Below are 45,308 nucleotides of genomic sequence, written 5' to 3' on the forward strand. Positions count from 1 at the left end.
GCGCCCGCCGCCGAGACGACCCGCGCCAGCGGATCGGTCGCCGCGGCGAGCCCCGCCGAGCCGAGCACCGCGAGCGCAGCGGCCGCGACCACGGCGTAGACCACGAGCGCGATGGAGAGCGCGAGCATGATGGCGCGCGGAATGGTGCGCCGCGGCTCGCGCACCTCCTCGCCGAGGGTGGCGATCCGCGCGTAACCGGCGAAGGCGAAGAACAGCAGCCCGGCCGCTTCCAGCACGTCGCGCGGACCGATCCGGTCCGGCAGCGCCATCGGTTCGGTGTGCGTGCCGGACAGGCCGATCACCGCCACCATCGCCAACACCGCGAGCACGATCGCGACGATGATCCGGGTGGCCAGCGCGGACTTCTGCACGCCGGTGTAATTGATCGCGGTGATCGCCAGCACCGAGGCGACCGCGACCGCGCGGGCCTGCTCCGGCCACGCGTAGTGGCCGACCGTCAACGCCATCGCGGCGCACGAGGCCGTCTTGCCCGCCACGAAGGCCCACCCGGCCAGATATCCCCAGAACGGGCCGAGCCGTTCCCGGCCGTACACGTAGGTTCCGCCCGAGACCGGATACAGCGCGGCCAAACGCGCCGAGGACGTCGCATTGCAATATGCGAGCAGGGCGGCGATGGCGAGCGCGAGCAACAGCCACGAGCCCGCGGCGTCGGCCGCCGGTGCGAGCGCGGCGAAGATCCCGGCGCCGATCATCGAGCCGAGACCGATCAGCACCGAGTCGGTGAGTCCCAGCCTGCGGTGCAGCATGGGATCGTGCGACGTCATGCCAGCATCCTGGACGGTTTCGGTGAACGGCGCGAGAAATTCCGACGGACTTCGCAGGCGCCGATGACGCGAAAGCGCCGCCAGGTCGGGGGGTAACCTGGCGGCGCCGCTGAGTCTCGGACGCCACGCCAGCATCACGACTCGGGTGTCGACGTCCCACAAGCGCCTCTCGGCGAGTGGTCGCTCGAAGCGACGAGGGGTGCGGCCCGGGGCTGTCCGGACGCCGACAGTGACCTTCAACGGGCTCCCGGACGGAACTATTCCGGCGTCCAATTGTGTCGTGCATCACGTGTGGCGCGTAGTGCCGAGTCGCCGCGCGACGCAATGTTTCTGGACGGTAACCGTTTAAGATACGTCGTATTCGTGTGCTCGAACGGGGGGAAATGCCGTGACCGAAGATCCGGTGCTGGTCGAAATGCTTGCCGCGCTGGACCGGAGCCCTGATGTGCTCGCTCTGCGGTTGCGGGTGATCGAACTGCTCGCCGAGCGCGGCCGCCACGCCGAGGCGCTCGCCCAGTGCGGCGCCGCGCTGGGCCAGGAGCCGGGCAATGCCAGGGCGGTGGAATTGCTGCAGCAGTGCACCGCGGCGCTCGCGGGCGGCGTCGCACCGGCCACGCAACCCGCTGCCACGTCGCCCGCCGAAGCGTCGGCCGTCCCGGCTCCCGACGCCGCCGAACCCGCTTCGCCGGAGCCCGAACCGGGTGCCGTGGACTACGACTGGGACGCCGCCGAAGACCAGGTGTCCGACATCATCGCCCCGGCCTTCATCGACTCGGGCCCAACGGAATACGCCGCGGCGCCCGATGCGGGCCTGTTCTCCCGCACCCGGGTGACGCTCGCCGATATCGGCGGCATGGAAGAGGTCAAGCGCCAGCTCGATCTCACCCTGCTCGGCCCGCTGCGAAACCCCGAGCTGGCCAAGGCATTCGGCACGTCCGCGCGCGGCGGCCTGCTGCTGTACGGCCCGCCCGGCTGCGGCAAGACCTTCATCGCCTCGGCGGTGGCGGGCGAGCTCGGCGCGAACTTCTATCCGATCGAAATCGCCGACATCCTCGACATCTACACCGGTGCAAGCGAACGCAATCTGCACAGCGTGTTCGAGGTGGCCCGCCGCAACGCGCCGTGCGTGCTGTTCCTGGACGAGGTGGACGCGCTCGGCCACAAACGCAGCCAGATGTCCGGTTCGTCGACCATGCGCACCGTCGTGAATCAGCTTCTGAACGAAATGGATTCGGCCACCGTCGACAACGAGGGCGTCTACATCCTCGGCGCGACCAATCACCCGTGGGACATCGACGTCGCGCTGCGCAGGCCGGGTCGTTTCGACCGGATGATCCTGGTCGCGCTGCCGGATCCCGCCGCGCGCAAGGCGATCCTGCATTACCACTTGAGGGAGCGCCCGGTGGCGGGCATCGATCTCGGCGCGATCGCCGCGCGCACCGAGGGGTTCTCGGGCGCGGACCTGGCCCACGTGTGCACCTCGGCCACCCAGCTGGCCATGGCGGAATCGATCCGCACCGGCAACGTCCGCCCCATCGGCATGGCGGATCTGGAGGCCGCGATGGCGCAGATCAAGCCCAGCGCGGGCGCGTGGTTCGAATCGGCGCGCAATGTGGTCGAGTTCGCCAACGGCGACGGCAGCTACGACGAGCTCGCCCTGTACATGAAGCGGATGAAGATGCGCTGAAACCCCCTGTCGCATGACTATTTTCGCGCACGACGAGGTCGCGCGGGCCAAGGTCCTCATCGATCTCGGCCGGATCGAGGCGGCGCGGGCGAAGCTGGGCGCGGTGCTCGCCGCCGAACCCGACAACGCCGACGCGCTGATGTTGATGGGCTACGCCTGGTTCCGCACCGGCGAGTACGAGAGGTCCATTGGCTACAGCGCCTCCGCGCTGGCCGTCTTCCCCGACTATCAGTCCGCGCTGCGGGTGCTCGCGCTGGCCGAACAGGAACTGGCGCACCTGGCCGAGCCCGATTCCGCGCAGCGACAACGGCATTACGACCGTGCGCTGGCCGCGGCCACCCGCAGCGCGGAACTGGACCCGGAGTACGTCGAGAACCTGCGCCTGCTCGCGGGGATCCAGTCGGCGACGGACTCGGCCACCGCGCTGGCGACCATCGACCGGGCCATCGAGATCGACCCCGACCGCGCCGACCTGCACCGCGTCCGCGGCTCGATCCTGCGCCGCGGCGGGATTTCCGCATCGGGCGCGGAAGCTGCACTGCGCGAGGCGCTTCGGCTCCAACCCGAGCACGTGGACGCCACCCAGGAACTCGCACTGCTGGATCTGGACCGCGGTGATCGCGAAGCGGGCGAGCGCGGCTTGCGCATGGTCGCGCAGTGGGATCCGAGCCGCGCCGACTTCGTGCGCGAGACCCTGGCCGCGGTGGAACAGCAGGCCGAGGCAGCGGCCCGGCCGGATCCGGTGTCCAGGTCCGTGGCATTGCCGCCGGACGTGCCGGAGTCGCCGGGGTCCAACTGGTGGATCTGGGCGTTGCTCTTCGGCGCCATGGTGGTGCTCCGTCTGATCTTGTCCGCGGCGAGCACGCCGTCCGAACCGGATCCGCCGCGCCAGATTCCGACGCGCATCGTCCCATCCCTGCCGAGGACGCCCTACCTGCCGCCGTCCCTACGGCCCTGGCCGACGAACTTGCCCCGGCCGGGTGTCACGCCTCCTCGCTCGCCGCAGCGCACGCCGCCGATGACGATTCCGCCAAGGGCGACCTGAGCGGGTGCAATAACGACGGGAGACCAGCGCGTTCTCCCGTGCGGTCGACGCCTTCCCGCTCGGTCCGGCAGACCGGCGCGGAGCGGCCCGTCAGGAAACCGTCGCTCGCACGGGCGCGAACAACGCGCCGAGCGCCGAGGCGATCTGCCCGACGGCACGCTCGACCGGGCCGAGCGGCTGGAAGAGGTGACTGAGGGTGAGCCGGATGACGGTCTCGATGCGCGTCGCGAGCTCGTCGTCCGGCAGTTCGGCGAGCTCGTACCGCGCGCGCACCGCGCCGGTGACCGCGCCGAGCGCCCGGCCGAGAACGGGTTCGGGCTCGGTCATCAAGGTCGGCAGCAGGGTGGCGTTGGCGGTCGAGCGCCCGGACAGCACGGCCTCGAGTAGTTCGTTGTCGGAGCCGGTGCGCAGCGTGTAGCCGACCGCGGCGGTCAGGCCCGCGATCACGTCCCCGGGATGTGCGGCCAGGCTGTCGTCGATGCCGACCAGGAACGTCTCCAGCTCGTGCCGGATGACCAGGTCGGCGAGGTCCTGTTTGGTGCCGATCTCCTTGTAGAGCACCGGGCGGCTGACGCCGACGTCCTTGGCCACGCGCGACATGCTCACCGCGCCCCACCCCTCGGTGCAGACGAGTTCGCGCGCGGTCTCGATGACGCGTTCGCGGAGCAGTGACCGCATCCGGGTGTGAAAACTCGCCGCTTCAGGCACGTCATCCATCGTACAGACAGGCATGATTTGTCCGAGCTATTGACAATGACAACAGAAGTGTATTTCCATTGGACATGGAGGCGTTATTTGTAAAGTGCTCCGCACCACACCGGAGCGGCCACTGCACGACCGGCTTCCGGTCCTCCGGCCTCCGCTCGGCCCGCACGCGAGTTCCCCAAGGAGAGCGAGAATGACGACACCCCGAACAGACGCGCCTGCTCAGGCGCTGCACTGGGACGACAGCAAGCGGTATCTGTGGTTGTTCGGCTTGGTGGCGCCCACCGCCGTGCTGCTCGCCGCCTGGCTGGTCCGGGTGTTCAACGAACTCGGGTTGCAGCAGGTGGCGCCGGTCTGGTGGTGGATCGGCCCGCTGCTGGTCTACGTACTGCTGCCGATCCTGGATCGCTTCTTCGGCCCGGACGGGCAGAACCCGCCCGAAGAGGTCATGGAGCAGCTGGAGAACGACAAGTACTACCGGTACTGCACCTACGCCTACATCCCGCTGCAGCTGATGAGCCTGGTGTTCGCCTGCTACCTGTGGACGGCGACGGACCTGTCGTGGCTCGGCATCGACGGCGGCCTCGGCCTGATCTCGAAGATCGGCCTCGCGCTGAGCATCGGCACGATGGGCGGCGTCGGCATCAACACCGCGCACGAACTGGGCCACAAGAAGGACGAGCTGGAGCGCTGGCTGTCCAAGATCACCCTCGCCCAGACGTTCTACGGCCACTTCTACATCGAGCACAACCGCGGCCACCACGTCCGCGTCGCGACCCCCGAGGACCCGGCCAGCGCGCGTTTCGCCGAGACGTTCTGGGCCTTCCTGCCGCGCAGCGTGTGGGGCAGCCTGCGCTCGTCCTGGGAGCTGGAGAAGACCCGGCTGCAGCGAATGGGCAAGAGCCCGTGGTCGATTCACAACGACGTGCTCAACGCCTGGCTCATGTCCGTGGTGCTGTGGGGCGCGCTGGTCGCGGTGTTCGGGCCGGTCGTGTTGCCGTACCTGATCATTCAGGCGGTCTACGGCTTCTCGCTGCTCGAGACGGTGAACTACCTGGAGCACTACGGCCTGCTGCGGCAGCGGACCGCGTCGGGCCGCTACGAGCGGTGCACCCCGGAGCACAGCTGGAACTCCGACCACATCGTCACCAACATCTTCCTGTACCACCTGCAGCGGCACAGCGACCATCACGCCAACCCCACCCGGCGGTATCAGACCCTGCGCAGCATGGACGGCGCGCCGAACCTGCCGAGCGGCTACGCCAGCATGATCGGCCTGGCCTATCTGCCGCCGCTGTGGCGCAAGGTGATGGATCACCGGGTGCTCGCGCACTACGGCGGCGACATCACCCGGGTGAACATCCAGCCGAGCAAGCGCGACCGTGTGCTGGCGACGTACGGGGTGCGGTGATGGCCGTCTACCGCTGTCCCGGCTGCGATTACGCCTACGACGAGGTCGCGGGCGCGCCCCGCGAGGGATTCCCGCCGGGCACGCCGTGGTCCGCGGTGCCCGACGACTGGTGCTGCCCGGACTGCGGCGTCCGGGAAAAGCTCGACTTCGAAAACCCTTCCATCACTACAGGACACGAACGATGAACACCGATTACAAACTTTTCCGATGCGTCCAGTGCGGCTTCGAGTACGACGAAGCCATCGGCTGGCCCGAGGACGGCATCGAGCCGGGCACCCGCTGGGACGACATCCCTGACGACTGGTCCTGCCCCGATTGCGGTGCGGCCAAAGCGGATTTCGAGATGGTCGAGGTCAGTCGCGCATGACCGAGCAGATCGTGATCGTCGGCGCGGGAGTCGCGGGCGCCACCGCGGCAAAGACCCTGCGCGCCGAAGGCTATTCGGGACGCATCGTCCTGGTCGGGGCCGAGGACGCCCTGCCGTACCGGCGTCCCATGGTCTCGAAGGAAATGCTGGCGGGCACCGCGGTCGAGCGAAGGACGCTGCTCGATTCCGCGGAGTCCTGGCGGGACAAAGACATCGAGCTGCGCACCGGCATCCGGGTCGAGGGCATCGACACCGAGCGCGGACACATCCGGTTGGCCGCGGGCGAGACGCTCGGCTACGACCGCCTGCTGCTGGCGACCGGCGCGCGCGCCCGGAGCCTGCCCGCCCCGCAGCGAAATGTGCACACCCTGCGCGGCGCCGCCGATATCGGACCGCTGCGCGCGGCGATCGACGCGGGTAAATCGCTGTTGATCGTCGGCGGCGGGCTGATCGGCTGCGAGGTCGCGGCCACCGCGCGGTCGCTCGGCGCGGAAGTAACCGTCGTGCACGCCGGATCGGCCCCGCTGGACCGTGTTGCCCCGCCCTCGGTCGGCTCGTTCTACCGAAAGCTGCACGCCGACAATGGCGTCGAGATCCTCGACGAGGTGACGCTGACCCGCCTGGAGGGTCGCGAGGACGGCGTCACGGCGACCGCGCACGACGGCAGGAGGTGGTCGGCAGGCGTGGCGCTGATCGCCATCGGCTCGGTTCCCGACACCGATCTCGCGGCGGCGGCGGGGCTGGCCGTCGACGACGGCATCCTCGTCGACGAGCACTACCGCACCTCCGCGCCGGGGGTCTACGCGGCGGGCGACGCGGCCAACCGGTTCGATCCGGACCTCGGCGCGCGCGAACGCACCGAGCACTGGAACAGCGCGCTGGCCCATGGCGCGGCCGCCGCGAGATCGATGCTCGGCAAACCGGCTGCCCGCCGGGACGTCTCGTGGGGCTGGTCCACCCAGTACGGCCTCAACCTGCAGTTCGCGGGCAGGCTGCGGCACGACGACGACTTCGTGCTGCGCGGCACGCTCGCCGAGCCGAACTTCACCGTGCTCGCCCTGCGCCATCGCAGGCTGGTCGGCGCGGTCGCGATCGCGAGGCCGTCGGACATCCGCGCCGCCCGCGAGCTGATCGGCCACGGCGCGGTCCTCGACCTCGTCGCGTGGTCCGACGAATCGCTGGATCTGGCCGAACTCGTCGCCCGCCACGGCGTCGGCGCCGTGCAGCGCTGAGCCTTCGCTGTCGCCACGAGCGGCACCGATCAGGTAATTCTACGCAAAACTGGAAAAGATCGTTTTCTTGACTGATTCCAGAAAAGCTTGCATCATGGGTTCATGCACACCAACGACGCCGACCCTCGCTCCTGGCTGCGAGCGGCGGGCCTGCGGGTTACCGCCCCGCGGGTCGCGGTGCTGAATGCGGTCGCCGACCGGCCGCATACGGACGCCGATCGGGTGGCTGCCACGGTCCGGGAGGCCCTGGGTTCGGTGTCCACACAGGCCGTCTACGACGTGCTGAACGCCTGTGTGCGTGCCGGAATCCTGCGGCGCATCGAACCCGCGGGCTCGCCCGCGCTGTACGAGACCCGGATCGGCGACAACCACCACCACCTGGTGTGCCGGAACTGCGACACGGTCGTCGACGTGGACTGTGTCGTTGGCAGCGCCCCGTGCCTGGAGCCATTGAACGACCACGGCTTCGTGGTCGACGAGGCCGAGGTCGTGTTCTGGGGCCTGTGCCCGACCTGCCGCTCGCGCGAGCGGAGCCAGGACGGGGTGGATTGAGCCCCGCTCACCTCGACGGCCCGGGATCAGCCCATCCCGGGGACATTGCTCAGTTGCGAAGGAGGCTTCGAATGACCAAGCCGACAACCACGAACACGGGAACGCCGGTCGAGAGCGACAACGAATCGCTCACCGCGGGTGCGCAGGGCCCGATCCTGCTGCACGACCACTACCTGATCGAGAAGCTCGCCCAGTTCAACAGGGAACGGGTGCCGGAGCGGATCGTGCACGCCAAGGGCGCGGGCGCCTACGGCGAGCTGGTCGTCACCAACGATGTCAGCGAGTACACCAAGGCCAAGCTGTTCCAGCCCGGCGCGCGCACCGAATCGCTGGTCCGGTTCTCCACCGTCGCGGGCGAGCAGGGCAGCCCCGACACCTGGCGCGACCCGCGCGGTTTCGCGGTGAAGTTCTACACCGAGGACGGCAACTACGACCTCGTCGGCAACAACACCCCGATCTTCTTCATCAAGGATCCGATCAAGTTTCCCGACTTCATTCGCTCGCAGAAGCGGTTGCCGGGCAACGGTCTTCGCGACCACAACATGCAGTGGGACTTCTGGACCCTGCGCCCGGAGACCGCGCACCAAGTGACCTGGCTGATGGGCGATCGCGGCATCCCGAAGACCTACCGGCACATGAACGGCTACGGCTCGCACACCTACCAGTGGATCAACGCTGCCGGTGAGCGCTTCTGGGTGAAGTACCACTTCAAGACCGATCAGGGCATCGACTACCTGACCCAGGCCGAGGCCGACCGGATCGCGGGCGCCGACGCCGATTACCACCGCAAGGACCTGTGGGAGGCGATCGAGCGCGGCGAGTTCCCGAGCTGGACGGTGTCCGTTCAGGTGATGCCGGTGGCCGAGGCGGAGGATTACCGCTTCAACCCGTTCGACCTGACCAAGGTGTGGTCGCACAAGGACTATCCGCTGATCGAGGTCGGCAAGTGGACCCTGAACCGGAACCCGGCGAACTACTTCGTCGATATCGAGCAGGCCGCGTTCGAGCCGTCCAACGTCGTGCCCGGCATCGGCTTCTCGCCGGACAAGATGCTGCTCGGCCGCGTGTTCGCCTACGCCGACGCGCACCGCTACCGCATCGGGACCAACTACGCGCAGCTGCCGCCGAACCAGGCGAGGGCCGCGGAGGTGAACTCCTACTCCAAGGAGGGCGCCATGCGATACCACTACAACGACGCGAGTGTTCCTGTGTACGCGCCGAATTCGTTCGGCGGTCCGCACGCCGACCCGGAGCGCGCGCCCGACGGCGGCATCTGGGACTTCGACCCGACGATCGTGCGGGCCGGCTACGTCCAGCACGCAGAGGACGGCGATTTCACCCAGGCGGGCACGCTCGTTCGCGAGGTGCTGAACGACGATCAGCGGGATCGCCTGGTGGACAACATCGTCGGGCACGTCCTCGGCGGCGTCCGTGAGCCGGTGCTGTCGCGGGTCTTCGAGTACTGGAAGAACGTCGACTCCGAGCTCGGCAAGCGCGTCGAGGAGGGCGTGCGTGCCGGATCGAACGGCAACGGTTCGGCCACGCCGCCCGCACAGGGCTGACGTTCGCAAACGATCAAAGGTGCGCACCGAAACAGGTGCGCACCTTTTGCATTCTCCCGCAGCGGTTCTCGCTGCATTCACCCTCGAACGTGTTCGCGAAACGCGGGATCCAGGCCGTCGAGAATGATCTCGACCTGCTGAGCGAAGGTGTCGGCGGGCATCTGCACGTCGGCGACGTCCAGTCTGGACGTGTAGCGCTTGTGCAGCCGGGGGTAGTTCCGGGACGCGGCTTCGCCCGCCGCCAGCATCTTGCCGAGCCAGTCCGCGACATCGAGCCCGCTGCGCCGGATCACCGCCATCGAGGCCGCTTCTGCCGCGGTGACTCCCACGACGTAGCCGAACAGCACGTTCATCGCGTTGTCCGCGCGCTCATCGTCGAACCCGGCGGATTCGAGCACCGAGAGGACGCCCTCGCAGGAGCGCATCATGTTCGGCCCCAGGTACAGGGTGCCGATTTCGCCGAACACCGCGGCGAGCCACGGGTTGCGCAGGATCAGCCCGCGCAGTTCGGTCGCGAACTCCCGCATGGCGGCGCGCCAGCCCCCGGGGTGCGCGGGATCGGGGACGGTCAGCTCGCCCATCACCTTGTCGGCGGCCAGCTCGACGATCTCGTCCTTGTTGGCGACGTGGGTGTAGAGCGAGGTGGCCCCCGCGTTCAGTTTCGCGCCGAGCTTGCGCATGCTCAGCGCCTCGGTACCCTCGCTGGCCAGCAGTTCGATGGCCGCGTCGACTATCTGCGCGCGGCTCAGCGCGGGCTGGTCGCGCTTGCGCCGCTGCGGCCTCGTCCATACCGACTGGATCTCCCCGTCGTCGATATCCATCAGCGCTCCTCCTCGGTTCTCTCGCCAGGATAACGCGTGCTCGCACGCCGTTCGTGTGATCACACGATGTTCGGTGTTGCAAACAGTGTACGTGTGACCGTACAGTGTTCGGAAGTAGCGCACGCTGTGCGGAACGGGTACTGGAAAGGGCTCCCGATGAATACGACCGACGTCGCAGACGCGACAGGCCGCAACCCGCGGCGCTGGCTGATCCTGATCGTGCTGTGCCTGAGCACCCTGGTGCTGGTCATCGACAACATGGTCTTGAACGTGGCCATCCCGCAGATCGCCACCGATCTCGGGGCGAGCGCCCAGGACATCCAGTGGATCATCGACTCCTACATCCTGGTGTTCGCAGGCCTGCTGCTCACCTCGGGCAGCCTGTCCGACAAGTTCGGCCGCAGGCTGGTGATGGTCGCGGGGTTGGCGCTGTTCGGCGCGGCATCGGTCCTCGCGGCCTTCGCGACGACGCCCGAACTCCTCATCGCGGGCCGGGTGGTCATGGGCATCGGCGGCGCGCTGATCATGCCGAGCACCCTGTCGATCCTGATCACCGTCTTCGACGAGGACGAGCGGCCCAAGGCGATCGCGGCGTGGAGCGCGGTCGCGGTGGTCGGTATGGTCGGCGGCCCGGTCACCGGAGGGCTGCTGCTCGACCACTTCTGGTGGGGTTCGGTGTTCGTCCTGAACGTGCCGGTGGTGGTGCTGGCGATCGTCGCCGCGCTGGTGCTGATGCCGGAATCGAAGGGTCCGTGGCGCAAGCCGGATCTGCCGGGCATGGTGCTGTCCATCGTCGGCATGACCGCGCTGGTCTGGACGATCATCATGGTCCCGACGCACGGGTTCACCGACGCGGGCACCGTGACCGCGGGCGCGGTCGCGGTGATCTCCCTGGCGGGCTTCGTGATTCGCGAGCTGACCACCGACACCCCGATGGTCCCGCTCGAGCTGTTCCGCAACCGGGTCTTCACCGGCTCGAGCTTCTCGCTGGTGCTGCTGACCTTCGCCAACGGCGGCCTGCTGCTGGCGCTCACCCAGTACCTGCAGTTCGTGCTGGAGTACACCCCGACCCAGACCGCGTTCGCGTTCACTCCGATGGCGGTGGCCGTGCTGGTCTGCAACGGAGTCGGGGCCACGCTGGCGAGCAAGGTCGGCAACCGCAGCATCACCGCCTTCGGCCTGACGGTGACCGCCGCCGGCTTCGGGATGCTCACCCTGCTGGAGCCGAGTTCGGAGTTCTGGCTGCCCGCGCTCGCCATGGCCGTCATGGGCGGTGGCTTCGGTCTGGCGATGCCCGCGACGATCGGCGCGCTGATGGGCGCGGTGCCCGGCGAGCACGCGGGCGTCGGCTCCGCGCTCAACGACACCATCCAGCAGGCCGGCGCGGCCCTCGGCGTCGCGGTGCTCGGCGCCATCCTGTCGAGCACCTACTCCGACGCGATGCCCGCGGACGCTCCGGAATCCGGCCGTGAGTCCATCTCGGACGCGCTGACCATCAGCGCCGCCACCGGTGACACCGGCCTGGCCGAGGCGGCCAGGGCGGCCTTCACCTCCGGAATGTCGACCACCTTCGTCGTGGCCGCCTGCTCGGTGCTCGCCGCCGCCGCGCTCTCGCTGGTCCTGCTGCGGGAACGCAAGGCGGATCCGGACGCGCCGGTCACGGAAGCGGACGAGGCTGTCGAGGAGCTCGCCACCGACGCCGCACGCTGAGCGAGCGGACGCCGAGCTATCGAAGAACCGCGCCCCCGGCCGAGAAGGCCGGGGGCGCGGTCGTTTTCGTCGTCAGGTGGGCGGGCCGGTGAGTCCGAAACGCCGTTTCGGTTCGCCGAAGTACGGCGGATCGACCCCGAGGCAGACCTGGCCGGTTTCACGGCCAGGTTGTCGTTTCTCTACAGCAATCCGAACCAGTACAGCATTGTGGCAAGGATCCAGACCACCACGGTTTCCATCGTCGCTCCAATCATCGATCACACCGATTCCATCATCGCTCGCGCAGCGCGGAAGTGTTAGCGAATCCCGATCTACCAGGGGCTTCAGTCATACAAGGTGTTCTTAAGGGCGCGCCAAGACGCGGGCCGCATTGTTTGTGTCAACACCGGAACAACCGGGACAACGGACCTGACGAAGGACGCACAGACGATGATCGGCAAGCTGACCACCGCACTCGCTCTCTCGACCACCACCGCTGCTCTCGTGTTCGGTGCGGGAACGGCTGCCGCCGACACCACCGGAGTCCCCGGCGTCGCGCTCACCGGCCAGGCCACCTGCACCCACAAGGACGACCGGATCGAGATCGAGATCGCCGCCCCGATCGTCTACGCCCAGCCCGGGTACCGCCCCGGCGAGCACCAGCAGATCCGGTACCGCACCGTCGTCTACGACGCGGCCCAGCACACCCTGGCCAGCGCGGGGGAGTGGGAGAAGGGCAAGGCCACCGACACCAAGGCGGCCGAGATGGACGACACCACAGTGAAGGTGCTGCGCAACGACCCGAACGCCTATCAGGTCGTGCAGCAGGTCGAGTGGCTGGCGCCGGACGGGGAGAACCCGGTCGCCGCCACCGATCTCGCCGCCACCGGCTATCTGATCAAGGACGGCCGCACCGTACTCGGCACCTTCGAGTACTGCCAGTAACCAGGGGGAAGGGGGGAACAAGCCACCACCGGGGGTGGGGAACCGGGCGCGGCCTGTCCACGAGGGGTGACAGGCCGGGCCCCGGGGATAACCCGGCCGGGTCGGTCCACGAGGGGTGACCGACCCGGCCGGATCCCTCCGGCGGCGCCATCGACGGCTCTTCCTGGAGCTGGTGGGCGAAGGAGGATCGCCCCCTGCCGAAGGTAACCGTCCGGTCGCAGGCCAGGATTTCCCGCCCAAAGGTATGGGCGGGCCGGTTCACGAGGGGTAACCGGCCCGCCCCATCGTTGTCACCTCGGCGGATCGCGTTCACGGTAAGTTCGTTTGCGGCGCCGAACATCCGGCTGTCACGCTGGATAGATGGAACGCTCGGTCACGCCGACAGGGCCTGCCTACCGCCTGCTGGCCCTCGATCACGAGACGCAGTTGCGCCTCGCCGAAAAGCAGCTGCTCGACGAGTTCGCCACTATGTTCGAGCCCGAAATCGTTGTGGGTTACCTCTTTTCGTCGTACGAGGCGTTCATCGCGCGGGCCACGGTGACGCTGTACCTGCCGACCCTCGCGGAGAAGTTCGCCCGCCAGCGGCTGGAAGCCAGGGCGAAGCTGGAAGGCAAAGTGGCGCAAGCCCGTCCGACCGTCTTGTTCTTGTGCACGCACAACGCGGGCCGTTCCCAGATCGCCCTCGGCTTCTTCACCCATCTCGCTCGCGGCCGTGCGGTGGCTTGGTCGGGCGGCTCGGAGCCGAGTTCGCGGCTCAATCCGGCCGCGGTCGACGCGATGGCCGAGGTCGGCATAGACATCTCGGACGAGTACCCGAAACCGTGGACCGAGGAGATCGTTCGCGCGGCCGACGTCATCGTCACGATGGGCTGTGGGGACACCTGCCCGCTGGTGCCGGGCCCGCGCTACCTGGAGTGGATCATCGAGGACCCGGCCGGATTGGAACTCGAGGACGTGCGGCCCATCCGGGACGACGTGGGGCAGCGGGTCGAGGGTCTGCTCGCGGAACTCGGTGTGCCGGTCCGCTAGTCGCTTCGCTCAGACGACCGGCTGCGCCGTATAAGCGTTCCTCCGCCTTCGCTCCGGCCGTGCGCGGCTACCGACGGACTGCGTCCGGCTGCGTCGGATAGGCGTACCTCCGCCTTCGCTCCGGCCGTGCGCGCCTACCGACGGACTGCGTCCGGCTGCGTCGGATAGGTGGGCAGCTCGTAGGACTCGGTCGCGGTGAGCATCTTCATCATCAGCGGTTTCATCACCTTGGCGGTCATCAGGCGGGCCACCGCGCGCCCCGCGCGGATGCCGAGCCGGGTCTTCGGTGTCATCGCGCGCAGACCGCCGGGCGGCAGTTCCCCGGCCTTGGCGACGAAGGGGCGCAGCACCTCCTCGTAGCGGGCCAGCGCGCGCTCCGGTTCCGTTGCGTGCGCGGCGATTTCACCGGCCAGGACATAGGCGCCCACCAGTGCCATGGCGGTGCCCTGCCCGGTCAGCGGTGAACCGCAGTATCCGGCGTCGCCGAGCAGGGCGACCCGGCCGCGGATCCAGCTCGGCATGTCGATGCGGGCCAGTTCGTCGAAGTAGAAGTCCTCGGCCTCGGTCATCGCGGCGCTGATGAGGGCCGAGTGCCAGCCGCCGCCCGCGAGCCGCTCCCTGATCAACGCCTGCTGCGCCTCGACATTGCGGCGCAGCGCGGGATCCGCGGCGCCGCGGATCATGATGATCGCCTTGGTGGTCGCCGGGTCGGGGTCCGGGCGCAGCCCGATGCCGGTCGCGCCGACCAGTGAGTGCATCGAGAACCAGTGCGGCTCGGTGCCTTTCGGGGTCGGCATGGTGAAGAAGGACATGTAGCCGCCCAGGTAGGTGGCGAAGTCTTCCTCCGGTCCGAACACCAGTTGCCGTGTCGCGGAGTGCAGTCCGTCGGCGCCGATCAGGATGTCGAAGCGCTCGACGGCGCCGGAAGCGAAGGTGACCTCGACACCCGCGGCGTCCTGCCGGACGTCGGTGATCCATTCGCCGTAGCGGTAGTCGGTCCCGCCCTCCTCCGCCAGCGCGTCGAGCAGCACCTGGTTCAGATCACCCCTGGTGATCTCGATTTCGGCGACGCCGCCCTTGCCGTCGAACAACTCGGCGGGCACCCGCAGCTCCTCGCGACCCGCGTCGTCGACGTAGAGCATGCCGCGCTCGTCGAGCTGCTTGGCCGCGATACCGGGCATCAGGCCCATGCGCTCGGCAACATCGCGGCTGGGTCCGCGCAGGTCGACCGCCTGTCCGCCGGGGCGCGGCGCGGTGGCCCGCTCGACGACGGTGGCGTGGATGCCCGCGCGGAGCAGTTGCAGCGCAACGGCGTTGCCGCCGATGCCGCCGCCGCTGATCAGGACGCGCGGGGAGGTCGGGCTGGGGGAGATGCTCACGGTCTGCTCCTTGTTGGTTCGAATGTCTTAGACAAATGTCTAACAGAAAGGTTGCACGTTTGTCTAGTACAAATGTCTAAACTTCCGCTGACCAGGGCGTGCAGACGCCGATGGCCCGGCAGCGGGTAGCTGCCGGGCCATCGGTGCGCGAAATCAGTTCGCGGCGTTCAGATACGCCTTCCAGCCGCCGAATTCGGTGATGTCGGTGGCCGTCAGCGCCGCGTCGTAGGTGCAGGCGAAACCGACCACCGACCTGCCGTCGGCGAGTTCGATGCTGGTCAGCGCCATGGGCGGGGGCAGTTCCGCGAGGAAGCCGCCGAGCCCGGCACGCGAGACGGTGAACAACTCGCCGAGAATCGGCTCGCCGAGCCCGGCACCGTGCCGGACCAGTCCCGGCTTGGCGGGCACGGTGTCGAGTGCGGTCAGCCGATAGGCGTCGCTGGTGCGGATTTCCCCGGCGAACCGGGCGCCGATCCGCTCGAGCTGCCAGTGCAGCGGTTGGCCGCGCAGGTGCGCACCGAACACGGCCAGCTCCACACCGTCGTGGACCAGCAGCGGCGCCTGCTCGAGCCCGGCCACGCGGGCGGCGATATCGATCGCGACCTGATCGCCGAAGGCGGGCGTCACCACCATCACGCCGAACGGAGCGCCCGCCGCGGTCGGCGCGCCGGGAACGGCGACGGCGGCCATGTCCAGCAGATTGCAGAAGTTGGTGTAGGTACCCATGCGCCGGTTGATGCCGATCGGATCCGCCTGCACCGCCGCGATACTCGGGTGTTCGGTGGTGGTCGGCAGCAGCAGCGCGTCGCAATCCAGCAGCAGCGCGGCGTCGGCGCGCGCCCGGGTCAGCGCGTCGAGGTCGGCGGCGAAGGCGGGGCCGGTGGTCGACCCTGCCGCGCCGATGATGGCCGCCACCGTGGGATCCGCGCCCGCCGGATCGGTCGCCAGGAATTCCCCCACCGCGGCATAGCGTTCCGCGACGATCGCGCCGTCGTAGAGCAGGCGGGCGGCGTCCAGCAGGGGCGAGATGTCCAGCTCGATCGTCTCGATGCCGGAATCGGTCACGGCGGCAACGGTTCTGGCGAAGGCATCGCGGTAGTCGCCGGACAGGGCGGCGAGGTCGGCGGCGTGCGGCACCGCCACCCGCGGCGTCCGCGGCGCGGCGAGCCGGACGTTTGCGGGCCAGGTGCGGCTGCGCGGGTCGCCCGCATCGGGGCCCGCCATCACGGCCGCCGCGGCCACCGCGCGATCGAGATCCGGTGCGAACACCGTGACGGCGTCGTAGTCCGCGCAGGCCGGGACGAGGCCGTGCGCGGGGATGATCCCGAGCGTGGCTTTGATGCCGACGATGCCGTGCAGCGCCGCGGGCACCCGCCCCGAGCCCGCGGTGTCGGTGCCGACGCCGATGTCGGCGAGCCCGAGCGCGACCGCGACCGCCGAACCCGAGGACGAGCCACCCGAGATCAGCTCGGGATGGTCGGCATGCCGGACCGCGCCGTACGGGCTCCGGGTGCCGACCAGGCCGGTGGCGAACTGATCCAGGTTCGTCTTGCCGAGCACGATGGCCCCTGCCGTCTGCAGTCGCGCGACCGCCGCTGCGGTAGCCGTTGCCGGATAGGCGAATTCGGGGCACGCCGCGGTGGTGGGCAAGCCCGCGACGTCGATGTTGTCCTTGACCGCGACCAGCTGTCCGGCCAGCGGCAGCGTCTCGCCCGCGGCCAGCCGTCGCTCCACCTCGGCAGCGTCGGCGGCGGTCTCGTGCTCGGGACGCAGCGTGATCCACACCTCGGGGCGGTCCACCTCGGCGATGCGCCGATACGCGGCCGCGACCCGCGCGGTGGGTGAGTCCTGATGGGCGGTGGGGCCGAGAACGCCTGCGGTCATTCAGTCCACTCCGATCACTGCTAGCGGGGTACCCGGCGCCACCTTGGCGCCCGGCGCGGTCAGCACCCTGAGCACCGTGCCCGCACCCGGGCTGTGCACGGGCAGCTCCAGCTTCATGGCCTCCAGGATGGCTATCGGCGCACCGGCCTCGAGCCGCTGCCCCTCCTCGACCTCGACGCGCCACACATTGCCGATCATCGGTGCGGTCACGACCGTCGCGTCGGCGGGCAGCCCGGCCAACGGATCCGCGACGGGTTCCCGCGGCGCCGGTTCGGTCGCGGCGCGCTCGAATTCGCCCGCCGCGTGCCACGCCCGCTTCTCCGCCTCGAACGCCGCTGTCTGCTTTTCTTCGAATTCCGCGATGGCGTCGACATTTTCGGCGAGCAGGCGCAGGTGATCGGCCAGCGCGAAACTACCCTCGCCGACCTCGGCGTCGAAGCGGCCCGCGGCCGCCGCCGCGCGGTGCTCGAGCAGTTCCTCGGGGCTCACCGGCTCCCAGACGATGCGGTCGAAGAAGCGGAACAACCATGGGGTGCCCGGCTCGAAGGGCGCGGCCTGCCGGTAACTGGACCAGATCGGCACGGTCCGGCCGATCAGCTGGTAGCCGCCGGGTGAGGCCATCCCGTAGACGCACAGGTACTTGCCGCCGATGCCGACTGCGTCCGAGGGGGTCCAGGTGCGCGCCGGGTTGTATTTGGTGGTCACCAGGCGGTGCCGCGGATCGAGCGGAACGGCCAGCGGCGCACCGAGATACACGTCGCCGAGGCCGAGCACCAGGTATTCGGCGTCGAACACGGTGTCGCGCACCTGCTCGACGCTGTCGAGTCCGTTGATGCGCCTGATGAATTCGGTATTCGAGGGCAGCCACGGCGCGGTGTCGCGCACGCCGCTGCGATAGCGGTCGATCGCCTCGGCGATGGAGGGATCGTCGAACGAGAGCGGCAGCCGGATGGTCCGGCTCGGCACCACCAGATCGTGGGTCGCCGGCAGCTCCGCTTCCAGCTCGACGAGCGTGCCGAGCAGCCGGTGCTGGGCGAGCACGTCCGGGTCGAAGTGGATGTGCAGCGAGCGCACGCCGGGAGTCACGTCCACGATGCCGGGCAGGCGTGCCGCGGCCAGCGCCTCGGCGAGTGCGTGCACCCGCATGCGCAGCCCCAGATCCAGCACCATCTCGCCGTATTCGACGAGGATGTTGTCGTCACCGCCGCGCAGATACGCCACCCGCGGCCGGTCGTCGTCGCCGGGCGAGGTGCCGAGGACACCGCGATCGCCGAGCGCCTCGCCGGTGCGGGGGGCAGTCGCCTTCGCGCGCCGATCGTCGGAGCGACGCAGGGCCGTCGCCTCGGTGTCGTCGACGGGCACGAATCGGACGGTGTCGCCGGGCCGGAGCTGACCGAGCTTCCACCGGTGCGCCGAGACCACGGTGAGCGGGCAGGCGAAGCCGCCGAGGCTCGGTCCGTCCGGGCCGAGCAGGATCGGGGTGTCGCCGGAGACGTTGAGCGCGCCGACGCTGTAAGGGTTGTCGTGCAGGTTCGACGGGTGCAGTCCGGCCTCGCCGCCGTCGGCCCGCGACCAGGCCGGCTTGGGGCCCTCCAGCCGGATGCCGGTGCGGTTGGCGTGGCTGCCGACTCGCCACGGGTGCGCCGCGAACTGGTCCATGTCCGCGTCGGTGAAGTAGGCGGGCGCGGTCTGCGGGCCGATGCCGACGGCCAGCTGCCACTCGTGGGTGAACTCGGGCCGCGTCGGCGCCGCGGCCGGTTCGCCGAGCTCCGCACGGTCGGCGACGATGTGCAGAACATCGCCCGCCGCAACGGCTTTGCCCGTGGTTCCGCCGAATCCGCCGAGGGTGAAGGTGGACGCGCTGCCGTGGTAGAGCGGGGCGTCGAGGCCGCCGCGCACGGCGAGATAGGTGCGCAGACCGGTGCCGGTCGGTGCGCCGATGTCGAGCACCGCGCCCGCGGGGACCGTGATCGGTTCCCACATCGGCGCCGGGTCGTGGTCGACGGTGATCGGTGCGTCCGCGCCGGTCACGCAGACCACCGTGGCGGCGGCGAAGTGCAGGCGCGGACCCTGGAGCGTGCACTCCAGCGCGGGCACGCCCGGCGGATTACCGACCGCGACATTGGCGAGGGTGAACGAGAGATCGTCCATCGGTCCGGACGGCGGAATCCCCACCTCCCACAGGCCGATTCGACCAGGAAGATCCTGGATGGTGGTCATGGTGCCGCCGCGCAGCACGTCGATGCGCGCCGCCTCGGGATGGATGCTGGCCAGCGTTGCGGTGCCGTGCGCGGCGCTGCGCACCCTCGGATCCGTTGCCGCGGCGCGTAATTGGGCGATGTTGGTCTGCACGCCGTGAATCCGGGTCGCGGCGAGGGCGTCGGCCAGGCCGTCGAGGGCGGCGTCGCGAGTGGGAGCCGCGGCGATCACCTTGGCCAGCAGCGGGTCGTAGTACGGGCTCACCTCGGTGCCGGTGCTCACCCAGGTGTCGACGCGCACGTCGGCGGGGAATTCGGCGGCCGTGACGAGTCCGGCGCTCGGCTGGTAGTCCTGGCCGGGATCCTCGGCGTAGACCCGGGCTTCGACGGCCCAGCCGGACGGGGCCGGACCGGTCTCCGCCAGCCCGTCCAGCATGGTCGCGTCCCCGCCCGCGAGGCGCAGCATCCACTCGACCAGGTCGACGCCGGTGATCGCCTCGGTCACCGGGTGTTCCACCTGGAGCCGGGTGTTCATCTCGAGGAACGAGGCCGCGCCGAGCTCGGAGTCGTAGACGAATTCCACCGTGCCCGCCGAGCGGTAGTCGACGGACCTGGCCAACTCCCGTGACACGGTGAGCAATTGGTTGGTCAGCTCCTCGCCGAGCCCCGGCGCGGGCGCTTCCTCGATCACCTTCTGGTTGCGCCGCTGCAACGAGCAGTCCCTGGTGCCGAGGCTGACCACCCGGCCGTGCCCGTCACCGAACAACTGCACCTCGACGTGCCTGGCGCGGGCCACGAAACGCTCCAGGAAGACTCCCGTCGAGGAGAAGTTCGTGGCGGCGAGGCGCTGCACCCGCCGGTAGGCCGCGCGGAGTTCGTCCGCGGTGAAACAGCTCTGCATGCCGATGCCGCCACCGCCGCCGACGGCCTTGAGCATCACCGGAAAACCGATCCGCTCCGCCTCGGCCACCGCGTGGTCGGCCGAATCCAGCAGGCCGCGCCCGGGAATCAGCGGCACCCCGACGCGTTTCGCGGCCTCGCGTGCGGTGTGCTTGTCGCCGAAGATCCGCAGCTGCTCCGGCGTAGGACCGACGAACGCGATGCCTGCTTCGGCCACCGCGGTCGCGAAATCCGCGTTCTCCGAGAGGAATCCGTAGCCGGGATGAATCGCGCCCGCGCCGGTCGCCAGCGCCGCCTCGATCACCAGGTCGGCGCGCAGATACGACTCGGCGGCCTGCGCGGGGCCGAGCCGGACCGCGGCATCGGCGAATTCGACATGCGGCGCCGCGGCGTCCGCGTCGGAGTAGACGGCGACGGTCTTCAGGCCGAGCGCCTTCGCGGTCCGCAGCACCCGGCTCGCGATCTCGCCGCGGTTGGCGACGAGCACAGTATCGAAATCCACCGTGGGCTCCCTCTATTCAGTTGCCATCGACATCGCGGTGATGGCGCGGGTGACGCGCTCCAGAACGACGTCGAGTGATTCCCCGATGTGGGTGTGCAGCAGGCGATACGCCAGCGGCAGGTCTTCGGCGAGCACCGCGTCGAGGATCGCGAGGTGCTCGGTGATCGTGGTCTCGATCCGGTTGTTGACCATGAAGTCGTACATGCGCACGTGCCGGATCCGGGAGTTCGCCGATTTCAGCGCGCGCACCAGTTCGGCATTGCCCGCGGCGGTGAGCAGGGTGACGTGGAATTCCTCGTCGCGCACCACGAAACCCGGCTCCTGCTCCGGCGGATCGGCCTGCAATTCGAGCCAGCTCGCCCGCTCGGCCTCCAGCAGCGCGCGGTCGTGGCGCACCTCGGGATTGCCGATGGCGCGCTGAATCCCGCCGAGCTCCAAGGTGATTCGCAACTCGTACAGATCGCGAATCAGCGGAATGCTCGGCCGCACCGGGCTGAAGCCGTACTCCTCGCGGCGCAGCAATCCGTCCGAGCACAGCACGGTGAGCGCCTCTCGGATCGGCGTGCGCGAAATACCGAAGCGCGCAGACAATTTCGGCTCGGTCAGCCGCTCCCCGAACTTGATGTCCCCATTCATCAGCTCATCGCGCAACGTCGTATACACCACGTCCCGCAACGGCCTTCCCGCTGCATCAGCCAGCGTGGCCACCCGTGTCGACATGCATGTATACGCTATGGACCTCGCGTTTCCACCATGTGTCCGCAAGTTATCAAGCGGTAAGCGTCTCCTCACCGCCCCCGCTCACAACCCTACCGCCGCTCACCCCCGCACCAGCTCGACCCGCATCCCGGGATACGGATCCACGATCCGCCGCGGTACATCGACACGCAGCGCGTCTTGGAGTTCGAGCAGCCGGGTTCCTGCCACGTAGTGCCGCCCGCGCGTTTCGCCGCGGGGTGTCAGCAAGCCCAGGTCGGTGAGTGCCCTGAGGTCGCGCGTCGCGGTGCGCTGATCGACCTGAGCCCTGGTGAGGTAGCCGTGCCGTCGGATGCGAAAGCCGATCAGCGCGTCGTAGAGAATGTCGGTCACCCGCTCTGGCAGCTTGTGGGCGTTGGCCAACTCGTCGAGCCGCAGCCAGGCATGCTCGGTGCGATGCATGCGCCCTTCCACGGTCTGGGCCTGGATGTCGTGGGCTCGCAGATTGAATTTCAGCCACAGCTGCGCGTCGTACTCCGGTGACCACACGCCCGAGCTCGAGCGGGCCAGCACCCGGTAATAGTCGTCGGTATTGACGCCGAGCCATTCTTCGATGCTGCAGAAGGTGGGTTCGGCGAGTCCACCGCGTGACACCACCAGCGTCTGCAGTGCTCGGGCCATACGGCCGTTGCCGTCGCGAAACGGGTGAATCATCACGAGATTCAGGTGCGCCATGGCTCCCAGCACGATCGGATCGCCGCCCGTGGCCAACGCCTCGGCCAACTCCGACATCAACTGCGGCACCATCGCCGAGCCGGGCCCCTCGTACACGGAGTCGCCGGTGCTGTCGTCGCGCACATAGATCGGTCCGGTGCGATATTGGCCCGGGCTCTTGCTCAGATCGTGGCCGAGCATCATGAAGTGCAGTGCCCTGATGGTGGATTCATCGATCGCGCCCGCGCCTTGCGCCATGGTCAGTACGTAACCGAGCGCCTGGCGATAGCCGCGGATCTCGGCGAAGGTGCGTTCGTCCGCGGTCAGCGCTTCCTCGTAGTCCACGGCTGCCGCGGCATCGTCGGTCTCTACGACATACCCTTCGATGCTGTTGGAGCCGCGGATCGCACGTGCCATGAGGTTGCGCCGGAGCAGTCCGGGCCAGCGCTTGGGGACACGCATCGCCGACGCCATGGCGTCGCGGCGCCGGTAGATGCCGGCCAGCACCGCGGTGTCGATCGCATCGAGCTCCGGAGTTGTGTACAGCATGTGTGCCCCCTCGAATGTCCTGTTGTCTCTAATCTTGGGACAGATCTGTTTGGTGTGTCTCTAGATTAGCGACATCACGCCACTCGTTCTCTGTCCATCGTGGGCGAATATTCACCGCGCCTGGGGATGGGTGGGGAGGAGACTGCAACAGCGGGCTACACGGGGGTGTCGTCGATTGTCATATCGGACGGCGAAGCTGGGGGCAGCCCCGGTACCGGGGATGCTGCCGTCCCTCATCGGCATGCCGCCCGGTCGCGCCTTCGGTCGGTGCCCCGGCGCCGGGGTGTAGACCTATTGCCGCTGGGAGGAAGCGATGGATGCCTCCGTGTTCGTCGGATTGCTGGCGTTGGTGTGCGGGCTGCTCGCCGTGATCGCCGCGACCGTCTGGTGGCCGGTGCCGGGCGAGTCACCAGACGGCGAGCCGCCGCTGGCCGATGCCGAACGGCGCGGCGTAGCGGACGGTTCCGCTGCCGGCCCCCTGCCCCGAAAGCGATCCAATCCGCGCGTCACCGCGCCGTGAGCCCGCCGAGTAGGTCGCGCATCAGATCCGCGGCTTGCGGACGGCCGCCCTCCACCTCGGTGAGCGTCAGCGAGAGTTCGGTGAGTGCCCCGTACAGCGCACTCGCGAGCAACTCGGCCGGGTAAGGCTTGATCAACTCGTCCGCCAGGAGCGTCCGGGCGGCGTCGATGACCAGCCGGCCGAGATGCTGCCGATCCAGCTCGCGCCAGCGCTGCCAGCCCAGTGCGATGGGGCCGTTGATCAGCACGATCTTGCGATAGTCGGGGTCGGTGCAGACGTCGAGGAACTCTTCGATACCCCGTTCGGCCTGGTCGAGCGGATCCGATCCCGCCGCCGTCGCCGCGCGTATCCGTTGCGCCGCTTGGCTTTCCAGTTCGTCGAAGACTGCCTCGAACAGGCCGCGCTTGCCGTCGAAGTGGTGGTAGAGCGCGCCGCGGGTGAGGCCCGCGGCCCGGACCAACTCCTCCGCCGACAGCTTGGCGTAGTCGCGCTCGACGAACAGTCGCCGCCCGGTGTCGAGCAGCGTCTGGCGGGTGTTCTCGGCGTATTTGTCCCGCATCGTCTTGACAGTCTCCATACAACAGGGATATCACATACATAATGAATCTCGGATACACGTTGCATGAAAGCAGGTCGAGATGAGTAAATCGGCGGACGTCGTAGTCGTCGGCGCGGGTGTGGCGGGGTTGGTGGCCGCTCGCGAGCTGGTCCGCGCGGGAAAGGAGGTGCTGGTCCTCGAGGCGCGGGACCGAGTGGGGGGACGGTTGCTCAACGAAGACCTGCTCGACGGCGTCCCGATCGAAATGGGCGGCCAGTGGGTCGGTCCGGGGCAGGACCGGGTGCTCGGCTTGATCGCCGAACTCGGGCTTTCCACGTTTCCCACCCACGTCGTAGGCCAGAACATCGGCGAGTTCGGCGGGACGCGTTCGGTCTACACCGGCCGGATTCCCAAGATGAATCCGCTCGCGCTGGCGGATATAGGGCAGGCCCAGCTGCGGTTGGACCGGGTGGCGCGCGCGGTCGCCGAACGCGCACCGTGGCTCGCGCCGCAAGCGGACCGGCTGGACGGGCAGACCTTCGCGACCTGGATGAACAGGCATGCCTACACGCCCACCGGCCGTGCGTTCCTGCGGCTGATCACCGAGGCCGTGTTCGCCGCGGAACCGGAGGACATCTCCGCGCTGTGGGCGGCCTTCTATGTCGGCGCGGCGGGTGGGCTGGACGCGCTGATCAACACCGAAGGCGGCGCGCAGCAGGACCGCGTCGTCGGCGGCACCCAGCGGATCGCGCAGCGGCTCGCCGAGCAGCTGGGCGAGCGCGTCGTGCTCGATGCTCCGGTGACGGACCTGACCTGGGGCGACGGCGGGCTGGAGGTCTCGGCCGGGCGCACGGTCGTGTCGGCGAAGCGCGCGGTGATCGCGGTGCCGCCGCCGCTGGCGGCCAGGATTCGCTATCGGCCGGGGCTGCCCGGCGGGCGCGATCAGCTCGTCCAGCGCATGCCGATGGGGCGCGTCATCAAGATCAATGTCGCCTACTCCGAACCGTTTTGGCGCGCGCAGGGCTTCAACGGGCAGGCGAACAGCGATCGGCGACCCTTCGGCACCGTCTTCGACAACACCCCGCCGGACGGCACGCCCGGCGTGCTGGTCGGCTTCTTCGAAGGCAAGCACGCCGACTCCGCTTCCCGGCTGGACCCCGAAGCGCGCCGAGCCCAGGTGCTGACAGATCTCGTCGGCTACTTCGGCCCGGCGGCGGCCCAGCCGATCGCCTACCTCGAACGCGACTGGGCCGAGGAGGAGTACAGCCGCGGCTGCTACGGGGCCTTCGCGACACCGTCCACCCTCACTCGCTTCGGCCCGGCGCTGCGCGAACCCATCGGACCGCTGCACTGGGCGGGCACCGAGACCGCCACCCGCTGGGCGGGATACATCGATGGCGCGGTGGAATCCGGAGAGCGGGCAGCAGGCGAAGTGCTCGTCGCGTTGGAGCGGAACCGCGCGGCGGTGGACTGACTCGGCCACCCATTCGGTGGAATAAAGAAGGGCCCCTGACCGGAAGACCGGTCAGGGGCCCATCGTGTCTCACCCAGGATTTGAACCCGCGACCTCTTCGTCCCGAACGAAGCGCGCTACCAAGCTGCCCCCCTACTGATCCGCTCGGTCTTTCGGATAGAGCTGATCCAAATTGATGAGCACCACATCGCCCTGGTTGGCGGCCGCCTGCAAGGCTGGCATGAATCCTGCCGCGCTGTAACAGGTCAGCTTGGTGCGTGAGGTGTCGAACTTCGAGGAGAGCAGGTCGCGAATGCGGTGCAGGCGGTCGAGATGCCCCATGCCCATCACCTCGTTCCATTTCGCCTCGCCGATGGACAGCAGTGCCTCGGTGCCGTCCGATAGCTCCCCGAACACCGCTATGTCGACCTCATGTGTGACCTTTTGCGTTGGATCGTTGACCATCCCGCTGCCAACCCGAGTGATATGGCCCCCGAACAGATCGTCGGGGGCGTAGTCGGCAACCCAGATACGGCAGACTTCCTCGAAATGCGGACCGAGCACATTGCTTTCGAAGCGGTGTCGCCGTCGTTTCCACAGCCGCGCGGAGTCGCGGGCGCGTTCCCATTCGGCCCAGTCGGGCCGGGTGATCGCCTGATAGAAGGTGACCAGCGGTTCGTTGATCCGGTAGATCATGCGGTTACCGCGGAAGAGGTCCGATTCGCGTCGCAGCAGACCGCAGTCTTCCAAAACGGCCAGGGGATGAGTGATGTCGCTGGCTTTGCGCCCGACATACGAGGCTATGCCACCACTCGTCGAGTTTCCGTGGGCTACTGCGGCAAGCACCGAGTGGTACAGGCCTGGGTCGCGCAAACCCGGTTCTTCGCTGAGCAGGTATCTGGCCTCTCGAAAGAGTGGACTCGACGGGTTGAGTGCGGTGCGCAGCACCCAGTCATCGAAATCCGCAAGGTTCGCCGGAGCGTCGTCTTCTACGAATTCGCGCCGGTAGGCTGGGGTTCCACCCACGACGGCATGGACGAGAAATGCCAGGCGCGGGTCCGCGATCTCCCAAAACTCGGCTGCTAGAAGGTAATCCAAGGTGGGAACGATCAGTTCCAGCCCTGCTCGTCCACGTAGCGGCGCGCCACCGGCGAGCAGTGACCCCATGAACGACATAGCCGAACCGCACAGCAGCAACCGGGCCCGCGAGTTACGTCGTTCGGCGCGTCGTGGTGCCAAGGCGGACTGAATGATCGACGGCAGCACCGGGCTCGCCTTCGCCAGGTACGGGAATTCATCGATCACAACCGGAAGCTCGCGTTCCCCCGATACCGCCAGCAGGGTGTCGACTGCCTGCCGCCAATCGTCGAAGTGGATCGGCAACGGCGACTGGGTGAACTCGGCCACCGCCGCGGCCAGATAGCGCAGTGACTCCGATTCGGTGGCCTGATCAGCGGCGAAGTAGAACCCGCCCGTGGCCTCGCACAGCGCCTCCAAGAGGAACGTCTTACCTTGACGGCGACGGCCGGACACGACGCCGAGGGTTGCGTTCGGTTGCCCGCTGGTAGCGAATCCGATCAGGGCTCGCCATTCCCTGTCGCGATCGAACATGTCGTTGGGTTTGCTGATCAGCGGATCCACCTCCGTAGTTTGAGGAAGCACACTTCCTCTAAGTGTACTTCCTCAAAACAAGCCAGTTCGGCCGCTCTTCAAGTACCAAAATCCCAAACAGGTGCAGTCTGGAGGCGTGTGATCAGTGCCGACTACTTCACGAGTTGCGCGCGTGGCGTGAAGAGCTGATCGATTTGGCTCAGAAGGGCAACTGTCGTGACCGGACAAAAAAGTTGCCCCTGGCTCCAAGAGCCAGGGGCAACCGTTTTGTGTCTCAACCACACAGTCGGGGTGACAGGATTTGAACCTGCGACCTCTTCGTCCCGAACGAAGCGCGCTACCAAGCTGCGCCACACCCCGTGAAGCGAACCTGGAGTAGCTTACAACAGGGAAGGTCCAGACGTTAAACCCGCAGGTCAATCAGCTTTCGAAGGAGCGGATACTGCGGAAGATCCGCTTGGCGGTTTCCGGGTCGACCGCGTTCGGGACGCCGGTGTCGGCGGCGATGACCATGACGAAGCTGCCGATGTCGGCCGAAGTGGCGAAGGTGTACACCGAGTACTCGGTGGCGCAGCCGGGCTTCGCGTCGGTGATGGCGCCCCTGGTCTCCACGAAGGTGCCGTGCTGGGCGCCGTCGAGGGAGTCCAGCGGCTGCGGTGCGCCGGGAACGCCGCCGCCGGGTGCGTTGGAGTAGGCGATCTTCGCCGTCTTCGTGCCGAGTTCGGTTGCGGCGCTGACGGTATCGGTGGTTTCCGAGCCGGTGACGAACGCTACGGTGCGCGTCGATCCCGGGCAGTAGTCCTTGCCCTCGGTGGCGTACCCCTTGCCGCCGACGGTGTTGGGCGGCTTGCCGAACCCGCCGGAGGCTCCGGGATCGCCGACGGCCCAGTCGGCGGGCACGTCGTAGGCGGCGCCGCTGTCCGGCGCGAGGACCACCTGATACCCCGGCACCACCGGAGGCCCGGCCTGTGCCGCCTGCCGCCGCGCGGGCGCTCGGGTCACGGCCGAGGTGGTGAGCGCGCTCACCATCGACGGCGTGCCCTCCGCACTGGCTTCGTCCGCCCCGCCCGTGGCTACCGCGGCCACCGCGCCGGCCATCACCACCGTCGCCGCGATTCCGACGCCGATCCACGCTCGACCGCCCGGGGAACGGCCCTGCCGTTGCGGAGCTATCGCGAACTCCCCGTGCACGCCCCCGATCGCACCCGCCGACGGCGGCCATCCGGTGGGCGCGCCGTAGTTCTGTCGCGTCGCCCCGGAGAAGTCGATCCCGCCGAGCTGCTGAGGGCCCCGTACGGTCGAGTGCTGGGCGTGCGGGCCTGCCCCGTAACCGATCTGCGCCGAGCCCGAAACGAACTCGACCGGGGGGTAAGGAGTCTGCTGTCCCACCGGGGCCATGCGCGCGTCAGGCTGTGCCGAGCCCGAAGCGAACTCGACCGGGGCGTAAGGAGTCTGCTGCCCCGCCGGGGCCATGCGCTCGGCTGGCGCCGACCCGGTCACGGACTGAACGGGCGAAAGACACTCGGTGGCTGGGGGATTCAGAGCGGCTGTGCCGCCGAACTCCGGTTGGGCCGGTGCCGCAGCCGCGGTGCGAGCCGGCGCGCCGGACATGCCGACGGCGGCGAGTTCGGTGCGCGGCTCGTCGAATCCTCTGCTCAAAGTCGTCCCCTAGTCGACTGATTCAAGTTTCGGCACGCGACCCTACCGGGTCGGCGGAGGACTGTCCGCGCCCGGTCGGGGCGGACAAGCCTTGCGCCGGTTGGCGTGTCGAGCTAGGGGGTCGCCGCAGCCGGATTCACCGCGCCGCGCACGGCGCTCAGCGAGAGACGGTCTCCGAGGTCGAAAGCCCCCGGTTGCTCTCGGCGGCCGGACGCTTCGGGGGCGCGGCGACGAGGGTGAGCAGCGTGGCTTCGGGGCGGCAGCAGAACCGGTACGGCGCCCACGGCGAGGTGCCGATGCCCGCGGAGACGTGCAGCTGGGTGTGCTCGCCCCACTTCGACGGGCCCTTCACGCGCGACTTGTCGATGCCGCAGTTGGTGACCAGCGCGCCGTAGCCCGGCAGCACCAGCTGGCCGCCGTGGGTGTGTCCGGCGAGCACCAGGTCGTAGCCGTCGTCGGCGAAGCGGTCGAGCACCCGGGGCTCGGGGGAGTGGGTGAGGCCGATGCGCAGATCGGCCAGCGGGTTCGGGGCGCCCGCGACCGTGTCGTACCGGTCGCGCTGCAGGTGCGGGTCGTCGACGCCCGCGGTGGCGATCCGGACGCCCGCCACCTCGAGATCGCGGCGCACGTGGGTGAGATCGAGCCAGCCGCGTTCGGTGAACGCCGCCCGCAGGTCCTTCCACGGCAGCGGCGCGCCGTAGACGCGGCGGTGGTCCTTCTTGAAGTACTTCAGCGGGTTCTTCGCCACCGGCGCGAAGTAGTCGTTGCTGCCGAAAACGAAAAGGCCCGGGCGGGACAGCAATCCGCCGAGGGCCTGCACCACCGCGGGCACCGACTTCTGGTGCGAGAGATTGTCGCCGGTGTTGATCACCAGGTCCGGCTCCAGCCGATCCAGCTCACGCAGCCACTGCTGCTTGAGCTTCTGGCCGGGCATCATGTGCAGATCGCTGATGTGCAGTACCCGTAGGCTCGACGATCCTGGCGGCAGCACCGGCATGGTGGCCTCGCGCAGGATGAACGCGTTGCGCTCGATCAGCGAGGCATAGCCGATTCCGGCTACCGCGGCCCCGGTGGCTCCCAGCGCGGTGCGACGGACGGCGGAGGTCGAGATTACGGGCATTTGCCCAGCATAGGTGAGGCTGCCTCGGATCGCCGAGTGTGTTTCCGCACAAGGCCGCCGAATCGGCCGTGAGGGTCTGTGAGCTGCGTTCTTCCCGGTTCGCCCGCACAGGTTGCCGCAGCGACGCCGCGGCGAAATGTGGTGGGCCCGGCGACGGCGACCGGCTACCGTGTGCCTCATGTCGGAACTCAAAGATCGGCTGCGGACGGACATGACCGCCGCGATGAAAGCCAAGGACACGCTGCGCCTCGCCACGTTGCGCATGCTGCTGGCCGCGATCCAGAACGCCGAGGTCGCAGGCACGGAGGCGCGTGAACTCTCCGACGCCGAGGTGGTCGCGGTGCTGCAGAAGGAGGCGAAGAAGCGCAACGAGTCGGCGGAGGTCTACACCCAGGCCGGTCGCGGCGAGCTCGCCGCCAACGAACACGCCGAGGCCAGGATCATCGACGAGTACCTGCCGACCCAGCTGACCGAGGCCGAGATCGCCGATCTCGCGGACACCGCGATCGCCCAGGTCGCCGAGGAGCTCGGCGAGCGTCCCGGCATGCGCCAGATGGGCCAGGTCATGAAGATCGCGACCGCCCTCGCCGCGGGCAAGGCCGACGGCTCGCGCATCTCCGCGGCCGTCAAAGCCCGGCTCTGAACACTGCCCGAAACCAGAACCGCCGACCGAGCGCATCAGCGCCGGTCGGCGGTTCTTTGTCTATTGCCTACCTCGGCCACCAAGGCGGCAGCGGGAAGCCGGGCGGCAGCGCCGGTGGCGGCGGCATCGGCCCGGGTGGGGGCGCGGCCGGTGCCTGGCGCTGAGTGCCGTCGCTGATGTAGATCGTGATCACCGAGCCGGGGATGGCCGACCCGTTCGGCGCCGTGCTCATCACGCTGCCCTTGGGCGGCGGGCCGGATCCGTTGACGACCGAGACCTGGAAGCCCGCGGCGGTCAGTGCCGTGGTCGCCTCGGCCTGCGACATGCCGACCACGTCGGGCACCTGAGCGTTGTTCGCGCCGCGGACGTACTTGTCGTCCAGCGGTGGCAGGCCGGGCGGCGGGAAGTTGCCGACCACCGGCTTGATCGCGTTGAACCAGGTGCGCGCGGGTTCGTTACCGCCGAACAGGTTGCCGTCGCCGCAGTTGCGCAGCGGGAACGAGCAGATCTCGCCGGGGGTCGGGCTGTCGCCGTAGACGTAGACCGCGGCGGCCAGCGAGTTGGTGAAGCCGAGGAAGGCCGAGGAGCGGTGGCTTTCGGTGGTTCCCGTCTTGCCGGCCATCGGCAGGTTCCAGCCGGTCGCCTGGGCCGCACCGGTCGCGGTGCCCGCCGTGTCGTCCTTGCTCATGGCATTGGCCAGCGTGTTGGCAAGGCCGGGCTCGACGACCTGCTCGCAGGCCTGCTGGGTGAGCGGAACCTGCTTACCGCTGCGGTCGATGACCTCCTTGATCGGCGAGGGCGGGCACCAGCGTCCGCCGGAGGCCAGCGTCGCGGCGACGTTGGAGAGCTCGAGCGGGTTGATCGCGACCGGGCCGAGGGTGAACGAGCCGAGGTTCTGGTCCTTGATCATGTCGGCCAGGCTCTGGTTGCTGTGCCCGGAGCTGCCCGGGTTGGTGAACGAGCGCATGCCGAGCCGCACCGCCATGTCGACGGTCGGGGTCACGCCGACGGCCTGGATCAGCTTGACGAACGCGGTGTTCGGCGAGGTGGCCAGCGCCTCGGTCACCGACATCGGCGACTTGTAGCGGCCCGCGTTCTCCACGCAGTAGGTGGCGGGCGGGCAGCCCCGCGCGCCGCCGTTGCCCATGCCCTTCGCGTCGAAGCGGCCCGGCACATCGAGCTGGGATTCGATGCCCATGCCCTTCTCCATGGCCGCGGCGGTGGTGAAGACCTTGAAGACCGAGCCTGCGCCGTCGCCGACCATCGAGAACGGCTGCGGTTGCACCGTCTCGTTGACGTCGCGGTTGAGGCCGTAGGTGCGACTGCTGGCCATGGCGACCACGGCGTGCGAGTCCTGGCCGGGCGCGACCACCGACATCACCTCGGCGATGTCGTCGAGGTTCGGGTTGGCGGCGTCGGTGACCGCGCGCTTGACCGAGTCCTGCACGGCCGGGTCGAGGGTGGTCTTGATCAGGTAGCCGCCCTTGTCGACCTGTTCGCGGCTGATGCCCGACTCGGCCAGGTACTGCACCGCGTAATCGCAGAAGAAGCCGCGGTCCTGGGCGGCGATGCAGCCGCGCGGCAGGCCCTTCGGCTCGGGCAGCACGCCGAGCGGCTCCGACTTGGCCTTGCGGAACTCCTCGGCGCGGGTCGGGATGTTCTGGATCATCGTGTCCAGCACGGTGTTCCGGCGTTCCAGCACGCCCTGGGCGTTGGTGTAGGGGTTCAGCTTGGAGCTGGACTGCACCATGCCCGCGAGCATCGCCGACTGCGGGACGTTCAGGTCGGCGGCGTCGACGCCGAAGTAGGTCTGTGCCGCGTCCTGGATGCCGTAGGACGAATTGCCGAAGGGCACGAGGTTCAAGTACCTGGTGAGGATCTCGTCCTTGGTGAGTTCCTTGTCCAGGGTCAACGCCATGCGGATCTCGCGGATCTTGCGCGCCGGAGTGGTCTCGATCGCCGCGCGGCGTTCGGCGTCGGTCTTGGCGACAACGAGCAGCTGGAAGTTCTTCACGTACTGCTGGTCGAGGGTGGACGCGCCCTGCTGCACCTCGCCGCTGGTGGTGTTGGTGAGGAACGCGCGCATCGTGCCCTGCCAGTCCACACCGTCGTGGTCGGCGAAGCGGCGGTCCTCGATGGAGATGATCGCCAGCTTCATGTTGTTGGCGATCCGCTCGCTCGGCACCTCGAACCTGCGTTGCTCGTAGAGCCAGGCGATGGGCGTCCCGTTCGTATCGACCATGGTCGATACCGCGGGAACGGTGCCCTCGACCAATTCCGCGGAGACGTTGTCCACGGCGTCGGCGGCGCGGTTGGAGACGAATCCGAATCCACCGGCGAGCGGGAAGAGCAGCCCGGCAACGAGCACTGCGGCCAGCGCGCAGCTGCCCGCCAGCTTCGCGAGCGTATGTGTGATCGGCACATTCGACACGTTCCCAAGGGTACGGGGTGCGGTTCGCGCCCCTCTCGAGTGTGTTTGTCGGAGCGCGAGATCCGGTGCTCATTTCGGCTCGTTGGGCGTGTCGCTGGGGCGTGTCCGGCGTGTCGTACATGGGCGCGTCGCGAATCGGGCCGACTGCTCGGTTCTCTATCACGTTTGCAGGGACGGGCGTACCAAAAAATCTCGAGACGGTCTTGCGCTCGGGCCATACCTTTACCTAGATTGAGAACCCAGTGTGATGGAGCTAACACTCAAAGTGGAATGTGGTTCAGAGCGCAGCGGGGTTCGGGTTGCTGCGACCTGGCACGCGATTCTGGAGCGCCGTTGACCCGGTGTTCGGACTGCAAAGGGGCACACCAAATGCATATGACAACCCCCATCGCTCGATTGGACGTAGAGCAGGCCGAAGCGCGAATCGCCTGGGTTTCCCAGGCCCGATGCAAGGAAGTAGATCCCGATCAGTTGTTCGTCCGCGGCGCAGCGCAGCGCAAGGCGGCAACGATCTGCAGGCACTGTCCGGTGCTCATGCAATGTGGAGCCGATGCCCTCGACAATCGAGTGGAATTCGGCGTGTGGGGTGGGATGACCGAACGGCAGCGGAGGGCGCTGCTGAAACAGCATCCGGAGGTGACCTCCTGGGCCGATTTCTTCCAGGCCCAGCGCCAGCATCAAGTGGCGATGTAGTCGAACGAACGAAAAACCGAGCCCGCGATTGCGGGCTCGGTTTCGTTTGAGCCTATAGCTATTCCGACTCAATACCGAACGTTATGGTCTGGTCGGTGCGCCTATGCGGAGACGGGCGTTCCGGTCAGTTGATCGCCCACCGCCCGCAGCGCCTCGAGGTCGGAAACCTCGAACGGCAGCGCGGTCACCGAGACGATCGGCACCCGCGGGTGCGCCCCGGTGAACCGATGTAGCAGATGCTGCTCGCGCTTGGCCGTGGCGACCCGGTCGGCGTGGATGCGCAGCACCGCGCTGGTCAGCGAATCGGATTCGGCCAGCTGATCGGCGGCGGTGAGCGCGTGGTCGGCGGGCAGATCGCTCAGCATCGGATGCGTCCGGTTGAGCACGAGGCCCGCGAGCGGCATCTGCTCGGTGGTGAGCCGGTCGACGAAGAACGAGGCCTCGCGCAGCGCGTCCGGCTCCGCCGCGGCCACCACCAGGAAATGCGTGCCGGGCTTGGACAGCAGCGCGTAGGTGCGGTCGGCGCGGTCCTGGAAACCGCCGAACAGCGATTCCAGCGACTGCAGGAAGACGGACGCGTCCTTGAGCATCTGCCCGCCGATGACGGTGGAAACGCCGCGCATGGCCAGGCTCATCGCGCCGGTGACGAACCGGCCGACGCCGCGCCCCGGCGCCATGATCAGCCGGATCATCTTGCCGTTCAGGAAGTTTCCGAGGCGCTTGGGCGCGTCGAGGAAGTCGAGCGCGTTGCGCGAGGGCGGGGTGTCGACCACGATCAGGTCCCACTCCCGCTTGTTCGCGAGCTGCCCGAGCTTCTCCATCGCCATGTATTCCTGCGTTCCCCCGAAGGAGGACGCCACGGTCTGATAGATCGGATTGGCGAAGATCTGCTCCGCCTTCTCCGGAGTGGTGTGCTCGAGCACCATGTCGTCGAACGTGCGACGCATGTTCAGCATCATCGCGTACAGCTCGCCCTCGACCTCGGGGCCGAGCGCCACCCGTTGCGGATAGTTGTCCAGGTCGGCGATGCCGAGTGACTGGGCCAGTCGGCGCGCCGGGTCGATCGTGAGCACCACGACCTTGCGCCCGAGTTCGGCGGCACGCAGCGCGATCGCGGCCGCGGTGGTGGTCTTGCCGACGCCGCCGGAGCCGCAGCACACCACGACCCGCGCGGTGGGATCGGCGATGATCTTCGAAATGTCCAGCGTCGTCATCGCACTCCCTGCGCGCTCAGATATTCGGCCAGCTCGTACAGCCCGCCGAGGTCCATGCCGTCGGCCAGGGCGGGCAGGTGCAGCTGTGGCACGTCCACCTTGTTCAGCTCGGCCGCACTTTCGTCCTGGGCCTGCAGCCGGGCCGAGTGTTCGAAGGTCTCGGTGATCAGTCCCTCGAAAGCGTCTTCGGGCAACGTGATTCCGGAGCGTTCCAGTCCGGCGCGGATGGCGTCGCGGTCGATGTCGCCCTCGGCGGCGCGATTGCGCACATCGGTAGGCAGGAAGCCCGCCCCGGCGCGGTTCACGATCACTGTCCCGATGCGCAGGTCGTTGGCCTTGAGTTCGGCGACGGCGTCGGCGGTCTCCTGCACCGGCAGCGCCTCCAGCAGGGTGACCAGATGGATCATCGTCTGATCCGAATGCAGCAGCCGGGACACGCCTTCGGCCTGCGAGGCGATCGGGCCGCCCTTGGCGATCTCGACCATGGCGGTGGTGACGTCGAGGAAGCTGGCGATCCGGCCGGTCGGTGGCGCGTCGACCACGATCTCGTCGTAGACCCGCTTGCCCGTCTGATCCACGCGGACCGCGCATTCCTTGATCTTGCCGGTCAGGATGACGTCGCGCAGACCGGGCGCGATCGTGGTGACGAATTCGATGGCGCCCATCCTGCGCATCGCCCGCCCCGCGAAGCCCAGGTTGTAGAACATGTCGAGGTATTCGAGGAAGGCGTGCTCGATGTCGAGCGCCAGCGCGACCACCTCGCCGCCGCCGTCCGCGGTGGCGATCCTGGTCTCGGTCGGCGGCAGCGGCGGCAGATCGAACAGCTGCGCGATGGACTGCCTGCTTTCCACCTCGACCAGCAGTACCCGGCGCCCGCCCGCGGCCAAGGCCAGCGCGAGCGCGCCCGCGACCGTCGACTTGCCCGTTCCCCCTTTGCCGGAGACGTAGTGCAAGCGGGCCTTTTCCGCGCGCTTCGGCCAACCCGTTTCCAGCCCCGGCTCCGCCGAAATAGGCACTGCTGTTGGTACTCCCACGTTCGCGAGCCTATAGCCCGTTCTGTGATCACGCCCTAGGGATACGGTCACACTGTCGTTTTCCAGACCTTCTGTACCAGACAGTCTTGCCGGTCGCTATGATCCCGCCGCCTGCCGCGTGTGGACCGCTAAGCAAGACCGGAACGCGCAGCCCCGCGGGCTCGCCCATAAACTCACCGCATGAGTGATGTGACCCTGTGGGAGTACGCGACCGTTCCGCTGCTGACGCACGCGACCAAGCAGATTCTCGACCAGTGGGGCGCCGACGGGTGGGAGCTGGTTTCGGTGCTGCCCGGCCCGACCGGCGAGCAGCATGTCGCCTACCTGAAGCGTCCGAGGCAGTAGGCGATGGCGGTCGACGCGGCCACTTCGTGGCGGAAGAACCTGGAGCGACTCGGACTGACCGTGCCCGCGGTGGCGGCGCCCGTCGCGGCCTACATTCCCGCGGTGCGCACCGGTTCGCTCGTCTACACCTCCGGCCAGCTGCCTTTCGTGAACGGCGAGCTGTCGGCGACCGGCAAGGTCGGCGCCGAGGTGTCGCTCGAGGCGGCCGCCGAGGCGGCGCGGCTGTGCGCGCTCAACGCGCTGGCCGCGGTGCACGACCTGGTCGGCCTCGACGAGGTGGTGCGGATCGTCAAGGTGGTCGGTTTCGTCGCCTCCGCGCCGGGATTCACCGATCAGCCGCTGGTGATCAACGGCGCCTCGGAGTTCCTCGGCGAGGTCTTCGGCGACGCGGGCGTGCACGCGCGTTCGGCCGTCGGCGTCTCGGAATTGCCGAAGAACACCCCGGTCGAGATCGAACTCATCGCCGAGGTGCGTTAGACAGGTTGTCGGACAACGACTCCGAATGACCGAGGAAATGCGATGACGCTGACCCATCCCGCGTACGGGCAATTGCGCCAGGTGACGCCGACGGCGGCGGTGCTGCTCGCGGACAATCCGGGCCAGATGACCCTGGACGGCACCAACACCTGGATTCTGCGCGCGCCGGATGCCGCCGAGTACGTCGTGGTCGATCCCGGGCCGAAGGACAAGAAGCACAGCGAGGCCATCGCCAGGGTCACCGCGGGCAAGATCGCGCTGACCCTGGTCACGCACCGTCACCACGATCACACCGGCGGCATCGAACAGCTGGTGAAGCTGACGGGTACGCCGGTGCGGGCCAAGGACCCCGAGTTCCTGCGCGGTGCGGACGCACCGCTGGCCGACGGCGAGGTGATCGAGGCGGCAGGCCTGCGCATCGGTGTGCTGGCGACGCCGGGGCACACCGGCGATTCGGTGAGTTTCGTGCTCGACGACGCGGTGCTCACCGGCGACACCATCCTGGGCAGCGGGACCACCGTGCTCGACTCCAGCGACGGCACCCTCGCCGACTACCTGACCTCGCTGGACCGGCTGGTCGAGGTCGGCGCGGGCAAGGCGCTGCTGCCCGCGCACGGTCCGGACCATCCGGATCTGGAACCGGTCGCGCGGTACTACATCAAGCACCGGCAGGAGCGGCTCGACCAAGTGCGCGCTGCCCTGCGCGAGCTGGGTCCGGACGCGGGAGCCATGGCGGTGGTGCGCAAGGTGTACGCGGATGTGGACAAGCGGCTCTGGCTCGCGGCACGCAGCTCGGTGCAGGCCCAACTGGAGTACCTGCGCGCCGAGCGATAGGCCACGGAATACGACGGCCCGCCGGATCCAGTGGAGCGCTGGATCCGGCGGGCCGTTCCGTGTGTCAGAAGCGGGTCAGCGGGCGCGCCGCGCGAGCCGCTCGGAGTCGGAGATGAGCACGCTCTTGCCCTCCAGCCGCAGCCAGCCGCGGTGCGCGAAGTCGGCGAGCGCCTTGTTGACGGTCTCGCGAGACGCGCCGACGAGCTGGGCGATCTCCTCCTGGGTCAGGTCGTGCGTGACCCGCAGGGCGCCCGCCTCCTGGGTGCCGAACCGCTGCGCGAGCTGCAGCAGCGCCTTGGCCACGCGACCGGGAACGTCGGTGAAGATCAGGTCGGCGAGGTTGTTGTTGGTGCGCCGCAGACGGCGGGCGAGCACGCGGAGCAGCTGCTCGGCGATCTCGGGCCGCTGGTCGATCCAGGACTTGAGGGCGTCACGGTCCATCGTGACGGCGCGGACCTCGGTGACCGTGGTCGCGGTCGAGGTGCGCGGGCCCGGGTCGAAGATCGACAGCTCGCCGAACATATCCGACGGGCCCATGATGGTGAGCAGGTTCTCCCGGCCGTCCGGGGAACGTCTACCGATCTTCACCTTGCCCGAGGTGATGATGTACAGCCGATCGCCGGGTTCGCCCTCATTGAAAATGACATGACCGCGCGGAAAATCTACGGGCTGCAGTTGTTTGGCGAGTGCCGCCACCGCGGTGGGCTCTACGCCTTGGAAGATGCCTGCTCTGGCGAGGGCCTCGTCCACGAATGTGCTCCTTATGGGAAATGGCTCTGGGCTGGACCGAAGCGAATCGGCCAACAGCGCAGTCTACGCGGCATCGTCGCGGCGTAGTGACAGACACCACGTAACGAGTGGATTGCGCGGCGTCCGAGTAGCGGATTCAGCTCGCGCGAGCGACGTCCAGGTCATCGTTGCGGGACCGTCGCCTGCGCATCCGGGCCACCGCCGCGGGCAGTCCGGCTTTCGTCAACTCCTTGACCTCGGCGTTGCTTGCCCTGTCCAGGTACTGCTGAACCTCGGGGTCGGGTTCGAGAAGTTTGCGGAGCCGATTCTCGACCCGCTCCATCAGCAGTGCGAACAGCATCAACACCACTGGGAAGAGCACCACAGCGAGTCCTTGCATATCGAGGAGTAAACACGGTGAAGGTCTCAGATGGAACACGGCAGTGGATCTGAGCGGGCAACTTGTCGGAGCGGTTCCGTATGGTGGACGCGTGCGTGCCTCCCCGTCTGTGACCGATCTGAACGGCTCTTCGGCTGTCGGCGGGGCGACCGATGCGCAACCCGCCGCCGTTACCGTTCCGAGACGGAAAACCCGCACGCGACAGGCGGAAACGAAGCTGGGTTTGGTGCGAAGGGCACGCCGCATGAACCGCACCCTCGCGGCCGCGTTTCCCGACGCGCACTGTGAGCTGGATTTCACGAATCCGCTCGAATTGGCGGTCGCGACAATCCTTTCCGCGCAGTGCACCGACGAGCGCGTGAATCTCACCACGCCCGCCGTCTTCGCGAAGTACCGCAGCGCACGCGATTACGCCGAGGCGAACCGCGCGGAGCTGGAGGAATACATCCGGCCGACGGGGTTCTACCGGAACAAGACGAACTCGCTGATCGGGCTCGGGCAAGCCCTCGTGACCGAGCACGAAGGTGAATTACCTCACACCCTCGAGGAACTGGTGAAGTTGCCCGGCATCGGGCGCAAGACTGCCAACGTCATCCTCGGCAACGCCTTCGATGTGCCCGGCATCACCGTCGACACGCATTTCGGCAGGCTGGTGCGCCGGTGGGGATGGACCGCCGAGGAAGACCCGGTCAAGGTCGAGCACGTCGTCGGCGAACTCGTCGAGCGCAAGGAATGGACGATGCTGTCCCATCGCGTGATCTTTCACGGGCGGCGGGTGTGCCATGCCAGGAAGCCTGCGTGCGGCGCGTGCGTGCTGGCCGCCGACTGCCCCTCGTTCGGCGCCGGGCCGACCGAGCCGGAGCTCGCGGCCAAATTGGTGAAGGGTCCGGAGCGCGAACACCTGCTGGGGATGGTCGGCCTGTGAGATTGCGGGCCGCGGACGAGGCGCCGCGGGTAGGACGACCCGGTACGGCGAGATTTCACTCCGTGGTGCGCTGGGCGCTGGTCGGCCTGATCGTGGCGGTCGCGGCGGCGATCGCGCTGTGGCCGCGCGGCGGTGGCGAGGACACCGCGACCGGCCCGCACACTCCATCCGGCGCGCAGCAGGTCCCCGCGCAGGTGCGCGCGGATGCCGCACTCGCGCCCTGTCCGCGACCCGCGCCGAGCGCGCCGGGTGCGGGCCCGCTGGCGGGCATCACCCTGACCTGCCTGGCCGACGGTGCGCCGGTCGACCTCGCCGCGGCGCTCGCGGGCAAACCCGCGCTGCTCAACCTCTGGGCCTACTGGTGCGGACCCTGCGCCGAGGAGTTGCCGTACCTGCGGCAATACGCCGAGCGGGCGGGTGACGCGGTCACGGTGCTGACCGTGCACAGCGATCCCGACGAGACCAAGGCGCTGCTGCGACTGACGGGTCTGAACGTGCAGCTGCCCGGTGTGCTCGACGCCGAGACCGCGGTGCGCAGCGCGGTCGGCGCACCCGCCGTGCTGCCGATTTCGGTGCTGGTCCGCCCGGACGGTTCTCTTGCCCAGGTCGTCGTGCGTACGTTTACCGGGGTCGACGATATTGCCGATACCGTGGCCACGGCGCTGGGCGTGCGAGCGTGACGACACGGACGGCCACCCGCGCGACCTGCGGTGGTGTCGTGAGAAGGTCTACACCGCAAGACATCTCGCAGCGTCTGTTGCGGGCGGACAGAACGGTTGTGGAGGTGGTGGTGCGCAGGTTCACCGGGGGAGCGGCATGACGGTTCCGCTCCCGACCGATATTCCGCACTGGCTGCGCCGGGCCGTCGAGCCCGGCCACGCCGAGGCAAGTGACACGTTGACGATCGCGCGCGCCCTGCGCCGAGCCATGACGCTGACCGGCGAGCCGCGCCAGGCCGCGGTGCTCGTCCTGTTCAGCGGCTCGACGGAGGACGATCCGACCGCTCCCGGCGGGCTGGCCGCCGACGCCGACGTGCTGCTCACCCAGCGCGCGTCGACCATGCGTCAGCACCGTGGACAGGTCGCCTTCCCCGGCGGCGCGGTCGATCCCGAGGACGAAGGACCGATCGACACCGCGCTGCGCGAGGCGTGCGAGGAGACCGGCGTCCTCCGCGAGCACGTCGAGCCGCTCGCCGTGCTGCCGAAGGTCTTCGTGCCGCCGTCGCGCTTCGACGTGACCCCGGTGGTTGCCTACTGGCGCACGCCGGGTGAGGTGCGGGTGGTGAACCAGAGCGAGACCGAGCGCGTGGTGCGGGTACCGCTCTCCGAGATGCTCGACCCGGCCAATCGCTTCCTCGTCAAGGGCAGCCTCGGCTACCAGAGCCCGGCCTTCCAGGTCGACGGCATGCTGGTCTGGGGACTGACCGGCGGGATACTCGCCGGCATCTTCAAGGCCGCGGGCTGGGAACTGGAATGGGATCGCGACGACGTGCGCGACCTGGAATCGGCGCTCGCCGCAGTGGGGATGACTTTATGAGTTCCTCGGCCTGGCTCGACATCATCGTGGTGCTGCTCGCCCTGGCCGCTGCCGCGTCCGGGTGGCGGCAGGGCGCCGTGGCCTCGGCGCTGGCCTTCCTCGGCGTCGTGCTGGGCGCTGTCGCGGGCATCCTCATCGCGCCGCACATTCTGGTGCACGTGGACGAGGGCCGGACCAGGGTGCTGACCGGCGTGCTGCTGATCGTGCTGCTGGTGATCGTCGGCGAGGTCGCGGGCATGGTGCTCGGCCGCGCCGCGCGCAGCGGGATGCGGCATCCGTTCACCCGCAGCGTGGACAGTGTTGTCGGCGCGGTGTTGCAGGCGGTGGCGGTACTGGTCACCGCGTGGCTGCTCGCGCTGCCGCTGGCGACCTCGTCCCAGCCCGCGATCGCCACCGCGATCAACGGTTCGCGGGTGCTGGCCGACGTCAACGATGTCGCGCCGAACTGGCTGCGCAAGGTCCCCAACGAATTCTCCAAGCTGCTCAACACCTCCGGCCTGCCGGACGTGATCGGTCCGTTCGGACGCGCGCCGATCGCCGCGGTCGAGCCGCCGGATCCGAGCGTGCTCGCCAGCCCCGTCGCGGCATCCCTGCAGCAGAGCGTGCTGCGCATCCGCGGCGTGGCGCCGAGCTGCCAGCGCGCGCTGGAGGGTTCGGGATTCGTCATCGCGCCCGAACGGGTGATGACCAACGCGCACGTGGTCGCGGGCACCACCAGCGTCGCGGTGGACACCCCGCGCGGACCGCTGGACGCCAACGTCGTGCTGTTCGATCCGTCCAAGGACATCGCGGTGCTCGCGGTGCCCGGCCTGACCTCGCCGGTGGTGCCGCAGGCGCCCGCGCCCGCCCGCTCCGGCGACAGCGCGATCGTGCTCGGCTACCCGGGCGGCGGACCGTACACGGCCAGCGCGGCCCGCGTCCGCGAGACGCTGGACCTCACCGGCCCGACGATCTACCGCAACGGCACGGTCGAGCGCGAGGTCTACACCGTCCGCGGCCTGGTGCGCGCGGGCAACTCGGGCGGCCCGCTGGTCGACACCGAAGGCCAGGTGCTCGGCGTCGTCTTCGGCGCCGCGGTGACCGACGACGACACCGGCTACGTGCTCACCCTCGACGAGGTCCGCTCGGACCTGAACAGGGCCTCGGGCGCACACCTCCCGGTCGACACGGGAGCCTGCGTGCTCAGCTGAGTGCGAGCGAGCCGCGCAACGGCCGTCGACCGCTCACCGGTCGGCGGCCGTTGTGCTGGGGAGGGGGCGCTCATCCGTGTCGTACCTCGGTGAGCGGTCGACTGATTCGCCGGGGTGTCAGCGCGCGCGGTTCAATGGTGTTCGAGCTGCTTCATTCGACTGAGTACTGGTGGCCGAGTGCGCCGACGTCAGCCGAGGAACTTCGCCAGTTCCGCGGTCACCACGTCCGGGTTCTCCTGGTGCGCGAAATGCGCCGCGTTCGGCACGGTGACGAGTTTGCGGTGCGGCGACCACTGCTCGCCGCGGCGGAGGGTGGCGGGCAGCAGGTAGTCGTCGGACTCGCCGCGCAGCGCGAGTACGGGGATGTCGATGGGCACGCGGACGGTGGCCATGAAGCGGCGGCCGTCCGGTCGCCACTGGCTGCGGAACGCCCAGCGCTGATATTCCAGCGCGCAGTGCGCGGCGCCAGGGATCTGGATGGCCGAGCGCATGCGCCGCGCCACGTCGACGAATTCGGCGCTGCCCGACCAGGATCCGGTAACCCGCTGCCGCAGCAGCCGCTCGACCTCGTACCCGTCGCCGGTGGTCAGCCGGTATTCCGGATAGCGGGGCAGCTGATAACGCAGGAAGTTCGGCAGCCAGGCGCGGCGTTGGCGCGAATCGCGCAGCACGGCGCTCTTGAGCGCGCCGGGGTGCGGCGAACTCACCAGCGCGATGGCGCGGACCAGCCGGGGGTGCAGCACCGCGGTGGCCCAGCAGACCAGCCCGCCCTCCGCGTGGCCGACCAGCGCGGCCTCGGTATGCCCGAGCGCGCGAATGAGTCCGGCGATATCGCCAGCGAGGGTCCAGCCGTCGTAGCCGCGCGGCGGTTTGTCGCTGTCGCCGTAGCCGCGTAGATCCACCGCCACCGCACGGAAACCGAGTTCGGTGAGCCCGGTCAGCTGATGCCGCCAGGACCACCAGAAATCCGCGAACCCGTGCAGCAGCACCACCAGTGGCGCATCGGCGCGCTCGGGCGCGGCCTCGACGATGTGGAATCGAATGCCGTTGGCACGAACGTCCCGGTGCGTCCACGGACCGTCGTAACGGACGGTGGACGGATCCGGAAGGAAGTTCGACGACACGCCGACCGAGCCTAGTGGTCGGCGTGCGTCGCCGCGACCACGACCCGCACGGTCAGCTGACGCGCTTCTCCAGCGCCGGGTGCTCGTCGTGAGCTCCGGCGCCGAACCCGCTCGGCAGCACGGAGCGGGCCTGCTTCAGCGAATCGATGGTCTTCTCGGGCGCGCGCAGCTTCTTCACCCGGCGATAGCCGAGGAACGCCAGCGCCGCGGTCGCGACGACCATCAGGAGGAACACGATCAGGAAGGCGGCCCACCTGGCCAGCCACACGTCGAGCAGCTCGCCGAGGAAGAAGAAAAAGAAGAAGGTGCTGAACAGCAACACGGTCAGCGCGAGGATGAAGTAGACGCTGCCCTGCAGGCCCTTCTTGATCTCGCCGGTGACCTCGGCCTTGGCCAGCTCGACCTCGGCGCGCACCAGGGTCGACATCTGCTCGGCCGCGTCGCGGACCAGGGTGCCGAAGCTGGCGGAACCGATCGGGTTGGCATCGGTCAGCGGAATGGAGGTGACCGTGCGCCCGCTGTGCGCGTCGTTCCCGTTACCGCCCTGGGTGAAACTCACTTGGTCGACCCTTCTCCCTGTCCCGGCACTGCTTTCAGCTCCGTTCGATGTGCGGCGCTTCCGGCGTCCACCATCGTCACGCAGGCTACCGTCTGCGGGCTCGTCGCAGACGCCGCGCCTTCCCTCACTCCGGTTCTAGCGCACGCGCCTCGCGCCGTGCCTGGTGGACACGCCCACGTCGCAACAGTAGCGCCGAACCGGCGAGCGATGCCGCCATGGAGGTCACCAACACCGCGGCCTTCGCCAATTCGACGGCCGAGCCGTCGCCGACGTCGGCCAGTGCGAGTTCTGCCACGAGAAGGCTAACCGTGAAGCCGATCGCGCCGAGCACCGACAGGGCGAACATGTCGCGATATCCGAGGTTGGCTGGCTTCTTCGCGACGCCGAACCGGATTGCCGCCCAGCTGATCCCGAAGATGCCGATGGTTTTGCCGAGCAGCATCCCGAGAATGATGGCCAGCGAGAGCCGGTTGGTGAACAGCTCGCCGAAAACCTTGCCGTTCAGCGGAACTCCGGAGGCGAACAACGCGAACAGCGGCACGCACAGCCCGGCTGAGATCGGCTGGAACCGATGCTCCCACCGGGTCGCGGGCGCCTCGTCCTCGTCAGGGTCCTGGCGCACTCTGGTGAGCAGGCCGAGCGCGACGCCGGCCAGCGTCGGATGGATGCCCGCCTCGTGCAGCGCGTACCAGGAGATCAGCGCCAGCGGCACATACACCAGCGGCGGGGTGATCCGGCGGTGCTGGGCCAGCGCCCACGCGGCGAAACAGGCCGCGGCGGCCAGCAGCCACAGCACCGAGATCGCGGTGGTGAACAGCACCGCGATCAGGACGATGGCCATCAGATCGTCGACCACGGCCAGGCTCAGCAAGAACACCCGCGCGCCTGCCGGAATGCGCGAACCGGTCATGGCGAGCACGGCCAGCGCGAAGGCGATATCGGTGGCCACCGGGATGGCCCAGCCGCGGTCCATGCCCTCGACGCCGAAGCCGACGATCGCGGCGACCAGCGCGGGCGTGATCACGCCGCCGAGCGCGGCGACGATGGGCAGCGTGGCGCGTTTGCGGTCGGCCAGTTCACCGACCACTAGCTCGCGTTTGAGCTCGAGCCCGGCGACGAAGAAGAAGACGGCGAGCAGACCGTCCTTGGTCCAATCGGCGAGGGTCAGCTCCAAGTGCAGCCGCTCGATCGGCAGCACCGTCTCGGTCATGGCGACGTAGCTGTCACTCCACGGCGAGTTCACCCACAGCAACGCGATCGCCGCGGCGATGAGAAGGAGTGCGCCGCCGACGGTTTCGGTTCGCAGAAACCTGGTCAGCTCGGAGCGCACCTGGGTGATCACGGAAAACCTTTCGGCCGGGCGGACAAAACCGCGGACCTGCGGCCGCCGCTCTTCCGGCTCGAACCACCTGCCCGCATACCGACCAGACTTCCCGGCACACCTAACGCAATCCTAACGGGACAAGCCGGTGACAACCTCACCCACCACCCGTACCCTGCGTCGGCTATGGGTCCTCGCAGAGGTTCCACCCGCTTCGCAGCGGAGGCAACCTCTGCGAGGCGTGTGAAACCTCTGCGAGGAGTCCGTCAGGCGCGGGTGGCGCGGATGGCTTCGAAGACG

42 protein-coding genes and 1 tRNA gene are annotated in these 45,308 nt (G+C 68.6%); 22 read left to right on the forward strand and 21 right to left on the reverse strand.

What is annotated here, in order from left to right; all coding sequences use genetic code 11:
* Positions 1-785 (reverse strand): APC family permease (locus NL1_RS27640; RefSeq protein WP_156095083.1); only part of this gene is annotated, 785 nt, incomplete at its 3' end.
* A gap of 388 nt (positions 786-1,173) precedes the next feature.
* Here NL1_RS27640 and NL1_RS27645 point away from each other — a divergent pair.
* Both NL1_RS27645 and NL1_RS27650 read left to right on the forward strand, forming a co-directional pair.
* Positions 1,174-2,472, forward strand: coding sequence for an ATP-binding protein (locus tag NL1_RS27645; RefSeq protein ID WP_067845219.1), 1,299 nt, complete (start codon positions 1,174-1,176; stop codon positions 2,470-2,472).
* Between the two features lie 13 nt (positions 2,473-2,485).
* The gene (locus NL1_RS27650) at positions 2,486-3,517 is read left to right on the forward strand and encodes a tetratricopeptide repeat protein (RefSeq protein ID WP_067845221.1); all 1,032 of its coding nucleotides are present in this window, start codon (positions 2,486-2,488) and stop codon (positions 3,515-3,517) included.
* Positions 3,518-3,607: 90 nt separating this feature from the next.
* Here NL1_RS27650 and NL1_RS27655 read toward each other — a convergent pair whose 3' ends face one another.
* Positions 3,608-4,225 (reverse strand): TetR/AcrR family transcriptional regulator, encoded by a 618-nt coding sequence (locus NL1_RS27655; protein ID WP_245673572.1) that lies wholly within the window; start codon positions 4,223-4,225, stop codon positions 3,608-3,610.
* Positions 4,226-4,415: 190 nt separating this feature from the next.
* Here NL1_RS27655 and NL1_RS27660 point away from each other — a divergent pair, with 190 nt between their 5' ends.
* The 6 genes from NL1_RS27660 to NL1_RS27685 all read left to right on the forward strand — a co-directional run bounded on the left by NL1_RS27660 (position 4,416) and on the right by NL1_RS27685 (position 9,346).
* Positions 4,416-5,633 carry an alkane 1-monooxygenase gene (locus NL1_RS27660; RefSeq protein WP_067845224.1) on the forward strand — a complete coding sequence of 406 codons (1,218 nt, stop codon included), beginning with the start codon at positions 4,416-4,418 and terminating at the stop codon, positions 5,631-5,633.
* The gene (locus NL1_RS27665) at positions 5,633-5,818 is read left to right on the forward strand and encodes a rubredoxin (protein WP_067845226.1); all 186 of its coding nucleotides are present in this window, start codon (positions 5,633-5,635) and stop codon (positions 5,816-5,818) included. Before NL1_RS27660 ends, NL1_RS27665 begins: the two co-directional genes overlap by 1 nt.
* Positions 5,815-6,000, forward strand: coding sequence for a rubredoxin (locus NL1_RS27670; protein ID WP_067845227.1), 186 nt, complete (start codon positions 5,815-5,817; stop codon positions 5,998-6,000). The genes NL1_RS27665 and NL1_RS27670 overlap by 4 nt, the downstream gene beginning before the upstream one ends.
* On the forward strand, positions 5,997-7,232 hold the full coding sequence (locus NL1_RS27675; protein ID WP_067845228.1) for an NAD(P)/FAD-dependent oxidoreductase: 1,236 nt from the start codon (positions 5,997-5,999) through the stop codon (positions 7,230-7,232). Before NL1_RS27670 ends, NL1_RS27675 begins: the two co-directional genes overlap by 4 nt.
* A 102-nt stretch (positions 7,233-7,334) precedes the next feature.
* A complete protein-coding gene (locus tag NL1_RS27680) occupies positions 7,335-7,784 on the forward strand; it encodes a Fur family transcriptional regulator (RefSeq protein ID WP_067845230.1) in 450 nt (149 codons plus the stop codon).
* A gap of 71 nt (positions 7,785-7,855) precedes the next feature.
* Positions 7,856-9,346: a catalase gene (locus NL1_RS27685; RefSeq protein ID WP_067845234.1), complete on the forward strand. Its 1,491-nt coding sequence runs from the start codon at positions 7,856-7,858 to the stop codon at positions 9,344-9,346.
* 77 nt (positions 9,347-9,423) lie between these two features.
* Here the strand turns inward: NL1_RS27685 and NL1_RS27690 are convergent, their stop codons facing one another.
* Entirely contained in the window at positions 9,424-10,167 is a 744-nt protein-coding gene (locus NL1_RS27690; RefSeq protein WP_067845237.1) for a TetR/AcrR family transcriptional regulator, read from the reverse strand.
* 156 nt (positions 10,168-10,323) lie between these two features.
* Here NL1_RS27690 and NL1_RS27695 point away from each other — a divergent pair, with 156 nt between their 5' ends.
* The 3 genes from NL1_RS27695 (at position 10,324) to NL1_RS27705 (ending at position 13,830) form a co-directional block, all read left to right on the forward strand.
* A complete protein-coding gene (locus NL1_RS27695; RefSeq protein WP_067845289.1) occupies positions 10,324-11,877 on the forward strand; it encodes an MFS transporter in 1,554 nt (517 codons plus the stop codon).
* 429 nt (positions 11,878-12,306) lie between these two features.
* Positions 12,307-12,801, forward strand: a complete 495-nt coding sequence (locus NL1_RS27700; RefSeq protein WP_067845239.1) for a hypothetical protein — start codon at positions 12,307-12,309, stop codon at positions 12,799-12,801.
* A gap of 360 nt (positions 12,802-13,161) precedes the next feature.
* On the forward strand, positions 13,162-13,830 hold the full coding sequence (locus tag NL1_RS27705; RefSeq protein ID WP_067845241.1) for an arsenate reductase ArsC: 669 nt from the start codon (positions 13,162-13,164) through the stop codon (positions 13,828-13,830).
* Between the two features lie 134 nt (positions 13,831-13,964).
* Here NL1_RS27705 and NL1_RS27710 read toward each other — a convergent pair whose 3' ends face one another.
* The 5 genes from NL1_RS27710 to NL1_RS27730 form a co-directional block, all read right to left on the reverse strand.
* The gene (locus NL1_RS27710; RefSeq protein WP_245673573.1) at positions 13,965-15,209 is read right to left on the reverse strand and encodes an FAD-dependent monooxygenase; all 1,245 of its coding nucleotides are present in this window, start codon (positions 15,207-15,209) and stop codon (positions 13,965-13,967) included.
* 153 nt (positions 15,210-15,362) lie between these two features.
* Positions 15,363-17,093 carry an allophanate hydrolase gene (gene atzF / locus NL1_RS27715; RefSeq protein ID WP_067845243.1) on the reverse strand — a complete coding sequence of 577 codons (1,731 nt, stop codon included), beginning with the start codon at positions 17,091-17,093 and terminating at the stop codon, positions 15,363-15,365.
* Positions 17,094-20,693 carry an urea carboxylase gene (gene uca, locus NL1_RS27720; protein ID WP_067845244.1) on the reverse strand — a complete coding sequence of 1,200 codons (3,600 nt, stop codon included), beginning with the start codon at positions 20,691-20,693 and terminating at the stop codon, positions 17,094-17,096.
* 12 nt (positions 20,694-20,705) lie between these two features.
* Entirely contained in the window at positions 20,706-21,413 is a 708-nt protein-coding gene (locus NL1_RS27725) for a GntR family transcriptional regulator (protein ID WP_067845246.1), read from the reverse strand.
* Between the two features lie 99 nt (positions 21,414-21,512).
* Positions 21,513-22,652, reverse strand: coding sequence for a Fic family protein (locus NL1_RS27730; protein ID WP_067845248.1), 1,140 nt, complete (start codon positions 22,650-22,652; stop codon positions 21,513-21,515).
* A 313-nt stretch (positions 22,653-22,965) separates the two neighbouring features.
* Here NL1_RS27730 and NL1_RS27735 point away from each other — a divergent pair, with 313 nt between their 5' ends.
* Positions 22,966-23,172 (forward strand): hypothetical protein, encoded by a 207-nt coding sequence (locus NL1_RS27735; protein WP_067845250.1) that lies wholly within the window; start codon positions 22,966-22,968, stop codon positions 23,170-23,172.
* Here NL1_RS27735 and NL1_RS27740 read toward each other — a convergent pair.
* On the reverse strand, positions 23,159-23,749 hold the full coding sequence (locus tag NL1_RS27740; RefSeq protein WP_245673574.1) for a TetR/AcrR family transcriptional regulator: 591 nt from the start codon (positions 23,747-23,749) through the stop codon (positions 23,159-23,161). The genes NL1_RS27735 and NL1_RS27740 overlap by 14 nt on opposite strands.
* Before the next feature lie 61 nt (positions 23,750-23,810).
* On the opposite strand from NL1_RS27740, the gene NL1_RS27745 reads away from it, so the two are divergent.
* Entirely contained in the window at positions 23,811-25,184 is a 1,374-nt protein-coding gene (locus NL1_RS27745) for a flavin monoamine oxidase family protein (protein WP_067845252.1), read from the forward strand.
* Between the two features lie 132 nt (positions 25,185-25,316).
* Here the strand turns inward: NL1_RS27745 and NL1_RS27755 are convergent, their stop codons facing one another.
* From NL1_RS27755 to NL1_RS27770, 4 genes are all read right to left on the reverse strand, one after another.
* Positions 25,317-26,804 (reverse strand): AAA family ATPase, encoded by a 1,488-nt coding sequence (locus NL1_RS27755; RefSeq protein ID WP_218024493.1) that lies wholly within the window; start codon positions 26,802-26,804, stop codon positions 25,317-25,319.
* A 256-nt stretch (positions 26,805-27,060) separates the two neighbouring features.
* Positions 27,061-27,134: transfer RNA gene (locus NL1_RS27760), tRNA-Pro, on the reverse strand.
* A 60-nt stretch (positions 27,135-27,194) separates the two neighbouring features.
* Positions 27,195-28,433, reverse strand: coding sequence for a DUF8017 domain-containing protein (locus NL1_RS27765; RefSeq protein WP_067845254.1), 1,239 nt, complete (start codon positions 28,431-28,433; stop codon positions 27,195-27,197).
* A 157-nt stretch (positions 28,434-28,590) separates the two neighbouring features.
* Positions 28,591-29,553, reverse strand: coding sequence for a metallophosphoesterase (locus tag NL1_RS27770; RefSeq protein WP_067845259.1), 963 nt, complete (start codon positions 29,551-29,553; stop codon positions 28,591-28,593).
* A gap of 178 nt (positions 29,554-29,731) precedes the next feature.
* Here NL1_RS27770 and NL1_RS27775 point away from each other — a divergent pair, with 178 nt between their 5' ends.
* Positions 29,732-30,196 carry a GatB/YqeY domain-containing protein gene (locus NL1_RS27775; protein ID WP_067845266.1) on the forward strand — a complete coding sequence of 155 codons (465 nt, stop codon included), beginning with the start codon at positions 29,732-29,734 and terminating at the stop codon, positions 30,194-30,196.
* A 67-nt stretch (positions 30,197-30,263) separates the two neighbouring features.
* On the opposite strand, the gene NL1_RS27780 is transcribed toward NL1_RS27775, so the two are convergent.
* Positions 30,264-32,618, reverse strand: coding sequence for a transglycosylase domain-containing protein (locus NL1_RS27780; protein WP_067845268.1), 2,355 nt, complete (start codon positions 32,616-32,618; stop codon positions 30,264-30,266).
* 378 nt (positions 32,619-32,996) lie between these two features.
* On the opposite strand from NL1_RS27780, the gene NL1_RS27785 reads away from it, so the two are divergent.
* Positions 32,997-33,320, forward strand: coding sequence for a WhiB family transcriptional regulator (locus NL1_RS27785; protein WP_011206869.1), 324 nt, complete (start codon positions 32,997-32,999; stop codon positions 33,318-33,320).
* 101 nt (positions 33,321-33,421) lie between these two features.
* Here the strand turns inward: NL1_RS27785 and bagB are convergent, their stop codons facing one another.
* Positions 33,422-34,534 carry an ATPase BagB gene (bagB, locus tag NL1_RS27790; RefSeq protein WP_067845270.1) on the reverse strand — a complete coding sequence of 371 codons (1,113 nt, stop codon included), beginning with the start codon at positions 34,532-34,534 and terminating at the stop codon, positions 33,422-33,424.
* Positions 34,531-35,550: an ATPase BagA gene (gene bagA, locus NL1_RS27795; protein WP_067845272.1), complete on the reverse strand. Its 1,020-nt coding sequence runs from the start codon at positions 35,548-35,550 to the stop codon at positions 34,531-34,533. The genes bagB and bagA overlap by 4 nt, the downstream gene beginning before the upstream one ends.
* A 198-nt stretch (positions 35,551-35,748) precedes the next feature.
* On the opposite strand from bagA, the gene sp36 reads away from it, so the two are divergent.
* Genes sp36 through NL1_RS27805 form a run of 3 tightly spaced genes read left to right on the forward strand, consistent with a single transcriptional unit; the run spans position 35,749 to position 37,224 of the window.
* Positions 35,749-35,913 (forward strand): Sp36 family protein, encoded by a 165-nt coding sequence (gene sp36, locus NL1_RS37880; RefSeq protein ID WP_109522717.1) that lies wholly within the window; start codon positions 35,749-35,751, stop codon positions 35,911-35,913.
* Positions 35,914-35,916: 3 nt separating this feature from the next.
* Complete coding sequence (locus NL1_RS27800) at positions 35,917-36,390, forward strand: RidA family protein (protein WP_067845274.1); 474 nt, start codon at positions 35,917-35,919, stop codon at positions 36,388-36,390.
* 42 nt (positions 36,391-36,432) lie between these two features.
* Positions 36,433-37,224 (forward strand): MBL fold metallo-hydrolase, encoded by a 792-nt coding sequence (locus NL1_RS27805; protein WP_067845277.1) that lies wholly within the window; start codon positions 36,433-36,435, stop codon positions 37,222-37,224.
* A gap of 75 nt (positions 37,225-37,299) precedes the next feature.
* Here the strand turns inward: NL1_RS27805 and NL1_RS27810 are convergent, their stop codons facing one another.
* Together NL1_RS27810 and NL1_RS27815 are read right to left on the reverse strand one after the other, a co-directional pair.
* Positions 37,300-37,974, reverse strand: coding sequence for a Crp/Fnr family transcriptional regulator (locus NL1_RS27810; protein WP_011206875.1), 675 nt, complete (start codon positions 37,972-37,974; stop codon positions 37,300-37,302).
* 136 nt (positions 37,975-38,110) lie between these two features.
* The gene (locus NL1_RS27815; RefSeq protein ID WP_084511017.1) at positions 38,111-38,338 is read right to left on the reverse strand and encodes a hypothetical protein; all 228 of its coding nucleotides are present in this window, start codon (positions 38,336-38,338) and stop codon (positions 38,111-38,113) included.
* A 106-nt stretch (positions 38,339-38,444) separates the two neighbouring features.
* On the opposite strand from NL1_RS27815, the gene nth reads away from it, so the two are divergent.
* The 4 genes from nth to NL1_RS27835 all read left to right on the forward strand — a co-directional run bounded on the left by nth (position 38,445) and on the right by NL1_RS27835 (position 42,004).
* Positions 38,445-39,278: an endonuclease III gene (gene nth, locus NL1_RS27820; protein ID WP_373862603.1), complete on the forward strand. Its 834-nt coding sequence runs from the start codon at positions 38,445-38,447 to the stop codon at positions 39,276-39,278.
* Positions 39,279-39,340: 62 nt separating this feature from the next.
* Entirely contained in the window at positions 39,341-39,958 is a 618-nt protein-coding gene (locus NL1_RS27825; RefSeq protein WP_067845280.1) for a TlpA family protein disulfide reductase, read from the forward strand.
* A 136-nt stretch (positions 39,959-40,094) separates the two neighbouring features.
* Positions 40,095-40,814: an NUDIX hydrolase gene (locus tag NL1_RS27830; RefSeq protein WP_067845282.1), complete on the forward strand. Its 720-nt coding sequence runs from the start codon at positions 40,095-40,097 to the stop codon at positions 40,812-40,814.
* The gene (locus NL1_RS27835; protein ID WP_067845284.1) at positions 40,811-42,004 is read left to right on the forward strand and encodes a MarP family serine protease; all 1,194 of its coding nucleotides are present in this window, start codon (positions 40,811-40,813) and stop codon (positions 42,002-42,004) included. Before NL1_RS27830 ends, NL1_RS27835 begins: the two co-directional genes overlap by 4 nt.
* A gap of 188 nt (positions 42,005-42,192) precedes the next feature.
* Here NL1_RS27835 and NL1_RS27840 read toward each other — a convergent pair whose 3' ends face one another.
* The 3 genes from NL1_RS27840 to nhaA all read right to left on the reverse strand — a co-directional run bounded on the left by NL1_RS27840 (position 42,193) and on the right by nhaA (position 45,026).
* Positions 42,193-43,128 (reverse strand): alpha/beta fold hydrolase, encoded by a 936-nt coding sequence (locus tag NL1_RS27840; RefSeq protein WP_067845286.1) that lies wholly within the window; start codon positions 43,126-43,128, stop codon positions 42,193-42,195.
* Between the two features lie 52 nt (positions 43,129-43,180).
* Positions 43,181-43,687: a phage holin family protein gene (locus tag NL1_RS27845; RefSeq protein ID WP_067845288.1), complete on the reverse strand. Its 507-nt coding sequence runs from the start codon at positions 43,685-43,687 to the stop codon at positions 43,181-43,183.
* Positions 43,688-43,811: 124 nt separating this feature from the next.
* Positions 43,812-45,026, reverse strand: a complete 1,215-nt coding sequence (gene nhaA, locus NL1_RS27850; RefSeq protein ID WP_067845297.1) for a Na+/H+ antiporter NhaA — start codon at positions 45,024-45,026, stop codon at positions 43,812-43,814.
* Positions 45,027-45,308: the final 282 nt, after the last annotated feature.

This window comes from Nocardia lijiangensis NBRC 108240 (genome assembly GCF_001613045.1).
In the GTDB taxonomy this organism is placed as follows: Bacteria; Actinomycetota; Actinomycetes; order Mycobacteriales; family Mycobacteriaceae; genus Nocardia; species Nocardia lijiangensis.

Bases quoted from the DNA above. Each gene is read 5' to 3' on its own strand.
- NL1_RS27695 (WP_067845289.1), top strand. From the start codon at position 10,324: ATGAATACGACCGACGTCGCAGACGCGACAGGCCGCAACCCGCGGCGC.
- NL1_RS27800 (WP_067845274.1), top strand. From the start codon at position 35,917: ATGGCGGTCGACGCGGCCACTTCGTGGCGGAAGAACCTGGAGCGACTC.
- NL1_RS27685 (WP_067845234.1), top strand. From the start codon at position 7,856: ATGACCAAGCCGACAACCACGAACACGGGAACGCCGGTCGAGAGCGAC.
- NL1_RS27730 (WP_067845248.1), bottom strand. From the start codon at position 22,652: ATGCTGTACACAACTCCGGAGCTCGATGCGATCGACACCGCGGTGCTG.
- NL1_RS27650 (WP_067845221.1), top strand. From the start codon at position 2,486: ATGACTATTTTCGCGCACGACGAGGTCGCGCGGGCCAAGGTCCTCATC.
- NL1_RS27775 (WP_067845266.1), top strand. From the start codon at position 29,732: ATGTCGGAACTCAAAGATCGGCTGCGGACGGACATGACCGCCGCGATG.
- atzF (WP_067845243.1), bottom strand. From the start codon at position 17,093: ATGACCGCAGGCGTTCTCGGCCCCACCGCCCATCAGGACTCACCCACC.
- NL1_RS27745 (WP_067845252.1), top strand. From the start codon at position 23,811: ATGAGTAAATCGGCGGACGTCGTAGTCGTCGGCGCGGGTGTGGCGGGG.
- NL1_RS27805 (WP_067845277.1), top strand. From the start codon at position 36,433: ATGACGCTGACCCATCCCGCGTACGGGCAATTGCGCCAGGTGACGCCG.
- NL1_RS27705 (WP_067845241.1), top strand. From the start codon at position 13,162: ATGGAACGCTCGGTCACGCCGACAGGGCCTGCCTACCGCCTGCTGGCC.
- NL1_RS27660 (WP_067845224.1), top strand. From the start codon at position 4,416: ATGACGACACCCCGAACAGACGCGCCTGCTCAGGCGCTGCACTGGGAC.
- NL1_RS27830 (WP_067845282.1), top strand. From the start codon at position 40,095: ATGACGGTTCCGCTCCCGACCGATATTCCGCACTGGCTGCGCCGGGCC.
- NL1_RS27725 (WP_067845246.1), bottom strand. From the start codon at position 21,413: ATGTCGACACGGGTGGCCACGCTGGCTGATGCAGCGGGAAGGCCGTTG.
- NL1_RS27690 (WP_067845237.1), bottom strand. From the start codon at position 10,167: ATGGATATCGACGACGGGGAGATCCAGTCGGTATGGACGAGGCCGCAG.
- NL1_RS27700 (WP_067845239.1), top strand. From the start codon at position 12,307: ATGATCGGCAAGCTGACCACCGCACTCGCTCTCTCGACCACCACCGCT.
- NL1_RS27835 (WP_067845284.1), top strand. From the start codon at position 40,811: ATGAGTTCCTCGGCCTGGCTCGACATCATCGTGGTGCTGCTCGCCCTG.
- NL1_RS27680 (WP_067845230.1), top strand. From the start codon at position 7,335: ATGCACACCAACGACGCCGACCCTCGCTCCTGGCTGCGAGCGGCGGGC.
- NL1_RS27735 (WP_067845250.1), top strand. From the start codon at position 22,966: ATGGATGCCTCCGTGTTCGTCGGATTGCTGGCGTTGGTGTGCGGGCTG.
- NL1_RS27665 (WP_067845226.1), top strand. From the start codon at position 5,633: ATGGCCGTCTACCGCTGTCCCGGCTGCGATTACGCCTACGACGAGGTC.
- bagB (WP_067845270.1), bottom strand. From the start codon at position 34,534: ATGACGACGCTGGACATTTCGAAGATCATCGCCGATCCCACCGCGCGG.
- NL1_RS27675 (WP_067845228.1), top strand. From the start codon at position 5,997: ATGACCGAGCAGATCGTGATCGTCGGCGCGGGAGTCGCGGGCGCCACC.
- NL1_RS27770 (WP_067845259.1), bottom strand. From the start codon at position 29,553: ATGCCCGTAATCTCGACCTCCGCCGTCCGTCGCACCGCGCTGGGAGCC.
- NL1_RS27740 (WP_245673574.1), bottom strand. From the start codon at position 23,749: ATGGAGACTGTCAAGACGATGCGGGACAAATACGCCGAGAACACCCGC.
- sp36 (WP_109522717.1), top strand. From the start codon at position 35,749: ATGAGTGATGTGACCCTGTGGGAGTACGCGACCGTTCCGCTGCTGACG.
- NL1_RS27785 (WP_011206869.1), top strand. From the start codon at position 32,997: ATGCATATGACAACCCCCATCGCTCGATTGGACGTAGAGCAGGCCGAA.
- NL1_RS27670 (WP_067845227.1), top strand. From the start codon at position 5,815: ATGAACACCGATTACAAACTTTTCCGATGCGTCCAGTGCGGCTTCGAG.